The sequence below is a fragment of the Nocardia sp. NPDC046763 genome (assembly GCF_040645495.1).
Taxonomy (GTDB): Bacteria; Actinomycetota; Actinomycetes; order Mycobacteriales; family Mycobacteriaceae; genus Nocardia.
On record NZ_JBEYYI010000004.1, the window covers coordinates 1 to 53,315 of the forward strand.

General features: G+C 68.0%; 68 protein-coding genes and 1 pseudogene (1 of these 69 running past the window's edge). 61 read left to right on the plus strand and 8 right to left on the minus strand.

Going from position 1 to position 53,315, the window contains the following annotated elements:
• The 3 genes from ABZ909_RS07390 to ABZ909_RS07400 form a co-directional block, all read left to right on the plus strand.
• On the plus strand, nt 1–7,287 hold a 7,287-nt coding region (locus tag ABZ909_RS07390), incomplete at its 5' end, for an amino acid adenylation domain-containing protein (RefSeq protein WP_356996869.1).
• Between the two features lie 147 nt (nt 7,288–7,434).
• Nucleotides 7,435–8,427, plus strand: coding sequence for an alpha/beta hydrolase family protein (locus tag ABZ909_RS07395; RefSeq protein WP_356997308.1), 993 nt, complete (start codon nt 7,435–7,437; stop codon nt 8,425–8,427).
• A 136-nt stretch (nt 8,428–8,563) separates the two neighbouring features.
• Entirely contained in the window at nt 8,564–9,808 is a 1,245-nt protein-coding gene (locus tag ABZ909_RS07400; RefSeq protein WP_356997309.1) for an Nramp family divalent metal transporter, read from the plus strand.
• Nucleotides 9,809–9,817: 9 nt separating this feature from the next.
• On the opposite strand, the gene ABZ909_RS07405 is transcribed toward ABZ909_RS07400, so the two are convergent.
• Nucleotides 9,818–10,663, minus strand: a complete 846-nt coding sequence (locus ABZ909_RS07405) for an enoyl-CoA hydratase-related protein (RefSeq protein ID WP_356996870.1) — start codon at nt 10,661–10,663, stop codon at nt 9,818–9,820.
• A gap of 128 nt (nt 10,664–10,791) precedes the next feature.
• Here ABZ909_RS07405 and ABZ909_RS07410 point away from each other — a divergent pair, with 128 nt between their 5' ends.
• Complete coding sequence (locus ABZ909_RS07410) at nt 10,792–12,042, plus strand: helix-turn-helix domain-containing protein (RefSeq protein WP_356996871.1); 1,251 nt, start codon at nt 10,792–10,794, stop codon at nt 12,040–12,042.
• Between the two features lie 50 nt (nt 12,043–12,092).
• Here the strand turns inward: ABZ909_RS07410 and ABZ909_RS07415 are convergent, their stop codons facing one another.
• Nucleotides 12,093–13,574, minus strand: a complete 1,482-nt coding sequence (locus tag ABZ909_RS07415; RefSeq protein ID WP_356996872.1) for an aldehyde dehydrogenase family protein — start codon at nt 13,572–13,574, stop codon at nt 12,093–12,095.
• 333 nt (nt 13,575–13,907) lie between these two features.
• On the opposite strand from ABZ909_RS07415, the gene ABZ909_RS07420 reads away from it, so the two are divergent.
• The 4 genes from ABZ909_RS07420 to ABZ909_RS07435 all read left to right on the plus strand — a co-directional run bounded on the left by ABZ909_RS07420 (nt 13,908) and on the right by ABZ909_RS07435 (nt 17,731).
• Complete coding sequence (locus ABZ909_RS07420) at nt 13,908–14,930, plus strand: ATP-binding cassette domain-containing protein (RefSeq protein WP_356996873.1); 1,023 nt, start codon at nt 13,908–13,910, stop codon at nt 14,928–14,930.
• Nucleotides 14,927–15,736 carry an ABC transporter permease gene (locus tag ABZ909_RS07425; protein ID WP_356996874.1) on the plus strand — a complete coding sequence of 270 codons (810 nt, stop codon included), beginning with the start codon at nt 14,927–14,929 and terminating at the stop codon, nt 15,734–15,736. The genes ABZ909_RS07420 and ABZ909_RS07425 overlap by 4 nt, the downstream gene beginning before the upstream one ends.
• Nucleotides 15,733–16,632: an ABC transporter permease gene (locus tag ABZ909_RS07430; RefSeq protein WP_356996875.1), complete on the plus strand. Its 900-nt coding sequence runs from the start codon at nt 15,733–15,735 to the stop codon at nt 16,630–16,632. The genes ABZ909_RS07425 and ABZ909_RS07430 overlap by 4 nt, the downstream gene beginning before the upstream one ends.
• A 70-nt stretch (nt 16,633–16,702) precedes the next feature.
• The gene (locus ABZ909_RS07435; protein WP_356996876.1) at nt 16,703–17,731 is read left to right on the plus strand and encodes an SDR family oxidoreductase; all 1,029 of its coding nucleotides are present in this window, start codon (nt 16,703–16,705) and stop codon (nt 17,729–17,731) included.
• Between the two features lie 3 nt (nt 17,732–17,734).
• Here ABZ909_RS07435 and ABZ909_RS07440 read toward each other — a convergent pair whose 3' ends face one another.
• Entirely contained in the window at nt 17,735–18,967 is a 1,233-nt protein-coding gene (locus ABZ909_RS07440) for a lycopene cyclase family protein (protein ID WP_356996877.1), read from the minus strand.
• A gap of 171 nt (nt 18,968–19,138) precedes the next feature.
• On the opposite strand from ABZ909_RS07440, the gene ABZ909_RS07445 reads away from it, so the two are divergent.
• Entirely contained in the window at nt 19,139–19,462 is a 324-nt protein-coding gene (locus tag ABZ909_RS07445; RefSeq protein ID WP_356996878.1) for a hypothetical protein, read from the plus strand.
• A gap of 78 nt (nt 19,463–19,540) precedes the next feature.
• Here the strand turns inward: ABZ909_RS07445 and ABZ909_RS07450 are convergent, their stop codons facing one another.
• Both ABZ909_RS07450 and ABZ909_RS07455 read right to left on the minus strand, forming a co-directional pair.
• Entirely contained in the window at nt 19,541–20,086 is a 546-nt protein-coding gene (locus tag ABZ909_RS07450; protein WP_356996879.1) for a DUF5666 domain-containing protein, read from the minus strand.
• Between the two features lie 73 nt (nt 20,087–20,159).
• Nucleotides 20,160–20,636: a hotdog fold domain-containing protein gene (locus ABZ909_RS07455; protein ID WP_356996880.1), complete on the minus strand. Its 477-nt coding sequence runs from the start codon at nt 20,634–20,636 to the stop codon at nt 20,160–20,162.
• A 211-nt stretch (nt 20,637–20,847) separates the two neighbouring features.
• On the opposite strand from ABZ909_RS07455, the gene ABZ909_RS07460 reads away from it, so the two are divergent.
• The 13 genes from ABZ909_RS07460 to ABZ909_RS07520 all read left to right on the plus strand — a co-directional run bounded on the left by ABZ909_RS07460 (nt 20,848) and on the right by ABZ909_RS07520 (nt 27,835).
• Nucleotides 20,848–21,279, plus strand: a complete 432-nt coding sequence (locus ABZ909_RS07460) for a hypothetical protein (RefSeq protein ID WP_356996881.1) — start codon at nt 20,848–20,850, stop codon at nt 21,277–21,279.
• Nucleotides 21,280–21,771: 492 nt separating this feature from the next.
• Complete coding sequence (gene rpsJ / locus ABZ909_RS07465) at nt 21,772–22,077, plus strand: 30S ribosomal protein S10 (protein WP_003938093.1); 306 nt, start codon at nt 21,772–21,774, stop codon at nt 22,075–22,077.
• Between the two features lie 14 nt (nt 22,078–22,091).
• Entirely contained in the window at nt 22,092–22,757 is a 666-nt protein-coding gene (gene rplC / locus ABZ909_RS07470; protein WP_356996882.1) for a 50S ribosomal protein L3, read from the plus strand.
• Nucleotides 22,754–23,425, plus strand: coding sequence for a 50S ribosomal protein L4 (gene rplD / locus ABZ909_RS07475; protein WP_356996883.1), 672 nt, complete (start codon nt 22,754–22,756; stop codon nt 23,423–23,425). The genes rplC and rplD overlap by 4 nt, the downstream gene beginning before the upstream one ends.
• A complete protein-coding gene (rplW, locus tag ABZ909_RS07480; RefSeq protein ID WP_033091018.1) occupies nt 23,422–23,727 on the plus strand; it encodes a 50S ribosomal protein L23 in 306 nt (101 codons plus the stop codon). The genes rplD and rplW overlap by 4 nt, the downstream gene beginning before the upstream one ends.
• Nucleotides 23,728–23,760: 33 nt before the next feature.
• Nucleotides 23,761–24,591 (plus strand): 50S ribosomal protein L2, encoded by an 831-nt coding sequence (gene rplB, locus ABZ909_RS07485; protein ID WP_356996884.1) that lies wholly within the window; start codon nt 23,761–23,763, stop codon nt 24,589–24,591.
• A 14-nt stretch (nt 24,592–24,605) separates the two neighbouring features.
• Nucleotides 24,606–24,887, plus strand: a complete 282-nt coding sequence (gene rpsS, locus ABZ909_RS07490; protein ID WP_019931198.1) for a 30S ribosomal protein S19 — start codon at nt 24,606–24,608, stop codon at nt 24,885–24,887.
• The gene (gene rplV, locus ABZ909_RS07495; RefSeq protein ID WP_040855202.1) at nt 24,884–25,285 is read left to right on the plus strand and encodes a 50S ribosomal protein L22; all 402 of its coding nucleotides are present in this window, start codon (nt 24,884–24,886) and stop codon (nt 25,283–25,285) included. The genes rpsS and rplV overlap by 4 nt, the downstream gene beginning before the upstream one ends.
• A complete protein-coding gene (gene rpsC / locus ABZ909_RS07500) occupies nt 25,286–26,092 on the plus strand; it encodes a 30S ribosomal protein S3 (protein ID WP_033091021.1) in 807 nt (268 codons plus the stop codon). It begins immediately after the preceding gene.
• Between the two features lie 3 nt (nt 26,093–26,095).
• The gene (gene rplP, locus ABZ909_RS07505; protein WP_040804212.1) at nt 26,096–26,512 is read left to right on the plus strand and encodes a 50S ribosomal protein L16; all 417 of its coding nucleotides are present in this window, start codon (nt 26,096–26,098) and stop codon (nt 26,510–26,512) included.
• Nucleotides 26,512–26,751 carry a 50S ribosomal protein L29 gene (rpmC, locus tag ABZ909_RS07510; RefSeq protein ID WP_040855205.1) on the plus strand — a complete coding sequence of 80 codons (240 nt, stop codon included), beginning with the start codon at nt 26,512–26,514 and terminating at the stop codon, nt 26,749–26,751. Before rplP ends, rpmC begins: the two co-directional genes overlap by 1 nt.
• Nucleotides 26,748–27,044, plus strand: coding sequence for a 30S ribosomal protein S17 (rpsQ, locus tag ABZ909_RS07515; protein WP_354830578.1), 297 nt, complete (start codon nt 26,748–26,750; stop codon nt 27,042–27,044). Before rpmC ends, rpsQ begins: the two co-directional genes overlap by 4 nt.
• 200 nt (nt 27,045–27,244) lie before the next feature.
• Nucleotides 27,245–27,835 (plus strand): hypothetical protein, encoded by a 591-nt coding sequence (locus ABZ909_RS07520; RefSeq protein WP_356996885.1) that lies wholly within the window; start codon nt 27,245–27,247, stop codon nt 27,833–27,835.
• Between the two features lie 882 nt (nt 27,836–28,717).
• Here ABZ909_RS07520 and ABZ909_RS07525 read toward each other — a convergent pair.
• Complete coding sequence (locus ABZ909_RS07525) at nt 28,718–29,176, minus strand: MarR family transcriptional regulator (protein ID WP_356996886.1); 459 nt, start codon at nt 29,174–29,176, stop codon at nt 28,718–28,720.
• A 139-nt stretch (nt 29,177–29,315) separates the two neighbouring features.
• Here ABZ909_RS07525 and ABZ909_RS07530 point away from each other — a divergent pair, with 139 nt between their 5' ends.
• Both ABZ909_RS07530 and ABZ909_RS07535 read left to right on the plus strand, forming a co-directional pair.
• On the plus strand, nt 29,316–30,515 hold the full coding sequence (locus ABZ909_RS07530; RefSeq protein ID WP_356996887.1) for an MFS transporter: 1,200 nt from the start codon (nt 29,316–29,318) through the stop codon (nt 30,513–30,515).
• A gap of 79 nt (nt 30,516–30,594) precedes the next feature.
• Complete coding sequence (locus tag ABZ909_RS07535) at nt 30,595–34,041, plus strand: 3-carboxy-cis,cis-muconate cycloisomerase family FAD/NAD(P)-binding protein (protein ID WP_356996888.1); 3,447 nt, start codon at nt 30,595–30,597, stop codon at nt 34,039–34,041.
• A 59-nt stretch (nt 34,042–34,100) separates the two neighbouring features.
• Here ABZ909_RS07535 and ABZ909_RS07540 read toward each other — a convergent pair whose 3' ends face one another.
• Nucleotides 34,101–34,520 (minus strand): DUF5997 family protein, encoded by a 420-nt coding sequence (locus ABZ909_RS07540; protein ID WP_356996889.1) that lies wholly within the window; start codon nt 34,518–34,520, stop codon nt 34,101–34,103.
• Nucleotides 34,521–34,712: 192 nt separating this feature from the next.
• On the opposite strand from ABZ909_RS07540, the gene ABZ909_RS07545 reads away from it, so the two are divergent.
• The 5 genes from ABZ909_RS07545 to ABZ909_RS07565 all read left to right on the plus strand — a co-directional run bounded on the left by ABZ909_RS07545 (nt 34,713) and on the right by ABZ909_RS07565 (nt 40,924).
• A complete protein-coding gene (locus ABZ909_RS07545) occupies nt 34,713–35,717 on the plus strand; it encodes a LysR family transcriptional regulator (protein ID WP_356996890.1) in 1,005 nt (334 codons plus the stop codon).
• 246 nt (nt 35,718–35,963) lie between these two features.
• Nucleotides 35,964–36,566, plus strand: a complete 603-nt coding sequence (locus tag ABZ909_RS07550; RefSeq protein ID WP_356996891.1) for an EXLDI protein — start codon at nt 35,964–35,966, stop codon at nt 36,564–36,566.
• 35 nt (nt 36,567–36,601) lie between these two features.
• The gene (locus ABZ909_RS07555) at nt 36,602–38,767 is read left to right on the plus strand and encodes an MMPL family transporter (protein WP_356996892.1); all 2,166 of its coding nucleotides are present in this window, start codon (nt 36,602–36,604) and stop codon (nt 38,765–38,767) included.
• A 343-nt stretch (nt 38,768–39,110) separates the two neighbouring features.
• Entirely contained in the window at nt 39,111–39,521 is a 411-nt protein-coding gene (locus ABZ909_RS07560) for a hypothetical protein (protein ID WP_354830556.1), read from the plus strand.
• A gap of 209 nt (nt 39,522–39,730) precedes the next feature.
• Complete coding sequence (locus ABZ909_RS07565) at nt 39,731–40,924, plus strand: tyrosine-type recombinase/integrase (protein ID WP_356996893.1); 1,194 nt, start codon at nt 39,731–39,733, stop codon at nt 40,922–40,924.
• A 473-nt stretch (nt 40,925–41,397) separates the two neighbouring features.
• On the opposite strand, the gene ABZ909_RS07570 is transcribed toward ABZ909_RS07565, so the two are convergent.
• On the minus strand, nt 41,398–41,673 hold the full coding sequence (locus ABZ909_RS07570; RefSeq protein WP_356996894.1) for a helix-turn-helix transcriptional regulator: 276 nt from the start codon (nt 41,671–41,673) through the stop codon (nt 41,398–41,400).
• 133 nt (nt 41,674–41,806) lie between these two features.
• Between ABZ909_RS07570 and ABZ909_RS07575 the strand changes: the two genes are divergently transcribed.
• The 32 genes and pseudogenes from ABZ909_RS07575 to ABZ909_RS07730 form a co-directional block, all read left to right on the plus strand.
• On the plus strand, nt 41,807–42,049 hold the full coding sequence (locus tag ABZ909_RS07575) for a helix-turn-helix transcriptional regulator (protein WP_356996895.1): 243 nt from the start codon (nt 41,807–41,809) through the stop codon (nt 42,047–42,049).
• Nucleotides 42,046–42,249: a helix-turn-helix domain-containing protein gene (locus ABZ909_RS07580; protein ID WP_356996896.1), complete on the plus strand. Its 204-nt coding sequence runs from the start codon at nt 42,046–42,048 to the stop codon at nt 42,247–42,249. Before ABZ909_RS07575 ends, ABZ909_RS07580 begins: the two co-directional genes overlap by 4 nt.
• A gap of 170 nt (nt 42,250–42,419) precedes the next feature.
• Nucleotides 42,420–42,629: a hypothetical protein gene (locus ABZ909_RS07585; RefSeq protein ID WP_356996897.1), complete on the plus strand. Its 210-nt coding sequence runs from the start codon at nt 42,420–42,422 to the stop codon at nt 42,627–42,629.
• Between the two features lie 94 nt (nt 42,630–42,723).
• Nucleotides 42,724–43,281, plus strand: a complete 558-nt coding sequence (locus ABZ909_RS07590; protein WP_356996898.1) for a hypothetical protein — start codon at nt 42,724–42,726, stop codon at nt 43,279–43,281.
• Nucleotides 43,278–43,409, plus strand: coding sequence for a hypothetical protein (locus tag ABZ909_RS07595; RefSeq protein ID WP_356996899.1), 132 nt, complete (start codon nt 43,278–43,280; stop codon nt 43,407–43,409). The genes ABZ909_RS07590 and ABZ909_RS07595 overlap by 4 nt, the downstream gene beginning before the upstream one ends.
• Nucleotides 43,406–43,636 (plus strand): hypothetical protein, encoded by a 231-nt coding sequence (locus ABZ909_RS07600; RefSeq protein WP_356996900.1) that lies wholly within the window; start codon nt 43,406–43,408, stop codon nt 43,634–43,636. The genes ABZ909_RS07595 and ABZ909_RS07600 overlap by 4 nt, the downstream gene beginning before the upstream one ends.
• A 63-nt stretch (nt 43,637–43,699) precedes the next feature.
• Nucleotides 43,700–43,894, plus strand: coding sequence for a hypothetical protein (locus ABZ909_RS07605; protein ID WP_356996901.1), 195 nt, complete (start codon nt 43,700–43,702; stop codon nt 43,892–43,894).
• Nucleotides 43,891–44,247: a hypothetical protein gene (locus tag ABZ909_RS07610; protein WP_356996902.1), complete on the plus strand. Its 357-nt coding sequence runs from the start codon at nt 43,891–43,893 to the stop codon at nt 44,245–44,247. Before ABZ909_RS07605 ends, ABZ909_RS07610 begins: the two co-directional genes overlap by 4 nt.
• Nucleotides 44,244–44,438: a hypothetical protein gene (locus ABZ909_RS07615; RefSeq protein ID WP_356996903.1), complete on the plus strand. Its 195-nt coding sequence runs from the start codon at nt 44,244–44,246 to the stop codon at nt 44,436–44,438. The genes ABZ909_RS07610 and ABZ909_RS07615 overlap by 4 nt, the downstream gene beginning before the upstream one ends.
• On the plus strand, nt 44,435–44,719 hold the full coding sequence (locus ABZ909_RS07620; RefSeq protein WP_356996904.1) for a hypothetical protein: 285 nt from the start codon (nt 44,435–44,437) through the stop codon (nt 44,717–44,719). The genes ABZ909_RS07615 and ABZ909_RS07620 overlap by 4 nt, the downstream gene beginning before the upstream one ends.
• On the plus strand, nt 44,716–44,919 hold the full coding sequence (locus tag ABZ909_RS07625; RefSeq protein ID WP_356996905.1) for a hypothetical protein: 204 nt from the start codon (nt 44,716–44,718) through the stop codon (nt 44,917–44,919). Before ABZ909_RS07620 ends, ABZ909_RS07625 begins: the two co-directional genes overlap by 4 nt.
• Nucleotides 44,916–45,092: pseudogene (locus ABZ909_RS07630) on the plus strand (WhiB family transcriptional regulator); the annotation flags it as partial. The gene ABZ909_RS07625 and the pseudogene ABZ909_RS07630, both read left to right, overlap by 4 nt.
• 204 nt (nt 45,093–45,296) lie before the next feature.
• A complete protein-coding gene (locus ABZ909_RS07635) occupies nt 45,297–45,443 on the plus strand; it encodes a hypothetical protein (RefSeq protein WP_356997336.1) in 147 nt (48 codons plus the stop codon).
• A 43-nt stretch (nt 45,444–45,486) separates the two neighbouring features.
• A complete protein-coding gene (locus ABZ909_RS07640; protein WP_356996906.1) occupies nt 45,487–46,128 on the plus strand; it encodes a hypothetical protein in 642 nt (213 codons plus the stop codon).
• A 68-nt stretch (nt 46,129–46,196) separates the two neighbouring features.
• Nucleotides 46,197–46,355, plus strand: a complete 159-nt coding sequence (locus ABZ909_RS07645) for a hypothetical protein (RefSeq protein ID WP_356996907.1) — start codon at nt 46,197–46,199, stop codon at nt 46,353–46,355.
• A gap of 56 nt (nt 46,356–46,411) precedes the next feature.
• Nucleotides 46,412–46,684, plus strand: coding sequence for a hypothetical protein (locus ABZ909_RS07650; protein ID WP_356996908.1), 273 nt, complete (start codon nt 46,412–46,414; stop codon nt 46,682–46,684).
• On the plus strand, nt 46,677–46,808 hold the full coding sequence (locus tag ABZ909_RS07655) for a hypothetical protein (RefSeq protein ID WP_356996909.1): 132 nt from the start codon (nt 46,677–46,679) through the stop codon (nt 46,806–46,808). Before ABZ909_RS07650 ends, ABZ909_RS07655 begins: the two co-directional genes overlap by 8 nt.
• A complete protein-coding gene (locus tag ABZ909_RS07660; protein WP_356996910.1) occupies nt 46,805–47,188 on the plus strand; it encodes a hypothetical protein in 384 nt (127 codons plus the stop codon). The genes ABZ909_RS07655 and ABZ909_RS07660 overlap by 4 nt, the downstream gene beginning before the upstream one ends.
• On the plus strand, nt 47,178–48,476 hold the full coding sequence (locus ABZ909_RS07665; protein WP_356996911.1) for a hypothetical protein: 1,299 nt from the start codon (nt 47,178–47,180) through the stop codon (nt 48,474–48,476). Before ABZ909_RS07660 ends, ABZ909_RS07665 begins: the two co-directional genes overlap by 11 nt.
• Nucleotides 48,469–48,627 carry a hypothetical protein gene (locus tag ABZ909_RS07670; RefSeq protein WP_356996912.1) on the plus strand — a complete coding sequence of 53 codons (159 nt, stop codon included), beginning with the start codon at nt 48,469–48,471 and terminating at the stop codon, nt 48,625–48,627. The genes ABZ909_RS07665 and ABZ909_RS07670 overlap by 8 nt, the downstream gene beginning before the upstream one ends.
• Complete coding sequence (locus tag ABZ909_RS07675; protein ID WP_356996913.1) at nt 48,620–48,997, plus strand: hypothetical protein; 378 nt, start codon at nt 48,620–48,622, stop codon at nt 48,995–48,997. Before ABZ909_RS07670 ends, ABZ909_RS07675 begins: the two co-directional genes overlap by 8 nt.
• Entirely contained in the window at nt 48,990–49,292 is a 303-nt protein-coding gene (locus tag ABZ909_RS07680; RefSeq protein WP_356996914.1) for a hypothetical protein, read from the plus strand. The genes ABZ909_RS07675 and ABZ909_RS07680 overlap by 8 nt, the downstream gene beginning before the upstream one ends.
• Nucleotides 49,285–49,497, plus strand: coding sequence for a hypothetical protein (locus tag ABZ909_RS07685; protein ID WP_356996915.1), 213 nt, complete (start codon nt 49,285–49,287; stop codon nt 49,495–49,497). The genes ABZ909_RS07680 and ABZ909_RS07685 overlap by 8 nt, the downstream gene beginning before the upstream one ends.
• Nucleotides 49,494–49,697, plus strand: coding sequence for a hypothetical protein (locus tag ABZ909_RS07690; protein ID WP_356996916.1), 204 nt, complete (start codon nt 49,494–49,496; stop codon nt 49,695–49,697). The genes ABZ909_RS07685 and ABZ909_RS07690 overlap by 4 nt, the downstream gene beginning before the upstream one ends.
• Nucleotides 49,690–50,076, plus strand: coding sequence for a hypothetical protein (locus ABZ909_RS07695; RefSeq protein WP_356996917.1), 387 nt, complete (start codon nt 49,690–49,692; stop codon nt 50,074–50,076). The genes ABZ909_RS07690 and ABZ909_RS07695 overlap by 8 nt, the downstream gene beginning before the upstream one ends.
• Nucleotides 50,066–50,359, plus strand: a complete 294-nt coding sequence (locus ABZ909_RS07700) for a hypothetical protein (protein ID WP_356996918.1) — start codon at nt 50,066–50,068, stop codon at nt 50,357–50,359. Before ABZ909_RS07695 ends, ABZ909_RS07700 begins: the two co-directional genes overlap by 11 nt.
• Nucleotides 50,356–50,865: a hypothetical protein gene (locus ABZ909_RS07705; RefSeq protein ID WP_356996919.1), complete on the plus strand. Its 510-nt coding sequence runs from the start codon at nt 50,356–50,358 to the stop codon at nt 50,863–50,865. Before ABZ909_RS07700 ends, ABZ909_RS07705 begins: the two co-directional genes overlap by 4 nt.
• Nucleotides 50,866–50,874: 9 nt before the next feature.
• Nucleotides 50,875–51,126, plus strand: a complete 252-nt coding sequence (locus ABZ909_RS07710) for a hypothetical protein (protein ID WP_356996920.1) — start codon at nt 50,875–50,877, stop codon at nt 51,124–51,126.
• Nucleotides 51,123–51,587 (plus strand): hypothetical protein, encoded by a 465-nt coding sequence (locus ABZ909_RS07715; RefSeq protein ID WP_356996921.1) that lies wholly within the window; start codon nt 51,123–51,125, stop codon nt 51,585–51,587. Before ABZ909_RS07710 ends, ABZ909_RS07715 begins: the two co-directional genes overlap by 4 nt.
• Nucleotides 51,587–51,769, plus strand: coding sequence for a hypothetical protein (locus ABZ909_RS07720; RefSeq protein WP_356996922.1), 183 nt, complete (start codon nt 51,587–51,589; stop codon nt 51,767–51,769). Before ABZ909_RS07715 ends, ABZ909_RS07720 begins: the two co-directional genes overlap by 1 nt.
• A 106-nt stretch (nt 51,770–51,875) precedes the next feature.
• Nucleotides 51,876–52,724: a hypothetical protein gene (locus tag ABZ909_RS07725; protein ID WP_356996923.1), complete on the plus strand. Its 849-nt coding sequence runs from the start codon at nt 51,876–51,878 to the stop codon at nt 52,722–52,724.
• Nucleotides 52,721–53,315, plus strand: the 5' portion of a protein-coding gene (locus ABZ909_RS07730; protein WP_356996924.1) for a hypothetical protein. Its footprint extends 191 nt past the window's final position; only the first 595 of its 786 coding nucleotides appear in the window; it begins with the start codon at nt 52,721–52,723; the stop codon falls past the right edge of the window. Before ABZ909_RS07725 ends, ABZ909_RS07730 begins: the two co-directional genes overlap by 4 nt.

A 53,315-nucleotide genomic window follows, 5' to 3' on the forward strand; every position in this document is an offset into this window, starting at 1 on the left:
GCCCGCGGCTACGTCGCCCGCCCCGACCTGACCGCGGAACGGTTCGTGGCCAGCCCCTTCCGGCGCGGCGAGCGCCTCTACCGCACCGGCGACCTCGTCCGCTGGAACAGCGACGGCGAGCTGGTCTACCTGGGCCGCACCGACTTCCAAGTGAAACTACGCGGCCTGCGCATCGAACTCGGCGAAATCGAAGCCGCCCTCACCTCCCACGCCACCGTCGACCAAGCCGTCGTGGTCCTGCACTCGGCCGAGAACACCGGCGACATGCTCGCCGCCTACGTCGTGCCCGCCGCCGGCGAGATCGACCGGGACGCGCTCAAGGCCCATCTGGCGGCCCGGCTGCCGTCCTACATGGTGCCCTCCGCCCTGGTGGTGCTCGACGCCATGCCGGTCAACCCAAACGGCAAGCTGGACCGGAAGGCGCTGCCCGCACCGGAATTCGAGGCCCGCGAATTCCGCGCCCCGGTCTCCCCGGTCGAGCAGACCGTCGCCACCGTCTTCGCCGAGACCCTCGGACTCGGCCACCCGGTCGGCCGCGACGACGACTTCTTCGCCCTCGGCGGCAACTCCCTGGTCGCCACCCAGGTGGTCGCCCGCCTCGGCGCGGCCCTCGACACCCGCGTCCCGGTGCGGATCCTCTTCGACGCGCCGTCGGTGGCGGTGCTGGCCGCCGCCCTCGAATCGGCCACCGGCACCGGCCGCCGCGCCCTGGTGGCCGGTCCGCGCCCGGAGCGCATCCCGCTGTCCCCGGCGCAGCAGCGCATGTGGTTCCTCAACCGCTTCGACACCGAGTCGGCCGCCTACAACATCCCCGCCGCGGTCCGGCTCGCCGGCGCCCTCGACGTGGACGCCCTGCGCGTGGCGGTCTCGGATGTGGTTGCCCGCCACGAGATCCTGCGCACCATCTACCCCGAGACCGAAGACGGTCCGGTGCAGGTCGTGCTCCCCGTCACCCAGGCGACGCCCGAACTCGAGGTGCGCGCCGTCAGCTCCGAACAGGTCGCGGGAGCGGTGCTCGAGGTGGCATCGCACCTGTTCGACGTCACCACCGAGGTGCCGCTGCGCATCGCCCTGTTCGAGATCACCGACGCCCCCGGCGAATACGTGCTGGCCCTGGTGATCCACCACATCTCCGGCGACGGCTCCTCGGTGACGCCGCTGACCCGGGACCTCATGGTGGCCTACGCCGCCCGGTCCCTGGCGCTGGAACCGGCCTGGCAGCCGCTGCCGGTGCAGTACGCCGACTACGCCATCTGGCAGCGCGAACTGCTCGGCGACGAGCACGATCCGGAATCGGTGGCCGCCGCCCAGATCGGGTACTGGCAGCAGGCTCTCGCCGGACTGCCCGACCAGCTGGACCTGCCGTCGGACCGGCCGCGGCCGGCCGTGCAGTCCTTCCACGGCGGCAAGGTCGAGCTGAACATCGACGCCGCCGCCCACCGCGCGCTGGTGGAACTGGCCCGCGCCGAGGGCGCGACGCTGTTCATGGTCGTGCACACAGCGCTGGCCGTGCTGCTGGCCCGGCTCTCCGGCACCGACGACATCGCCATCGGCACCCCGATCGCGGGCCGCGGCGAAGCCGAACTGGACGACCTCATCGGCATGTTCGTCAACACCCTGGTCTTCCGGACCCGGGTTGACGCGGGCGCGAGCTTCACCGACCTGCTCGCCCGGCAGCGCGAGACCGATCTCGCCGCCTTCGCGCACGCCGACGTGCCGTTCGAGCGCCTGGTCGAGGTGCTCAACCCGGTGCGCTCCACGGCCCGCCCCCCGCTGTTCCAGGTGGGCCTGTCGTTCCAGAACCACAGTCAGGCCGGGCTGGAACTGCCCGAGCTGACCGTCGCGGGCCTCGAGATCGACACCGAGCTGTCGCAGTTCGACCTGCACCTCATCGCCGCCGACCGCTACAGCGAAACCGGCGAGCCCGCGGGCATTCTCGGACACTTCACCTACGCGACGGCCCTGTTCGACCAGGCCACCGTCGAAGGCTTCGTCGAACGCTTCGTGCGACTGCTGAGCAGCGTCGCCGCCGCGCCCGCCACCCCGGTGGGCGAGGTGGAACTGCTCGCGGCCGACGAGCGGGCGCGAATCCTGCGGGGCTGGAACGACACCCGGCACGAGGTCGACACCCGCGCCACGCTGGCGTCCCTGCTCGACCGGACCGCGCGCGAGCACGCCGGGCGGATCGCCCTGGTCGCCGACGGCGAGCGTGAACTGACCTACGCCGAACTCGCGCAGCGCGTGAATCGCCTGGCCCGCCGCCTGATCTCGCTGGGCGTCGGCCCCGAGTCCCGGGTGGCGCTGGCCCTGCGTCGCTCGACCGACCTGGTGGTCGCCATGTACGCGGTCACCGCGGCGGGCGGCGCGTACGTGCCCGTGGATCCGGATCAGCCCGCCGAGCGCACCGGCTACATCCTGGAGTCGGCCGCGCCGGTGTGCGTCCTCACCACGAGTGGGACCGGCTTCGTGACCGGTCTCGCGCCGATGGTTCGCATGGACGAACTGGCAATGGATTCGGTTCCGGCCGGGCCGATCACCGACGCCGAGCGGGTCGCGCCACTGCGGCCCACGAACACCGCCTACGTCATCTTCACCTCCGGATCGACCGGCCGCCCCAAGGGCGTGGCCGTGCCGCACGCGGCGATCGTCAACCAGTTGCTGTGGAAGACCGCGGAATTCGATCTCGGCGTCGACGACGCGGTGCTGCTGAAGACGGCGTCCACCTTCGACCTGTCGGTGTGGGAATTCTGGTCCGCCGCCGTCTCGGGCGGCCGCCTGGTCATCGCCGAGCCCGACGGCCACCGCGACCCCGTGTACCTCAACGCGCTCATGGCCCGCACGGCCGTGACCGTGCTGCACACGGTGCCATCCATGCTGGACGCGCTGCTGGCCGAATCGAATTCGGCCGCCGGACTGGGCGCGCTGCGGCGCGTGCTGGCCATCGGCGAGGCACTGCCCGCGACGCTCGCACAGCGGTTCCGCACGGCCTTCCCGGCGGTGGGCCTGTACAACCTGTACGGCCCGACCGAGGCCGCGGTGTCCATCACCAACCACGAGGTCGCCGCCGCCGACCGCGTCTCGGTGCCCATCGGCGCGCCGGAATGGAACAGCCGCGTCTACGTGCTCGACGCCCGGCTGGGGCCGGTGCCCGCCGGGGTGCCCGGCGAGTTGTACCTCGCCGGTGCGCAATTGGCGCGCGGCTACTTCGGGCGTCCGGATCTGACCGCGGATCGCTTCGTGGCCGACCCGTTCGCGACCGGCGAGCGCATGTACCGCACCGGTGACCTGGTCGCGTGGAACTCGACCGGCGAGCTGGAATACCGGGGCCGCACCGACTTCCAGGTGAAGATCCGTGGCTTCCGTATCGAGCTCGGTGAGATCGAGGCGGCGCTGCTGGCGCTGCCGGAGATCGCGCAGACCGCGGTGCTGGCCAAGACCGACGCCAAGACGGGTGACCGTCTGGTGGCCTACCTGGTGCCGTCCGGCTCGGATCTCGAGGTGCCGCAGGTGAAGTCGGCGCTGTCGGCGGCACTGCCGTCGTACATGGTCCCGGCCGCCTTCGTGGTCCTCGACGCCCTGCCGTTGAACGTGAACGGCAAGCTGGACCGCGCCGCGCTGCCCGATCCCGAATTCGAGGCGGCCGTCTTCCGTGCCCCGGCCACCGGCCTGGAACAGACCGTGGCGGAGGTCTTCGCCGACGTGCTCGGCCTGCAGCGGGTCGGCGCGGACGACGACTTCTTCACCCTCGGCGGCAACTCGCTGCTGGCCACCCAGGTGGCGAGCCGCCTGCGCACGCTGACCGGCGCCGAGGTCAGGGTGGCGTGGTTCTTCACCGCGCCGACCGTGGCCGGACTCGGCGCGCAGATCCTGGCCGCGCTCGAGGGCGAACACGACTTCGACTCGAATTCCGAAGCCGGACTTCAGGTCGTGCTGCCGATTCGCGCCACGGGCACCCGGACGCCGATCTTCTGCGCTCCGCCCATGTCCGGAATGTCGTGGTGCTACGCCGGTCTGGCGCGCTTCCTCTCCGAGGACCAGCCCCTGCTCGGCCTGCAGTCGCCCGCCCTCACCGAGGCCGACTACGACCCGGCAGACCTGGCCGACGTGGCCCGCCGCTACGCCGCCGAAATGCGCGCCATCCAGCCGGAGGGTCCGTACCGGGTGCTCGGCTACTCGCTCGGCGGCATCCTGGCCTACGCCATCGCCACCGAGCTGCAGGCCGCCGGTCAGCGAGTCGACCTGGTCGCCATCCTGGACTCCTACCCGGAGTCGAAGTCCGACTTCCGGACCTCGATCCTGGACGAGTTCGCCACCATCGGCGTCGGCCCCGAGGCCTTCCCCGACGGCGACCTGCTGAACCTGAGCGAGGAGGCGCTCACCGCGCTGCACGGCGCGGTGCCGCCGGACCTCGGCGTCCTCACCCTGGACCGCCTGCGCCGCATCTACCGCGGCGCGGTGCGCAGCCTCGAGCTCGAATCGCAGTACCGGCCGCGGCATTTCGACGGCCGTGTCGAGCTGTTCCGGGCCGAGTTCCTGAGCGCCGGTGTCCCGCAGTCGAAGTCGTCGGCCGACTGGCGGCCGTATGTCAGCGGGGCCGTGGGCGAGCATCCGGTGCCCGGCACCCACCAGATGATGACCACCGCGGAAGCCCTCGCCGTGATCGGACCGGTGCTGGCCGGCCTCATCGATCGCGCCGACACCGAACCGGCCGTAGTGTCCGAACCTGTTGTGCGGTCCGAACCGGCTGTGCTGTCCGGCGATACCGTCGCTGCCGCCGAGCCGGTGGGCACCCTGCCGGATCTCATGGCCGCGGCCGTCGGGGCGAATCCGGACGGTGCGGCGGTGATCATTCGTGGTCGTGCCTTCACCTACGCCCAGCTCGATGCCGAATCCTCGCGTCTCGCACGGGTTCTCATCGATCGCGGCGCGGGCCCGGGCACCCGGGTGGCCGTGGCGCTGCCCCGGTCGGTGGCGCTCATCCTCGCGGTGTGGGCGGTCGCCAAAACCGGTGCGACCGTGCTGCCGGTGGATCCGGCCACCGGTGACACGGGTGCGATCGACAGCCGGACCACGCAGGGCCTGACCCTCAGCGCCGCGACGGCCGGGCTGCCCCCGCTGGCCGCCGGCGGTGAGTGGCTCGTGGTCGACGATCCGCGCGTCGGCGCCGACGTCGAATCCCGTTCGGCCGCACCGGTCGCCGACTCGGACCGCCGCGCACCCGTCGAGCCCGGCCACGCGGCCTGGGTCGATCGCGCGGCCGACGGCTCCGGCGAGGTGGTGCTCACGCAGGCGGACCTGCACGCGATCGCCACCCGGACCCTGTCCTTCGGCCTGCACGGCGAGGCACGGGCGATCTATCTCGCGGCGGCCGGATCGAGCCTGTCGCCGCTGGAACCGCTGCTGCCGCTCGGCGCCGCCGCCGCCCTGGTGGTCGCACAGCACCGCGCCTACGAGCCGGGCGAACTCACCGAACTGCTCACCCGCGAGGCGATGACCCACGTGGTCCTCGCCGAGCCGGTGCGGGACGCCCTGTCCCCGGCGGTCCCCGCGGATGTACGGGTCATCGCCGCTGAGGACCTGCGGGCCCGGCCCGCGGCCGTCACCCGTGACGACATCGTGTCCGCTATCGGCGAGCCGGTATCCGTCACCGACGAATCCACGTCCGCCGCAGGGCAGTTCGAGGAGCTCGAGGTCGACTGGGCCACCACCGCGGTGCTGCCGGTGATCAGGCCCGAGGATCTCGAGCGATCGGTGAAGCTGCGCGATCCGGAACACGCTGCCGAACCCAAGTCGGTCCGGGAGCCCGAGCCGGATCCCGATATCGCGTTCCGGCCGGATGCCGAGCCCGAACCGGCGAGAGCGGCCCACGCCGCCACTCCGGAGGACGAGGTGGCGGCCGCGCCCGGGGAGACCGCACCGGCCGAGCCGCTGCGCGTGGGCGTCCAGAAGCCGGTCACGGGGCCGAGACTCAGTGCGGTGGGCGAGGTTTCGCCGCTGCCTGCGGGCGCCATGGGCCTGCTCGAGGTGGAACCGTCCGGGGTCTGGGTCCGGGCCATCACCCTCGATATCGCCGCCGGCATCTCCGGCACCCGGGTGCGCCGTTCGGTCGCCGGACTGCTGGACCGGCATCCGGGCCTGTGGGCGCGACTGCGCCGCAATGGCGACGCGGTGGCGCTCGACATTCCGGCCGCCCAGCCGCGCGGCGCCGCGGTGGTCTGGCAGATCGACCCCAACCTGGAGGCCGTCGGTGACCCCATCGAGGCCGTGATCCACGCTGCCGCCGCCGAATTGGACCCCGAGAAGGGGTACAACATGCGCTTCGTGCTGGTGGAGAACGTGGCGACCGACCCGGCCGAGGACCCGCAGGACCGGCCCGCCGCCGTGCTCGTCGTGGTCGCCAACGGCCTGGTCGTGGACGACGCCTCCTGGCGCACCGTCATCGAGGACCTCACCGCCTCGTGGTCCGGCGGCCACGCCACCCCGCACAGCGCGGACGCCCACCCGCTCGGCATCGCCCGTGCGCTGGCCGAACGCGCCGTGGACGCCGACACCATCGACGAATTGGACTGGTGGCGCGACCAGCTCGCCGATGTCGCGGAGGGCGTGTCGCCGGAGCTGGTGATCGGCGATGCCGATTCCGGTGCCCGCGGCCGGGTCTCGGTGTCCATCACCGGCGAGGGCGCGGCGGCCGTCGACGGCGTGGCACGCCGCTACGGCGCCGACATCGACGATGTGCTGCTGGCCGCCCTGGCCGCCACCCTGCTCGACCCGGGTGCCGAAACCCTGCGCGACACACTGGGTTCGGTGGTGCGGCTGATCGCCGATGGCCGCACCCCCGGCGATCCGGCCGGACTGCGGACGGTCGGCGCGTTCAGCACCACCTACCCGTTCGCGCTGCGCCTGGACGGCGTCGACCTCGCCGAGGTGCGGGCCGGCGGCCCGACCGCGGGCGCGGTCATCGAGCAGATCCGCGACCGGGCCCGCGAAGTACCCTCGCAGGGAGTCGGTTTCGGGCTGCTGCGGCACCTGAACCCGGAGACGGTGGCGGAGATCGCCGTACTCCCGGTGGGCCGCATCGGCTTCCGCTACCGTGACCTGCGCCCGGCCCGGGTCTACCCGGAACCGGTCGCCGACGACCTGTATCTGGACGTCACCGTCGACACCAGCCAGGACGGCCTCATCGCCCGCTTCGATTTCGTGGGCACGGTGCTCGACCTGGACCAGGTCAAGCAATTGGTGGAGGGCTGGGTGCAGGCGCTGGGTGGACTCGCCGAGCACGGGCGCTGACGCCCGCTGTGTGACCGACCCGTAGTATCAGCTGAATTCGACACGAGATGAAGGTGCGAAACATTGATTCGTCGACATGTCCGGAACGGGCGGCGCGGGCTGCGAGCCGCAGCCTTCCTCGCTGCCACGGCGGTTCTCACCGGTCTGATGACCGGCGTCGGCGGCGGCACCGCCTCCGCTGACCCGATCATCGACGGCAAGAAGCTGCTGGCCGATCCGGTCTCGGCGGATGGTTCGAAGATCACCAGGGCCGAGATGAAGGACGACCGGAACATCCGGCTCTACGTCTACTCCGCGGCCATGGGCGCCACCTATCCGGTCGACGTGCAGCGGCCCGCGGACGCCTCGGTGCCGCGCCCGACTCTGTACCTGCTCAATGGCGCGGGCGGCGGTCAGGACGACGCCTCCTGGGTCAAGAAGACCAATATCGTCAACGGCTTCCTGGGCGACAAGAACGTCAATGTCGTGCAGCCCATCGGCGGCAAGTGGTCCTACTACCAGGACTGGGACAATGACGATCCGGTCCTCGGCCGCAACAAGTGGACCACCTTCTTCAGCGAGGAACTACCCCCGCTGATCGACGCCGCCCTCGGCACCAACGGCGTCAATGCCATCTCCGGCATCTCCACCTCCGGCACCACCGTGCTCACCCTGGCCGAGGCCAAGCCGGACCTGTACAAGTCCGTCGCCGCCTACTCCGGCTGCGCCCAGATGGCTGACCCGCAGGGCCAGGAGTTCATGCGCCTGACCGTCGAGACCTGGGGCGGCGGCAAGCTCGAGAACATGTACGGTCCGTCGGATTCGCCCGAGTGGGCCCAGCACGATCCGGTCATCAACGCTGACAAGCTGCGCGGCATCAACCTCTACATCTCCTCCGGTAGCGGTCTGCCCGGCGTGTACGACACCCTCAACGGTCCGTACGCGCTGCCCGGCGCCTACGGCCTGGCCAACCAGATCATCATCGGCGGCGTGATCGAGGCCGGCACCAACTTCTGCAGCCACAACCTGGCGAACAAGCTGAACTCGCTGGGCATCCCGGCCACCTACAACTTCCGGGCCACCGGCACCCACTCGTGGGGCTACTGGAACGACGAGTTCATCAACTCGTGGCCGGTCCTGGCCCAGGGCCTCGGCATCTGACCGAAAGTCCACGCGGACAACACAAATCAGCCCGGCACCGACAAGGTGCCGGGCTGTTGCCGTTATGGCTGTGGTCACAGAGTGGTAGGAAGGACTAAACAAAAAGTTCGGGTACCCGTAAACTTGGTGTGTGAGTATCAGCTTGGCCGATCAGCGCAGCCCGTTCCAGCGAGCGCGATCGGCCGCGGTGTTACTCGGCCCGGCCTTCGTCGCCGCCATCGCGTACGTCGATCCGGGCAATGTCGCCTCCAATATCAGCGCCGGAGCGCAATACGGCTACCTGCTGGTGTGGGTGGTGATCATGGCCAATGCGATGGCCGGGCTGGTCCAGTTCCTGTCCGCGAAACTCGGCCTGGTGACCGGCAAGTCGCTGCCGGAGGCGGTGCGGGAGAAGTCCGGCCGTCCGGTGCGGCTCGCGTACTGGGCGCAGGCCGAGACCGTGGCGGTGGCCACCGATCTCGCCGAGGTGGTCGGCGGGGCGATCGCACTGAACCTGCTGTTCGGACTGCCGCTCATGATCGGCGGCATCATCACCGGCATCGTGTCGATGATCCTGCTGCTGATCCAGAATCTCGGCGGGCAGCAGCCCTTCGAGCGCGTCATCACCGGCCTGCTCGGGATCATCGCGATCGGATTCCTTGCCTCCCTGGTGTTCTCGCCGCCGTCGGCCTCGGAAACCCTGGGTGGTCTGGTGCCCCGCTTCGAAGGCTCCGGCAGCGTGCTGCTGGCCGCGGCCATGATCGGTGCGACCGTCATGCCGCACGTGGTCTACCTGCACTCCGGCATGGCCCGCGACCGGCACGGGCATCCGGAGGTGGGCGCCTCGCGAAACCGGTTGCTGCGCATCACCCGATACGACGTCGGCCTGGCCATGCTGCTGGCGGGCGCGGTGAACCTGGCCATGCTGCTGATGGCGGCCAGCACGCTGCGCGGTCGCGACGGGGTGGACACCATCGAGGGCGCGCACGCCGCGGTCCAGCAGGTGCTCGGCCCGGTGGCCGGGCTGTTGCTCGCGGTCGGCCTGCTCGCCTCGGGCCTGGCGTCCACGTCGGTAGGGGCCTATGCGGGGGCCATGATCATGCAGGGCCTGCTGGACCGGCGCATTCCCCTGGCCGTGCGCCGCGTGATCACGCTGATTCCCGCTCTGGTGGTGCTCGCGCTGGGCGTCGATCCCACTCGCGCCCTGATCATTTCGCAGGTGGTGCTGTCGTTCGGCATTCCGTTCGCGCTCATCCCGCTGGTGCGCTTCACCAGCGATGCCGGGCTCATGGGCGCGAACGTCAACCACCGCGTCACCACCGGCCTGGCCTGGCTGGTGGCCGCGGTCATCACCGCCCTGAACGCGGTGCTGATCTACCTGATCGTCGCCGGAAAGGGCTGACGCGCCGCGCTATTCGGCGAAGACCGCCCGGCGCTTCTGCAGCATGGCGGCCGCGCCCTCGGCGAAATCGGCCGAGCCGAGCAGTTCGCACTGGCCGGCCTTCTCGGCCGCGAGGGCGGCGTCCAGCGAGGTCAGCGCCGCCGCATTGAGGGCGCGCTTGGTGAGCTCCAGGGCGCGGCGCGGGCCGTGTGCGAGTTTGGCGACGGCCGCCTCCACCTTGGCGTCGAGCTCCTCATCGCTGTACACGCCCGCGATCAGGCTGTGCTCCACGGCCTTTCGCGCCGAGAGCCGCTCGCCGAGCAGTGCCATCTCCGCGGCCAGTGGGCGACCGGCCGCAGCGGCCACCAGGGCCGCCGCGCCGCCGTCGGGCATCAGGCCAATATTGATGAAGGCCAGCAGCAGGTAGGCGTCCTCGGACGCGTAGGCCAGATCGGCGGCCAGCGCGAAGGCCACGCCCACCCCGGCGGCCGCGCCCTTGACCCGGGCGATGACCGGAACGGGGGAGTCGACGATCGCTTTGATCATCCGGTTGGCCACGTCCATGGTCATCTCGGGCGTGATACCGCGTTCCTTCTCGCCCGGGGCGGCGGCCAGATCCGCGCCGGTGCAGAAGTCGCCGCCCTCGCCGGTCAGTACGATGACCCGCACGGCCGGATCCTGCGAGGCCGCGAGCACGGTATCGCCAAGGCCGGCCATGGTGTCATAGCTGAGTGCGTTCTTGCGTTTGGGATTGGTGATGGTGATGCGCAGCACCCGCCCGTCCTGAACCGCGGTGTACCCCGCGGTGGTCGCGATGTGCCCGCCCGTCGCCCCACCGCCACCCCTGACGGAATCACTGCGCGATGCGGTATCCATGTGCGCTCCCCGGATATATATGCGGCAGCGATGCCGCAGACTGTGTTCAGCTTTGCGAATTGTGGTTAACTTAGGGGGGTTCGTCCGGCACTGTCAACAGCTGGGGTTCGTCGAGAAGGAGAAACTGTATGGTCGCCGATCGCAGCGAGGCAGCCCTCGCTTCCGCGCGACCGGACAGTAGTTCCAGGCCATCGGACAGCGAACCCGGTCCCCGCCGCCGCCCCAAGAACCGCAAGGCCCAAATCGTGCGGGTAGCGGCCCGGGCGTTCGCCGAACGTGGCTACCACCCGGTCGGCGTGGACGAGATCGCGGCCGAGGTCGGCATCTCCGGTCCGGCGCTGTACCGCCACTTCACCAATAAATACGCGCTGCTGGTGGCCGCCGCGGAAATGGGGGCACAGCAATTGCTGGATGCCGCCAAGGCCGCCGACCATCCGGAGCTGGAATCGGAACCGCGACTCACCGCGCTGATCCGCGGCATCGCCGAGTACACCATCGATGTGCGCCGCGAGGGCGGGCTGTACCGGTGGGAGCGCCGCTACCTGGAACGCGCGGACCGCGACCGCATCCGCGTCATCTACAACGAACTGCGCGCCACCCTGGCCGCCGCCATCGCCGAGCTGTACCCCGACGCGGATGCGGTCGACATCGAGCTGCGCGCGGCCGCGGTGCTGAGCGCCATCGGCTCCATCACCGCGCATCGCACCGCCCTGTCCACCACCCGCCTGGTCAACCTGATCACCGAGATCTGCTGGGACCTGCTGCGCTGCGAACTGCCGCCCGCGCCCGCCCCGGCCACCGGCGACCCGCTGCTGCGCGGCCTGCCCGTCATCTCCAAGCGCGAGCAGCTGCTCACCGAGGCCATTCGCATCTTCGGGCGGCAGGGCTACCACGAGGCCAGCATCGAGGAGATCGGCGCCGCCGCCGGCATCAACGCCTCCAGCGTCTACCGCTACTTCGCCAGCAAGGCCGACCTGCTGGCCGCCGCCTTCCACCGCACCGGCGAACGGGTCGCCATCGGCAACAACGAGGCGCTGGCCGAGGCCACCAGCCGCGCCGACGCGGCGGTCCGGATCGCCGACCGGTTCTCCCGCATGACCTTCGCCATGCCCGAGATCCTGCCGGTCTATTTCTCCGAATTCTCGAATCTGCCCGCCTCCGAACAGCATCGGCTGCGCTCGGTGCAGCGGCAGAACGTGCTCGAATGGGCCAACCTGCTCGAAGGCGATCAGGTCGAGGCGCGCTTCCGGGTGCACGCGGCCATCGCCCAGGTCATCGATGTGGGCCGGCGCATCCGCTTCGACGGGCGGCCCGAGAACCTGGCCCGGGTGAGCGCGCTCATGCGCGCCGTACTGCTGGGCGTGCCCGCCGCCGAATAGCCTCCCGCGGCCTACCGCCGAATAGCCTCACGCGGCAGCCACTTCCACCGTCAGACCCGGTGCCGCATGCGGAACAACGCGCGGGCCACCCGGAGACGGCGCGGATGCTTCTCGAAGGTGCCCGAGGTGATCTGGTCCGGCGGATGCTTCTCGGTGATCGTCTGCGGCCGTGCGAATTCCCGCAGCGTGCGCGGATCGCGAATGCGGCCCGGCCCGTTGACCCCGTAGACCGGGGCCGCGTTGACCGTGATGAGCTCGCTGCGCAGCCGTGCCGCGAACTCCGGGACGCTGCGGGTGTCACGCGTGAAAACCGAGACGGCGCGCGGCTTTTCGGCGGAATTCACCCGGTCGGCCGCCTCGTCCATGGTGGCCACCCGATTCACCACCAGCACCGGCCCGACGGCGTCCCCGGTGACCGCGGTGCTCACCTCGGGCACGTCGGTGAGCACGATCGGCTCGATATACGGTTCGCGAATCGACTCCAGGCTCCCGACCACCAGCCGCCCGCCCCGGGTGACGGCGTCGCGCACCTGGCGGCGCACCACATCGATCTGGGCGTCCAGGATCATCGGGCCGTAGGAGGCGCGGCGGTCCGCGCCCGGGCGGAGCCGCCGGGCCTGATCGGCCACCAGCTCCAAGAACGGTTCGTACACCGAGTCGGCCACATACACGCACTGCACGCCCGCGGGCTGCTGACCGGAATTGGCCATGGCGCCGTACACCGCGGCGGCCGCGGCGGTATCGAGCTTGGCGTCGACCTGAACCACCATCGATCCGCGTCCGCCCTGCTCGACGAGCAGGGGGGTGGACGCCTGCGCGGCCAGCGTGGCCACCTCCCGCGCCCCCGCGCCGGATCCGGCGTAGGCCAGCTTGTCCACGCGGGCGCGGCACAGGGCGGCGGCGGTGCCGCTGTCGCCGGTGACCACCTGCAGCACAGGCTGATTCGGGGCCAGATGGTTCCAGGTGTCGGCCAGCCACGCGCCCACGCCGGGGGTCAGCTCACTGGGCTTGAACACCACCGCATTGCCCGAGGCCATCGCGCCGGCAATCGAATTCATCGGTGTCAGAACGGGATTCTGCCAGGGGCCGAGCACGCCGACCACGCCCAGCGGCAGGTAGCCGACGGTGCCGGGCGCCTCGCGGCGCAGTGCGGCGCCCAGCCGGGTGGTGCGGCCCAGCGTCTTCTCCGCATGCCGCGCAACCCAATCCAGATGTTCCACCGCCAGCGTCACCTCGATGGCGGCGTCGATGCGCGGCTTGCCGGTCTCGCTGCTGATCAGCTCGACCAGATCGCGGGTGCCGCGGGCCAGGCTGCGTTTCCAGTCCAGCAGCCAGCGTTTGCGCGCGTCGAATCCCAGTGCCGCCCACCATTGTTCGGCGCTACGTGCCGAGCGGACAGTGCGGGTGAGCTCGCCCGCGCCCATGCTGGCGTATTCGCCGACGACCTCCCCGGTCCTGGGGTCGAAGGACGTGAGCACCTTGGATCGGCGCGCACCGGCGCGCCCTGTTGCCGGCTGCGCCGACTCGGCCATGGTCAACCTCTCGTGGCCTGTGAATGTCTCTCCCCGCCAACGCCAGACTATGGTTCGAGTCGCAGATGCGACAAGGTAGCGAAATCGCCGCATACCGGCCGGTCTGCGCCTGGATCAGCAGCTATGCCGGAACCCTTCGGTTTGTGACCAAGCACACAGTTTGATGATTGCTGCTTCGGCAAAGAAACGGCCTCATTTGGGATGCGCCGGTAACATCACGGCCGGCGGTGTGGATCATCCCGGCGGGCGGTAGCGACTTATCCCCCGCGGGATGTGGGGACCCGCCGCACGGGGCGACATCGTTCAGCCCGACCAGCCGATAGTGGAGAGTTGATGCCCAGCTTGGACAGACCGCAACCCGGAGCACCCGATGATCCGGCCGTTTTCGTCGAAGACGTCCGCAAGTCCTTCGGCGAGGTGCACGCGCTGCAGGGGATCAGCTTCACCGCCGCCCGCGGACAGGTCCTCGGCATTCTCGGCCCCAATGGGGCGGGCAAGACCACCACGGTCAAGATCCTGTCCACCCTGCTGCGCCCGGACTCCGGCATCGCCCGCATCGCCGGGCACGACGTGCGCTCGGACCCCGCCGCGGTGCGCCGATCGATCATGATGACCGGCCAGTACGCGGCCCTCGACGAGAACCTCTCCGGTCGCGAGAACCTCGAGCTCTTCGGCCGTCTGATGGGCCTGCCGCGCAAGGCCGCCCGGCAGCGCGCCGACAACCTGCTCGAGGAGTTCGACCTCACCGGCGCGGGCCGCCGCGCGGTGCGCCACTACTCCGGCGGCATGCGCCGCCGCGTCGACATCGCCTGCGGCCTGGTGGTCCGGCCCGAGGTGGTGTTCCTCGACGAACCCACCACCGGCCTGGATCCGCGCAGCCGCCAGGGCGTCTGGGATCTCGTCACCGCGCTCAAGAACCAGGGCATCACCGTCCTGCTGACCACGCAGTACCTCGAAGAGGCCGACGTGCTCAGCGACAACATCATCGTGATCGACAAAGGTACGGTCATCGCCGAGGGCACCGCCGACGCTCTCAAGGAGAAGACCGGCGGCAGCTACTGCGAGGTCGTGCCGCTGGACCCGACCCAGCTGACCACCGTCGCCGACGCGCTCGGCGATCTGGTGCCCGACGCGGTCCGCGCGGATATGGCCGGCGGCGACCGGCTTTCGATTCCCGCCCCGGACGGTGCGGTCACCCTGTCGGAGGCTCTGCGCCGGCTCGACGCCGTCGGCGTCAAGCTCGCCGACATCGGCCTGCGCCGCCCCTCCCTCGACGACGTCTTCCTCTCGCTCACCGGGCACTCCGGCAGCCACGAGGCCACCGCCGACACGGCCGACACCGCAGGCGTGGCATGAGCGCCCCCGCGGCCGACGCCGCCGACCTGTTCGCCGGCGTACCACCGGCCCGGCCCAGCAGCTTCGCCCAGTGGCGCGCGCTCACCGGCCGCGTCGTCTGGGTGATGGCCACCAAGGGCGAACTGGCCGTCGCGGTGATCGTGCCGCTGGTGTTCACCCTCGGCTTCTACCTGCCGCTGAAGTACGTCATGCAGGTCCGCGGCATCCACTACGCGCAGTTCGTCATGCCGATCATCGTGCTGCAGACCATGTCCTTCACCATGATGTCGAACGCGCAGCTGGCCGCGTTCGAGGCCATGACCGGGCTCAACACCCGCATGCAGACCATGCCCATCGGCAAGCTGGTGCCGCTGCTGTCCCGGCTGTCCGCGGGCCTGGTGCGCTCGGTGGTCTCGCTCATCGCGGCGCTGGGCTGGGGTCACCTGATCGGCTTCCGATTCGTCGCCGGCTGGGGCCAGGCCGTGCTGTTCTGCGTCTTCTCCCTCGCCGTCGGCACCATCCTGGCCATCGGCGCCGACGGGCTGGGGTCACTGACCAAGAGCCCCGAATCGCTGAGCCAGGCCCTGACCCTGCCGACCCTCATCTTCGGCATGCTGTCCTGCGGCTTCGTGCCTGAGGCCGGCTTTCCCGCGTGGGTGCGGCCGTTCGTGCGCAATCAGCCCATCTCGCAGTTCTCCTTCGCGCTGCGCGACATGGCCGAGCACGGGGTGACCTGGCAGGTGTTGTGGGTGCCGCTGGTGTGGCTGGGCGGCCTCGCGGTCGTCTTCACGCCGATGGCGATCTGGGCGAGTGTGAGGCGATCATGAGCAGTGCGGTGACGGCCCAAGTGGACGAACAGGATTCGGCGGCCGGACAGGATTCGGCGGTCGAAGTGGAATCGTGGGCGGGACATCAGCCGCTGCCGGTGGTGAAACCGCGGTCGGAGCGCGCGCTCTCGATCTGGCTGGAACAGAGCCTGATCCAGTGCAAGCGCCTGCTCATCGGCTGGATGCGCGATCCCGCGACCACCATTCAGACCCTCATCTACCCGGCGGCCACGCTGATCATGTTCCGGATCGTGCTGGGCGACTCCATCACCCAGGCCACCGGCATGCCCAGCATCTACGGCACCGTGCCGATGGTCATGCTGGTCGCGGCCATGTCCGGTTCGGTGGTGAGCGCGCTCGGCTTCAAGACCGAGAAGGCCACCGGACTGCTCGGGCGGTTCTACACCATGCCCATCCACCGCGCGGCCGGACTCACCGGACGACTGCTGGCCGAGGCGCTGCGGGTGCTCGTCACCTCCGTGTTCGTCCTCATCGTGGGCGTGTGCATCGGCTTCCGGTTCTGGTACGGGCCCGCGGCTTCGATTGCCATGCTGGCCATTCCGATCCTGTTCGCCATCGGGTTCGCTGTACTGGTCACCGCGCTGGCCACGCTCACCGAGGGCGTGCTGCTGGTCTCGCTGATCGGCATCGTCAACACCCTGCTGATGTTCTTCAACTCCGGTTTCGTGCCGGTGTTCGCCTATCCGGTCTGGCTGCAGAAGACGGTCGAGAACCAGCCCATGAGCACCGCCATCGACGCCATGCGCGGACTGTCCTACGACGGGCCGATCGCGGCACCGCTGTGGAAGACCGTGGCGTGGTCGGTCGGCATGATCGTGGTGTGCGCCTACCCCGCGATCCGCGGGTACCGGCGGGCGGCGGAGACCGGAGCCTAGACACGCCCGACCAGTTTCCCCGGGGCCGCACCGGAGTTCGAGTGGCGTGCGTCACGTTAAGGTGGGCGCCATGAACTACCTGGTTACCGGGGCAACCGGGTTCATCGGTCGATTTCTGCTCCCCGAACTCCTGAAACGCGGCGCGGACGTCCACGTCCTGGTGTGCCCGGGCGAAGGCTCCGTGCTGCGTTTCAACCGCTGCCTGCGCGACTGGAGTGCCCCCGACCGGGTACGCCCGGTGCGCGGCGACCTCGGCGCGCCCGGGCTCGGCATCGACGCGGGCTGGATTGCGGCGCACCGCGGTTCGATCGACCACGTCTTCCACCTGGCCGCCGGCTTCGACACCCGCGGCGCGGGCGGCGGCACCCGGCGGGTCGCCGAGCTCGCGGCGGCGCTGGAAGCCGGACGGCTGCACCATGTTTCGACGGTGCGCGTCGCCGGAGCCCGGGAGGGCCTGTTCACCGAGGACATGACCGACGTCGGACAGCTGCTGCCCACCCCCTACCAGCGGGCCATGTTGCGGGCCGAGCAGGATGTGCGCGAGCAGACCGCGGTGCCGTGGCGGATCTACCGGCCCGCCATCGTGATCGGCCATTCCCGCACCGGCGAGATCGACCGCATCGACGGCCCCTACTACTTCTTCCGGCTGCTGCGCATGGCCGCGCAGCTGCCCCGCATCCTGCCCGTGATCGCGCCCGAACTCGGCGAAACCAATCTGGTGCCGGTCGATTTCGTGGCCCGCGCCCTCGACCACATCGCGCACCGGCCCGGCGACACACCCGCCACGTACCACCTGGTGGATCCGCGCGAGCAGAGTGTCGCCGACGTCTTCAACCTCTTCGCCGACGAGGCCGGGGCGCCGCACCTCATCCAGGTCATGCCCAAGCAGACCCTCGACCTCACCCTGCGCGTACCCGGCATGGGCTGGGTGCTGCGCCAGGTCGGCATTCCCATGGACGTCATCGAGGACACCGAACTGTCGTGCCGCTTCGACTCCCGCCACACCGCGGCCGCGCTCGCCGGCACCGATATCAAGGTGCCGCCACTGGCCGCCTACGCCGCGATCATCTGGAAGTACTGGATCGAGAACTGGGTCTGAGCCCTACTGCGCGGTGTCCCCGGGTAGCAGATCCTCCCGGGGCAGCAGCAGGTCGTCCAGCGGGCGCGGGCGGCCGAAATCCCAATCCACCCAGCGGTTCCGGTTGGTCCAGCCCACCAGGTCGTAGCGCCAGCGGAACGGCTGGGTGGTGCCGACCGTCATGAACAGCGCCGTGCCCAGCGCCGAGTAGTCGGCGTGCGCCGACAGCAGCGCGCGTTGCTGCCGGGGCGGGCGGGTGAAGAACGCGTCGAACATGGCGACGGACTGGGCGGTCGTCAGCCGGCCTAGGCCGTACACGCCTCGCATGCGCATCCAATAGACCAGGCGCGCCTGCCACGGCCACAGCGCCTCGACCGGATCGTCGCCGCGGCGCACCGCGTCCAGGGCGGTATCCACCAGCGCCAGCGAATCCGCCACGCAGTACCCGGTGATCGGATGCATCATGCCGCCGCGCGAGCCGAACGGAATCACCCGGCCGCGACCGGCTTTCGGGGGCAGCTCGTCGAGCGGATAGTGAGCGGCCTCGGTCGGCTCGTCACCGCGCAGCCGAATCCCGTGCGCCGCCAGCCGATTCAGGGTGCGCCGCCGCAGCTCGTGCTGCGGCATACCGCCGCGCAGGCCCAGGCTGGTCTCCTCGAAGATCACCGTGCCGTCCCCGAGCGGCACCGAGTACAGGAACGACGGCGGCTCGTCCGGGCCCGCGCCGTTCTCGTCGCGCCAGTCCAGCAGCAGGCCCTCACCGGCGGTCACCATCGGGGCCGCGGTGTCCTCGTCCACGAAGATGCCGTGTGCGCTGGCGGTGCGCCGCGCGCCCGGCGCGGCCTGGCCGCGGGTGTCGAACACGGTGGCGGCGCGCACCTCGGTGCCGTCGGCCAGCTCCACCCGGTGCGCCTCCACCGTGCGCGCACGGCCCGCGATGACCGTCGCGTCGTCCAGCGGCAGCGCGTCGAACAGGCCCTGCTTGGACAGCACGCAGTAGGGCCGGGGAATCCGGTGCTCGGTGGTCGTCCACACCGCGGGCGCCTCGATGCGGCTGGCGATCGCGCCCTGCCCCAGCCACTCCGGCAGCTCGTCCACCCAGCACGAGAAGGTCGGCGCCCACAGCCGTGTCGGCCGCGGATCCACCGCGACCACCCGCATACCCGCCGCCATGGCGCGATGCGCCAGCGCCCGCCCTGTGGGACCGAGCCCCACCACGCACACGTCGGCCGCCCTGCCGACCTCACGGCCACTCATACCCGCATTCAAACAGCCGCGTCCCGGCCCCGCCAGGCCGACTCCGACTTCGCACCCCCGCGCTGTGCGGCCGAATCCTCGCCGCGCGCGCCACCCTTCGGCGGTCATTGCCGCTTGCTATCGTGCGTGCGGTGGGCGACCGGCGGATGCGATGAGGTGGGGAGAGACGGAATGAACACCGGCAAGCGATATTGGTGGGTGCCGCCGACCGCGTCATCGGTGCTGTTCGGGTTCGGCCTGCCCGTCTACTTCGCGCTCTTCGTGCTCAGCGGGTTCGCCACCGACTCGTGCAACGGCCGCGACTCCTGCCGGAACACCTTCGGGCACCTCGACAACGCCCAGCATCTGCTGCTGTTCGGGCTGCTCGCGGTGACCGCGCAATGGGTGGTCGCCTACTGGGCGCCGTGGGCGGTGCGCATCGTGCTGGCGGTAGTGCCGATCGGGCTGGGTTTCGCGGCCCTGGTCATGCTGATGAGTACCCCGGTCGGCGCATAGCCGGACTCGGGCAGGCGGCAAGTCTGTTGCGGGACAACGGACTTGCCGGCCATCGAACGTTCGGTATCACGGAGCGGATCACTCGGCCGGCGTCGACGACGGCGACGTGGACGGGGTGCCGCCGGGTGCGGCCGGCGGGGTGGCACCGGGCGAATTCGGCGGCGTCCCATTCATATTGGCGTGCTCGCGGGCGTGAGCGACGCGGGTCGCGGCTATGGCGCCGTTGGCTTCCTGCCCCTGCACCATGATCTGATCGCCGACCGCGAACTGCGCGGCGGTCTCGCTCTTCGCCTTGGTGCCGAATTCCGTGCTGGGGGAGATGGTCACGGTCTCGGTGCTGCCGTCCTGTTTGGTGATCATCCAGGATCCGGAGTTCTCGCTGGTGATCTTGCCGCCGACGCCCCGGCCGCCCTGACCACCCTGGCCGTCGCCGTGGTGTCCGTCCGGCCCCTGCTGCTGATTGCCGCCGCCCGCGGAGTTGTGATCGCTGGACCCGCAGGCGGCCAGGCCCAGGGTGGCCGCCAGGGCCAGTGCTGCGCCGGCCACGGAGATGGTGACACGACCGGGCCTGCGCCGTCCCGGAACGGGGTGGGAACTGTCTGCGGCGGGAATTGAATCTGTCATGGCCGCAACGCTATTGATGGTAGCTGTGAGGTTCCTCGGCGTCGGCTGGTGAGTCACTCTCAGCTGGTTGTGACTACTTCGGCGTCACCCAGGTGGTGATGTCGGCATGCACGACCTCCAGGCCCGACCGGTCGAAGATCGACACCGGCACCACCAGATCCCGCCCCTCGATGATCTGCGAGAAATCCGGAACCTCCGGCAACTTCGCGACGGCCCGCAGTCCCGAGTTCGCCTTCGCCAGATACTGCACGTTCATCGCCTTGGGGATCCACCGATGCGTCTCCGGCACCGTCGCCTCCGACAGCATGCCCATCGCCACCTCGGCCAGGTTGCATGCCGCGATCGCGTGGAACGTCCCCAGATGATTGTGAATCCCGAACCACTTGGGTGCGGTCACCTCGCACAGCCCCGGCTCCAATCGGACCACGCTCGGCAGCACCGTCCCGAAATACGGCACCCGCGCCACCATCCCGATGGAGAACAACGTGTGCCCGATCCGATTGTCGGGAAGCTTCTTCCACCCGCGATACGTAGCGGTCTCTTTAGCCATGCCCACATCTTACTCAAAAGTAAGTTCTGCGGGAACGTGCCTCGGGTCCAGCTCTCGGACTCCCGCGAATAGGTCATCGAATCGGTAGACGGTCCGCCTCGCTGCGCGAAACCGAATGGTTGCTTGTTATCTGGATGGGCCGTGCCGGGGGTGCGGCTGGGAGCGGACGCCACACGGGTCGGCTATCGGGGAATCAGGAGTTCTCGAAATCATGCGTATTCGCACCGCGGTCGCCACCGTTGGCATCGCACTCGCGGGGGTGGCCCTCGCCACCACGGCATCCGCCGGCTCGGCTGCGGCCTTCACGCCGTACATCAATCCGGGCGGCGGCATCTACGTCGGTGTGGACCTCGACCACGACGAGACCGTGGCCCTGTCCAACACCTGGATCCCGGCGGCGATCGACCAGATCAACAGGGCCAACAACCGGATCGCCCTCGACCCGTACTATTCGGAGATTCTGATGGTCGACGGCAAGATGTACGGCAACCTGACGCAGGTCGTCGGTGAGGCCGCCGACACGCCTGGCGGGCAGGTCGGCCTGGCCCTGATCGACCCCGCCGTGCATCACGGTGGCAACTTCCTGTTGATTCAGGATCTCGGCGGCTGGGACTACTACCTCCAGGATCTCCACAACCGCTGAGGTGTGAAATGGCCGGTGCGAGAGCCGAGTTCCGCACCGGCCTCGCGCTGTCCGGGCCGGGCGCCTCGACCCGGTGTGACCAGGGCCATCGAGTCCGGGTGGGGGAAGGGGCGATTTGAAGTCGCCCCGGGGCTCGAGGCATACTGTTCGGGTTGCCCACACCGGGTTGCGTCTTTTCCGTTGGATCGGCGCTGGTCGTGGGTGAGCAAGACCCAATTTTGCACCCCGCTGGATTGCGGCGTGGGTGCGTCCGGAACAATGTTCCGAGGCTTACAGGATTTTGGTCCGGGCTGAGGAATGAGCGGCGGAGCGACACGCCCGACCGCGTGGACCGGATGAACCATGACAGATGAACAGCGGCGATGGATCGGGCCCAGGTGGCCGGTCGTGTGGTGGCTGATGCGTCTTCGTGTGTTCGGGCTGTGCAAATGAGGGTGGTGTGAGAGCGAAAGCTCTTGGACCACAACGTAAGCGGAGAAAAGGACACTCAGCGTGGCGGGACAGAAGATCCGCATCAGGCTCAAGGCCTACGACCATGAGGCGATCGACGCGTCTGCGCGCAAGATCGTCGAGACGGTGACCCGTACCGGTGCCCGCGTCGTCGGCCCGGTGCCGTTGCCCACCGAGAAGAACGTGTACTGCGTCATCCGTTCGCCGCACAAGTACAAGGACTCGCGCGAGCACTTCGAGATGCGTACGCACAAGCGGCTGATCGACATCCTCGACCCGACGCCGAAGACGGTTGACGCCCTGATGCGCATCGACCTGCCGGCCAGCGTCGACGTCAACATTCAGTGACGGGGACTTCGAATATGACTGACAACAAGAGCCGTCCGGCCGCGGGCATCCTGGGCACCAAGCTCGGCATGACCCAGGTCTTCGACGAAAAGAACCGCGTCGTTCCCGTGACCGTCGTCAAGGCGGGCCCGAACGTCGTTACCCAGATCCGCACCGTGGAGCGCGACGGCTACTCCGCCGTCCAGGTCGCCTACGGCGCGATCGACCCCCGCAAGGTGAACAAGCCGGTCTCCGGCCAGTTCTCCAAGGCCGGTGTCACCCCCCGCCGCCACATCGCCGAGCTCCGCCTCGCCGACGTGTCCAACCTCGAGGTCGGCCAGGAACTCGGCGCCGACATCTTCGAGGCGGGCGCCTACGTCGACGTGACCGGCACCTCCAAGGGCAAGGGCTTCGCGGGCACCATGAAGCGCCACGGCTTCCGTGGTCAGGGTGCCTCGCACGGTGCGCAGGCCGTGCACCGTCGTCCGGGTTCCATCGGTGGTTGCTCCACCCCGGGCCGTGTCTTCAAGGGCATGCGCATGTCGGGCCGCATGGGTAACGACCGCGTCACCACGCAGAACCTCTCGGTCCACAAGGTGGATGCCGAGAACGGCCTGCTGCTGATCAAGGGCGCGATCCCGGGCCGCACCGGCGGCATCGTGATCGTCAAGAGTGCAGTGAAGGGTGGTGCCCGGGCATGAGCACCGAGACCAAGACCAACCTGACGCTCACGGTCAAGGCCGCTGGCGGCAAGACCGAGGGCACCGTCGAGCTCCCCGCGGAGATCTTCGACGTGACCGCGAACATCGCGCTGATGCACCAGGTCGTCGTGGCCCAGCAGGCCGCGGCTCGCCAGGGCACGCACGCCACCAAGACCCGCGGCATGGTCCGCGGCGGTGGCAAGAAGCCGTACCGCCAGAAGGGCACCGGCCGTGCGCGCCAGGGTTCGACCCGTGCGCCGCAGTTCGCCGGCGGTGGCACCGTCCACGGCCCGCAGCCGCGTGACTACACCCAGCGCCTGCCCAAGAAGATGAAGGTCGCCGCGCTGCGTGGCGCTCTGTCGGACCGGGCTCGCAACGAGCGCATCCACGTGATCACCGAACTGGTGTCGGGCCAGACCCCGTCGACCAAGTCGGCCAAGTCCTTCCTCGCCGAGCTGTCGGAGCGGAAGAACATCCTGGTCGTCGTCGGTCGTGAAGATGTCACCGCGTGGAAGAGCGTGGCGAACCTGCAGGGCGTGCACCCGATCGCCCCGGACCAGCTGAACACCTACGACGTTCTCAAGAGCGACGAAATCGTGTTCTCGGTCGAGGCGCTCAACGCCTTCGTGCACGGCCCCGCCGAAGCTGCACAGGAGGAGAGCAAGTGACCACCATCGCCGATCCCCGCGACATCCTGCTCGCGCCGGTGATCTCCGAGAAGTCCTACGGACTGATCGAAGACGGCACCTACACCTTCCTGGTGCACCCGGACTCGAACAAGACGCAGATCAAGATCGCCGTTGAGAAGGTTTTCGGTGTGAAGGTCACGAGCGTCAACACCGCCAACCGTCAGGGCAAGCGCAAGCGGACCCGCTTCGGTTACGGCAAGCGCAAGGACACCAAGCGCGCGCTCGTAACCATCTCGGCCGACAGCAAGCCCATCGAGATCTTCGGAGGCCCGGTCGCGTAAGCGGCTGGAGCTCCAGAAAGTAGAGAAGAACTCATGGCAATCCGTAAGTACAAGCCGACAACCCCGGGTCGCCGCGGTGCCTCGGTCTCGGACTTCGCCGAGATCACCCGCTCGACCCCCGAGAAGTCGCTGCTGCGTCCGCTCACCAAGACCGGTGGCCGTAACGCGCAGGGCCGCATCACCACTCGTCACAAGGGTGGCGGTCACAAGCGCGCCTACCGTCTGATCGACTTCCGTCGACTGGACAAGGACGGCATCCCGGCCAAGGTCGCGCACATCGAGTACGACCCCAACCGCACCGCCAACATCGCGCTGCTGCACTTCGCCGACGGCGAGAAGCGCTACATCATCGCGCCCAAGGGCATCGCCCAGGGCACGAAGATCGAGTCGGGCACCGGCGCGGACATCAAGCCGGGCAACAACCTGCCGCTGCGCTCCATCCCGACCGGTACCACCGTCCACGCGGTGGAGCTGCGTCCGGGCGGCGGCGCCAAGCTGGCTCGTGCCGCGGGCATGTCCATCCAGCTGCTGGGTAAGGAAGGCGCCTACGCCGTCCTGCGTATGCCCTCCGGTGAGATCCGTCGCGTCGACGTGCGCTGCCGCGCCACCATCGGCGAGGTCGGCAACGCCGAGCAGTCGAACATCAACTGGGGCAAGGCCGGCCGTATGCGGTGGAAGGGCGTTCGCCCGACCGTCCGTGGTGTGGTCATGAACCCGGTCGACCACCCGCACGGTGGTGGTGAGGGTAAGACCTCCGGTGGTCGCCACCCGGTCTCCCCGTGGGGCAAGCCCGAGGGCCGCACCCGTAAGCCCAACCGTCCCAGCGACAAGCTCATCGTCCGCCGCCGCGGCAAGAAGCGTTAAGGAGGAGGTTAGACATGCCACGTAGCCTGAAGAAGGGCCCGTTCGTCGACGAGCACCTCCTCAAGAAGGTGGACGTCCAGAACGAGAAGGGCACGAAGCAGGTCATCAAGACCTGGTCGCGTCGTTCCACCATCATCCCGGATTTCATCGGCCACACGTTCTCGGTCCACGACGGCCGCAAGCACGTGCCGGTGTTCGTGTCCGAGAACATGGTTGGACACAAGCTCGGTGAATTCGCGCCGACTCGCACGTTCAAGAGCCACGTCAAGGAAGATCGGAAGAGCAAGCGGCGATGAGCACTGAAACTCAGAACCCGACCGCGCGCGCGACCGCCAAGCACGTTCGCGTGACGCCGATGAAGGCCCGTCGCGTCGTGGACCTGGTCCGTGGACGCCGTGTCGAGGATGCGCTGAACATCCTGAAGTTCGCGCCGCAGGCCGCGAGCGAGCCGGTCGCCAAGGTGGTGGCCTCGGCCGCCGCCAACGCGGAGAACAACCTCGGCCTGAACCCGGCCACGCTGGTCATCTCGACCGCGTACGTCGACGAGGGCGCGACCATGAAGCGTTTCCAGCCGCGTGCCCAGGGCCGCGCGTTCCGGATCCGCAAGCGCACCAGCCACATCACCATCGAGGTCGAGAGCGTGCCCACCGCCGGCGCTGCCACTCGTAGCCGCCGGAAGGGAGGGGCAAAGTAAATGGGACAGAAGATCAATCCCCATGGCTTCCGCCTCGGTATCACCACCGACTGGAAGTCGCGTTGGTACGCGGACAAGCAGTACGCGGACTACGTGAAGGAAGACGTCGCGATCCGCAAGCTCCTCGCCACCGGCATGGAGCGGGCCGGCATCTCGAAGGTCGAGATCGAGCGCACCCGTGACCGCGTGCGTGTGGACATCCACACCGCGCGTCCGGGCATCGTGATCGGCCGCCGTGGCGCCGAGGCCGACCGCATTCGCGCCGAGCTGGAGAAGCTCACCAAGAAGCAGGTTCAGCTGAACATCCTCGAGGTGAAGAACCCCGAGTCGGATGCGCAGCTGGTTGCTCAGGGTGTGGCCGAGCAGCTGTCGAACCGTGTGGCGTTCCGTCGCGCGATGCGCAAGGCCATCCAGTCGGCCATGCGTTCGCCGAACGTCAAGGGCATCCGTGTGCAGTGCTCCGGCCGTCTCGGCGGCGCGGAAATGTCGCGCTCGGAGTTCTACCGTGAGGGTCGGGTGCCGCTGCACACGCTGCGTGCCGACATCGACTACGGCCTGTACGAGGCGAAGACCACCTTCGGCCGCATCGGCGTGAAGGTCTGGATCTACAAGGGCGACATCGTCGGCGGCAAGCGTGAGGTCACCGCGGTGGCCCCGTCCGGCCGCGACCGTGACGACCGCCCGCGTCGCGAGCGTCCGAGCCGTCCGCGTCGTAGCGGTGCCCAGGGCACCACCGCGACCAGCACTGAGGCCGGCCGCGCCGCCACCGCTGTGGCGGAGGCTCCGGCAGAGAATCAGGAGGGCTGACCTATGTTGATGCCCCGCAAGGTCAAGCACCGTAAGCAGCACCACCCGAAGCGCTCGGGTATGGCCAAGGGTGGCACCGCGGTGTCGTTCGGCGAGTTCGGTATCCAGGCTCTGGAGCCGGCCTACGTCACCAACCGGCAGATCGAGTCGGCGCGTATCGCGATGACCCGCCACATCAAGCGTGGCGGCAAGGTCTGGATCAACATCTACCCGGACCGTCCGCTCACCAAGAAGCCGGCCGAAACCCGCATGGGTTCCGGTAAGGGTTCGCCGGAGTGGTGGATCGCGAACGTGAAGCCCGGTCGGGTCATGTTCGAGTTGTCTTACCCGAACGAGGAGACCGCTCGTGAGGCCCTGCGCCGCGCGATGCACAAGCTCCCGATGAAGTGCAGGATCGTGACCAGGGAGGAGCAGTTCTGATGGCTACCGCTAATCCGGCCGCAGAGCTCCGCGAGCTCGACAATGACGCGCTCGTCGCCAAACTGCGCGAATCCAAGGAAGAGCTGTTCAACCTGCGCTTCCAGATGGCGACCGGCCAGTTGCAGAACAACCGGCGCCTGCGCGTGGTCCGCCACGAGATCGCGCGCATCTACACGGTCATGCGTGAGCGCGAGCTCGGCCTGGCCTCCGGTCCTGAAGGCAAGGGAGACGCGGCATGAGTGACGCCAAGGGCCCGGCCAAGACGCCGGCCAAGCAGGAGGAGCGGGGCCAGCGCAAGGTGCGCATCGGCTACGTCGTCTCCGACAAGATGACCAAGACCATCGTGGTCGAGCTGGAAGATCGCGTGAAGCACAAGCTTTACGGCAAGATCATCCGCACCACCTCGAAGGTGAAGGCCCACGACGAGAACGAGATCGCCGGTGTCGGCGACCGCGTGCAGCTGATGGAGACCCGTCCGCTGTCCGCCACCAAGCGGTGGCGTCTGGTCGAGGTCCTGGAGAAGGCCAAGTAAGCCTGCTCCTCGACTGAAACGGTCGTAAGCGTAAGGCCCGCTTCCCATTCGGGAAGCGGGCCTTATCTCTTTTTCCGAGTGTTTTTCTGTGGGTCGATAGGTGCTATGCGTGCCCGCGCTCGAGTGTGATCAAACCGAAACCCTGTATATCCGAACGGAATTGGCGTGTCGCACCGGTGAGGCGCTAGTTTTGTCTGGCTATGAGGGATGCTGCAACAACTTCCGGGGCTTGGCGGATCGACGACCGGACCGCGGTGACATTCCGCGATGCGGCGGTGGCGTGGGCTCTGGCCGCCCATGAGGTGCTGGCCGAATGCGCCTCCGGCTACGGCCATTTCGTGACCATCAATGAGCTGGCCGAGCGGGTGCAGGAGATGTCGGGCATCCGTACCGACGCCCCCACCCGCACCTGGATGGACGCCATCCTGCGCAAGGTCGCCCGCCGCTGCCACAATGCCGGCGAGCCGCCGCTGACGGCGTTGTGTGTCAAGCAGAACCACAAGGTCAGCGACAGCTACAAGTACGTGCTGGAGTTGGCCCACCTACCCGTCCCGGCCGATCTCGAAGTGCATGCCGCCTACGCCCGCTGGCAGTGCTACGCCGCCTACGGCGCGGACATCCCCTCCGACGGCGGCATCCCGCCCCTGATCCCGCGCAATGGCGGCGCACCCCGCCGAGTCACTCCCGCCGGGCCGGTCTCCACTCCCAAGCCGGAACCCGAGGCCCGCAAGGCGGTCTGCAACTCCTGCTTCACCGAACTCCCCGCCAACGGCGTCTGCTACTACTGCTGACGCGCGGTCGAGCCGGAACTCGAAGGCCCGCTTCCCCGGAGCGGGTCTTCGCGTCTCCAGAGCCCTCACGCATCCGGCGTTCCAGCCGGAGCGGCGGCCTGGGTTCGCCGAGCAGTGAGGCCGGTTCGGTCGTTTCTTCGTCCTCCTTCGGCTCGCCCGCTCGGCAGGTGACGCGCTTCCAGGATGCGGTGGTGCCTCGCCGTCGGCCGGTGCGTATTCGTGTTGCGCGGCGTCGTTGCCGCGACCCGGCGGCGTTGCCGGGATGGTCTCGACAGTAGGGTGCGCCACTACCGGGGCGAATCGGCCGATCATTGCCGTCACCCGCCACGAGGGTGGCGAACACCCGCCGGATGCGCTCATCGCCAGCACGATCGCACCGATCGTGACGGGGTCGGTCACCTTCGCACCCCGCGCCTTTCCGGAGCTGTCCCGCGCCGGCACCGCTGATTCGACGCCATCCATCGCGGCCGGCTCCGCCCGCGGCGTCGGGGTCTGCCGGTCCGAGCGCTCGTCGTCGATCCCCGTGGCGGCCATCGATACTCGAACCGTCACGCCACGGTGGTCGTTCTGCGCGATACCCATCGGAAACCTCTTGCCCGCCTGGGCGGCCGACGCCGACCAGGATGCGAATCGACAAGACCGATTCTCATCGCTCGTATCGGGCGGCGCACGGGTACGCCGCTACCTGAACAGGACAAAACGGGCAATAAGGCTCGCGCAAGGTCATCGCCCGCAGCGGGATAGGGCCGACCATCGCCGGCGCGGCGCGCCGAGTCCGTTGTGGCACAACGAAATCGACAACCGGCGCATCGACCTTTCACTGCGCGGTGCAGGTAGCCGACTACTTGCGGACAACTGTCGCAGGGTTCCGCGACGCGGGAATCAGGCTGGGGTGCGGAGGGATTCGAGGGTGTGGACGAGCGGTGCCAGTTCGGGATTGCGGGAGGCTGCGGTGAGCGCCTCCCGGAGGGCGGTGGCGTTTGTGGGGCGGGCCGCCTCCAGGAGCTCATGGCCGGCGTCGGTGACCTTGGTGTAGATGCCACGGCGGTCGTGGGGGCAGAGGTAGCGCGAGAGGAGGCCGCGGTCCTCGAGGCGGGTGACCAAGCGGGTGGTGGCGGACTGGGAGAGGACGACGGCGTCGGCCACCTGTTTCATCTGGAGCATGCCGCCGTCGCCGTCGTGCTGGCGGGAGAGGGCGTCGAGCAGGGAGTATTCGCGGACGCTGAGGTCGTGGGCCGACTGGAGGGCGCGTTCGATGTGGGCCTCGATGGTGCCGTGCAGCAGGGAGAGGGCGCACCAGCCCTGGGCCAGGGCGGTCATGGCGGGATCGGTGGCTGTCATCGCGTTTCCTCGGGTCGGAGGGACTCCCGCCAGGATAGACCAACTCCGCAATAGCCAGCGCTTGCAAGTAATATGCGTATGCAACTATTGTTGGCGCACGTAAAGCGCTCTTGCAACTCATTGCTCGGAAGGTGTATCCATGCCACTCGCGCTGCTCGCCCTCGCCATCGGGGCTTTCGGGATCGGCACCACGGAATTCGTGATCATGGGTCTGCTGCCCGAGGTCGCCGGGGACTTCGGCGTCTCCATTCCGACCGCCGGCTGGCTGGTCACCGGCTACGCGCTGGGCGTCATGCTCGGTGCGCCGGTGATGACCGCGCTCGGCACCAAGATCTCCCGCAAGCGCATGCTCATGTTGCTGATGGGATTGTTCATCGCCGGAAACCTCTTGTCCGCCATCGCCCCGGTCTTCGGGATCATGCTGCTGGGCCGGGTGGTCGCCTCGCTGGCGCACGGCGCGTTCTTCGGCATCGGCTCGGTGGTGGCCGCCGATCTGGTGGCGCCGGACAAGAAGGCCGGGGCCATCGCCATGATGTTCACCGGCCTCACCGTCGCCAATGTGGTGGGCGTGCCGCTGGGCACCCTGGTGGGCCAGACCGTCGGCTGGCGCATCACGTTCACAGCGGTCGCCGCGCTGGGCGTGGCCGGACTGCTGGGCGTGGCCAAGCTGGTGCCGGACCTGCCCAAGCCGGAGGGCGTGCACCTGCGGCACGAACTGGCCGCCTTCGAGAACATTCAGGTGCTGCTGGCCATGGCCATGACGGTGCTGGGTTTCGGCGGCGTGTTCGCGGCCATCACCTATATCGCGCCGATGATGACCGGGGTGACCGGTTTCGCCGACGGGTCGGTGACCTGGCTGCTGGTGCTGTTCGGCCTCGGCATGTTCGCCGGAAACCTGGTGGGCGGCAGGTTCGCCGACCGGGCGCCGATGCTCATGCTGGTCGCACCGCTGGCGGGGCTCGCGGTGGCGCTGGGTCTGTTCACGGTGACCGCGCACGACAAGATCGGGGCCGCCGTGACGATCTTCGTGATCGGCGTGCTCGGCTTCGCGACCGTGCCGTCTTTGCAGAAACGGGTGCTCGATCAGGCGCACGCGGCGCCGACGCTGGCCTCGGCCATGAATATCGGCGCGTTCAACCTGGGCAATGCCATCTCGGCGTGGCTGGGCGGGCTGGTGATCGCGGCCGGATTCGGTTACACGGCCCCGAACTGGGTCGGTGCCGCGCTGGCGGTTTCGGCACTGCTGCTGGCCTGCCTGTCGGAGGCGCTGGAGCGCCGCGCCGCACATCAGTTTTCGACATTCCAGACGAACCAGGCGTACCGTACCGTCCATTCTTGAGCGCTTGTCCGCGCCGCGCTAACCTCGCCGACGTGTCCGGATTCGGTCACGGCTAATCGAGCGCGATCGGTGAGTTTGCATGCTCGACAATGTTTTACGGATCGCCATAGTTGGAGTGGGACCGCGGGGTCTGAATGTTTTCGAACGCATTTGCGCCAACGCTCGGCAGTTAGGCATCTCGGCCGGGGTCGAACTGGTGCTCATCGATTCGACCCGGGTCGGTACCGGATCGGTCTGGCGCACCGACCAGCCCGCGCACCTGTTCATGAACACGGTCGCCGAGCAGGTCACCATATTCACCGACGACACCGTCGAGATGGCGGGCCCGGTGGAACGCGGCCCCAGCCTCTACGAATGGTCGAACTTTCTGGCGAAGATCGGCAATTTCGCGAGCCTGCCCAGCACCGCTCTCGGTGCGGCCCTGCGGATTTCCCCGGAGAGCTATCCGCCACGCGCCTTCTACGGCCATTACCTGCGCTGGGCCTTCGAGCGAACTCGCGACAGATACGCCGATTGGGTGCGGGTACGCGAAATCGTGGCAACCGTGGTGGATATGCGCGACGGCCCCGGCGGATTCCAGGAGCTGGAACTCGGTACCGGCGAACGCCTGCGCGGCCTGCACGCGGTGGTGCTCACCCAGGGCCACCTGGCCGAAGCGCCGCCGGGTGCGTCCGGTTCGCTCGCCGACACCGCGGATCGCCTGGGCCTCACCTACATTCCGCCCGGCAATGCCGCCGATGTGGATCTGAACCGCATTCCCGAGGGGGACCCGGTCATCATCCGCGGCCTGGGCCTCACCTTCTTCGACTACCTGGCCCTGCTGACGGCGGGCCGCGGCGGCCGGTTCACGGAGTCCGAGACCGGACTGGAGTACATCGCCTCGGGCCGGGAGCCGCTCATCGTCACCGGCTGCCGCCGCGGCGTCCCGCATCACGCGCGCGGTGAGCATCAGAAGGGGGTGGCCGGCCGCTACGAGCCGCTGCTGCTCAATGGTGACCGCATCGCTCGATTGCGCCACCGCGCACGGAAATTCGGCGACGTCTCTTTTCGCCGCGACGTCTGGCCGCATATCGCGCGGGAAGTCGAGTCGGTCTACTACACCCGCCTGATCGCGGACCGGGTCAGCCCGCACCGCCTGGCCTCGTTCCGCGACCGCTACCTGATCGCCCCGACCGCCGAGGACGCCGAGGAACTGCTGAACCGCTTCGGCGTGCCCCCGCAGGACCGCTGGGACTGGCGCACGCTCGCCGACCCCACCGGCGGCCGCTACTTCACCGATCCCGCGGATTTCCACGCCTGGCTGCTGGCCTACCTCGACGCCGATGTGCAGCAGGCGCACCTGGGCAATGTGCACGGCCCGGTGAAGGCGGCCCTGGATGTCCTGCGCGACCTGCGCAATGAGGTCCGGCTGGTGGTCGACCACGGCGGCATCGCGGGCTCCTCCTACCGCGACGACCTGGATCGCTGGTACACGCCGATGAACGCCTTCCTGTCCATCGGGCCACCGGCGCACCGGATTTCGGAACTGGCGGCACTGATTCGCGCGGGTGTGGTGCGAGTCGCCGGTCCCGGCATGCGGGTCCGGGCGGACACCGGACGCGAGTGCTTCGTCGCCGATTCACCCATGGTGGGTGATTCGGTGGCATCGGCACACACTCTCATCGATGCCTGGATGCCCGCACCGGACCTGCATCGCACCGCGGATCCGTTGCTGCGCAACCTGTTGCGCCGTGAGGAAGTGCGCGGCTACGTCATCGCCTCCCCGGACGGCAGCCGTTACCGCACCGGCGGCCTGGCACTCGCGCCGGGTTCGTACCATCCGGTGGACACGGTCGGGCGAATCCACCCGCGCCGCTATGTCTTCGGAGTGCCGACCGAGTCGGTGCGCTGGGTGACGGCGGCGGGCGCGCGCCCCGGGGTCAATTCGGTGACGCTGGCCGACGGCGATGCCATCGCCCGCGAGATCCTCACCGCCCACCGGTACGAGGGCCCGGCGCTTCCGCTGAATCAGCACGGGGTGCATCCGCCGAATCAGCACGGGGTGCATCCGCCGAATCAGCACGGGGTGCATCCGCCGAATCAGCACGGGGTGCAGCGGCATTCCGAACTCGGGCACGACTGTGAAAGGCACGATGACATGGCGGTGGAATGTGGTCTGCTGGCGCCCGTCGGGGTGGGCACGCCGGTGGAGTCCCTGCTGAGCGACGACGCCTGGATCGAGGCCATGCTGGAGGTGGAGCTGGCGCTGGCGCGCTCCGAGGCCCGCCTGGGTATGGTGCCCGGCACCGTCACCGATCATCTGGTGGTGGCGGTCCGCGAGCACGCGTTCGACGCCCGCGAGATCGCGCAGGCCTCGCGCGGCGCCGCGAATCCGGTGGTGATCTTCGTGGAGCGCCTGCACGACGCGGTGGCGGATGTGGATCCGGTGAGTGCGAACTACGTGCACTACGGCTCCACCAGCCAGGACATTCTGGATACCGCGACCATGGTGATCGCCGCCCGGGTGCTGGCCGTGCTGATCGCCGACCTGGACACCATTGTCGGCTCCCTGGCCGAGCTGGCCCGCCGCCACCGCACCACCCCGATCGCCGGCCGCACCCTCGCCATGCACGCGGTGCCGACGACCTTCGGCGCGAAGGTGGCGGTGTGGATGCAGGGTCTGCTCGACGCCCGCGAACGTCTGGACCGCGTGCGCCGCACGCTGCCGGTCCAATTGGGCGGCGCGGCGGGCACTTTGGCGTCCTATATCGAGTGCGCGCGCTGCGCGGATTCGGAGCTGTCGCAGGCGCCCGCCGGCGAGATCATGGAGCGCCTCACCCACGAGTTCGCCGCCGAACTGTCCCTCACCGTGAGCGCCACCCCCTGGCACACCGCGCGCACCCCGATCGCCGATCTGGCCGCGGCCCTGGCCCTGGCCTCCGGCACGCTGGGCAAGCTGGCCGTGGACGTGATCTCTCAGTCCCGCACCGAAACCGCCGAGCTACTCGAGCCCGCCGCCCCTGGCCGCGGCGAATCCTCGGCCATGCCGCAGAAGCGAAACCCGGTGCTGAGCACCATGATTCGCGCGGCGGCTCTGCAGGTCCCCGCGCTGGCCTCGACGCTGTTCGGCGCGCTGCTGGCCGAGGACGAGCGTCCCGCCGGCGCCTGGCACGCCGAATGGCAGCCGCTGCGCGAATGCCTGCTCCTGGTCGGCGGCGCCGCCCACACGGCGGTCGAACTCGCCGCGGGCCTGATGGCCGATGCCGACCGCATGACCGAGAACCTCTCGCTCACCGAGGGTCAGATCGTCGCCGAACGCCTCTCGATCCGCCTGGCGCCGCTGCTCGGCAAGCCGATCGCCAAGAAGGCCCTGCAGGCCGCCTCCTTCGAGGCGCGGACCACCACCCGGCCGCTGGCCGACATCCTCGCCGAATGCCCCGATATCGCCCCGCACCTCACCAAATCCGAACTGGCCGAACTCCTCCGCCCCGAGAACTATCTCGGCGCGGCCCCCGACCTGGTCGACCGGGTGCTGCGTCGAATCTGATCCGATTCGGCAGTGGCAGAAGGGAGTTCAGGGCAGATGACCGGGCCGGGGCGTCGCGTTCAGTTGCCGAAGCGGTTCTTGGGCGGGCGGTTGGAGGCGGCGCGGCGGGCGGCCTCCTTCTCCTTGACGCGCTCGGCTTCCTTGCGGACGGCGACGAGGTTGTCGCGTTCGCGGAGCAGCCATTCGGGCGGGTCGGCGAGCAGGGCCGCGATCTCGTCCGCGGTGAGCGCGTCGGCGACGCCGGCGCGGGCCAGACCGGAGTTGGAGATGCCCAGCTTGCGGGCCACCACATCGCGCGGGAAGGGGCCGTTGGCGTGCAGCTCGATCAGCCACTGCGGGGGATCGGTGCGCAGTTCCTCGAGCTGGGCGCGGGTGACGGGTGAGTTCCGGAACTCCGCGGGGGTTGCCGGGAGGTAGATGCCGAGTTTGTTCGCCGCGGTCAGCGGCTTCATGGTCTGGGGGTTCTTGTCCGGGCTCACCGATCAAGGGTATCGGGCGGGTGGGGTGAACCTGCTGGCCGGTGCAATACGGTGGACGGCATGAGAGGTCAGGGTCCGGAGGAGGCAGCGGAGCGTAACCACGGAGGGCCCCCGCTCATGCCACATGGGCAGGGCATGAGAGGTCAGGGTCCGGAGGAGGCAGCGGAGCGTAACCACGGAGGGCCCCCGCTCATGCCGTATGGGCAGAGCATGAGCCGGTTGGAGTCCATCGATCTGACGCGCCTGCGCTGGTTCGTCGCGGTTGCCGAGGAATTGCATTTCGCCCGGGCGGCGCGTGGCCTCGGTATTTCGCGGCAGCGCTTGAGCGGGACGGTCATCGAGCTGGAGGAAGAGCTCGAAACCAGACTGTTCGTGCCGGGCGCGCAGCCGACCCAGCTGAGCGAGGACGGGCGCGTGCTGCTGGACGAGGCCCGCGCCCTCATCGCGGCTGCCGCGGCCGTGGAGCCGGAGCCGGCACCGGCCGCGGCGGACCGCCTGCGCGTCGGCTTCGTCCCGGGCGTGACCGTGACCAAATGGGAGCGTATCTGGCGCGAGCGGTTCCCCGAGGTCGCGCTGGAGCTGACGCCGATCCCGATGAAGGAGCAGGAGCAGGCCCTGCGCACGGACGCGGTCGACATGTGTTTCGTGCGCCTGCCCATCGACCGCGAGGGGGTGAGCGCGATTCCGCTCTACCGGGAGGTCCCGGTCGTGGTCGTACCCAAGGATCATCCGATCGCCCTGTTCGATCAGGTCGCCACGGCCGATCTGGCCGATGAGCGCATGCAGGACGCCGCCGACCTGGACGACGCCGCCATGACCATGGAGCTGGTGGCCGCGGTGAGCGGGGCGGCCATCGTGCCGCATTCGATCGCCCGCCTGCACCACCGCAAGGACCTGGTCTATAGGACCGTCACCGATGTGCCCGAAACCGAGATCGCGCTGGCCTGGCCCGCCGACCGCACCACCGAGCTGGTGGAGGAGTTCGTGGGCGTGGTGCGCGGCCGTTCCCAGCGCAGTTCCCGTTCGCCGTCCGGTCAACAGCCGGACAAGGCGGCGCGGCCACAGAATTCGCCGAAGCGGACGGGTGCGGCCGGGGCGGGCGGGGCGCGCAATCAGGCCGGGGCGAAGAAGCCGCAGACCACCGCGAAGTCGAAGCAGGGTGGTGCGAAGAAGCCGGGCAAGCGGCGCGGGCGCTAGCGCGCGGCTCCGCGCTGACGACCCATCAGGGCCCGCCTCCCGTTCGGGAGGCGGGCCCTTTCGAGTCCCCGATGCTCAGGGAAGTACCTGGAGAAAGTTCAGGGTCGTGTCAGGGTTGCGCTATACGTATACGTCTACTTATAGTGACTGAAGACCGGGAATCACCGTCCGGAACCCTGAGAAGTGCAGCGGCACAGCGGGTATCGACCCACAGCGCCGTGCTGTACAAGCATGCCTATATGCGCATTGACTGATGATTTGGAGCACCCCATGGCCCTCGATATGGACCAGTCCAACGACGCCGACCCGCAGGACGCCCCGACCCCGGAGACCCCGGCCGCGGAGGCTCCGGCCGCGACCGGCACCGACCTGGTGGCGGACCCGCTGCCCGAGGGCATGCGCGAGATCACCCTGCGCGTCGGCCCCGGCGGCGGCCGCACCCAGCGCTTCGTCGGCCGGCTGCTGGCCGAGGCTCAGCACGTGACCAAGGAGGGCAGCGAGTCCGTGCAGGTCTTCCTGAGCCGCAAGGGCAAGCTGGTCGTGCACCGGCACTATGTCGAGTGGTCGGATTTCGCCCAGGCCTCGAAGAACGCCGCGCGGGAGCGGAAGGAGGAGTTCCTCACCGCCCGGCACAGTTCCGACCAGTCGGACCTTTCGGTATTCACGAACTGGGCCAAGGGATTTAAGAACTGGCGCGAATTCCTCGGCCTGGGCGAGGATGGCTATGGCGACTTCACTTTGGAGATCGTGGACTCGCTCGTGGAACTGCGCGACCGCATTCCGTCGAAGGTCTATCGCATCGTCGCCGATGTGATGGAGAACCCGTCCTCGCAGATCCTCGACATCTGAATAACGCGGCCGAACCCGGAAAGGACTTCTCCCGCATGTTCTCCCGCTTGGGGCGCTTCGTCGTCCGATTCCCGTGGCTGGTGATCGCCGCGTGGCTGATCGCCATTGTCGCGGTCGTCGCCACCGCGCCGAAGCTCACCGCCACCACCGACCAATCCGACTTCCTGCCTTCGCATTACGAATCCATTCAGGCAGCGAAGTTGCAGCAGCAGGCATTTCCCAACAGCAATACCCCCGCTGCGCTCATCGTCTTCGAACGCTCCGACGGAGCCCCGATGACCGACGCCGACTCGACCGCGGTGGCCGCCGCCGCGACCAAGCTGTCGGAGCGGAACATCAAGGATGTCACCGGAATCCAGGCGGTGCCCCCGGCGGAGAATCGGGCGGTCGAGGTGGTCGCGGTGCAGATGACCAAGGTCACCAGCGCCAATGACACCCACCAGTCCGACGCGGTGAAGTCCCTCCGGGACGCGCTGAAGGAACAGGTGAACGGCACCGACCTGAAGGCCGGCATCACCGGCACCGCCGCCCAGACCCTGGATCAGCAGGACTCCAGTACCAAGGGCTTGATCATCATCGGTGTGGCGACCGTGGTGCTGATCCTGTTGTTGCTGCTGCTCATCTTCCGCAGCCCGATCATCGCGCTGCTGCCCATCCTGGTCATCTTCATCGCGGTGTCCCCGCTGGCCAGCGGTCTGATCGCGATCGCCAGCAACACCTTCGACCTCAAGATCGACAGCTCGGTGCAGTCGCTGCTGGTCGTGGTGCTCTTCGGAGTCGGCACCGACTACATACTCTTCCTGATGTTCCGCTTCCGGGAGCGCCTGCGCGCCGGTGAGGACGCCAAGACGGCCGTGGTCAGCGCGGTCACCCGGGTCGGTGAGGCCATCACCTCGGCGGCCGCGGCGGTGATCATCGCCTTCGGCGCGCTGACGCTGTCCACTCTGGGCATGTTCCGGTCCATGGGTATCGCTCTGGCCATCGCGGTCGCGGTGGCGCTGCTGGCCGGGCTCACGCTCATCCCCGCGATCGTTTCCCTGTTGGGCACCAAGGTCTTCTGGCCCTCGAAGGCCTGGCAGGTGGAGCCGAGCGGGGCGCGGTTCGCGGCTTTGGGTGGCGCGCTGGGCAAGCGGCCGGGCCTGTTCGCCGTGGCGTCCGGTGGTGTCCTGATCGCCCTGGGCGTCTTCGCCGTCGGCTTCAATCCGACCTTCGATCTGAGCTCGGGTTCGACCTCGGGCAGCTCCGAATCCGTGGTCTACGGCAAGGAATTGCTCAAGGGCATGCCCGCGGGCAGCACCCAGCCCTCGCAGGTGTACCTGCGCAGCGAGCACGGCGCGCTGAGCGCCGACGAGCTGAACGCCTTCGGCGCGGCACTGCGCGGCGTCCACGGTGTGGGCGAGGTGGGTCCGCAGCCGGCGCTGTCGGCCGACAAGACGGTCGCCGAATATCAGGTGACGCTGTCCGACAAGCCGGAATCCGATGCGGCCCTGAAGACCGTGAAGGGTCCCCTCCGGGATGCCGCGCACGCGGCGGCGCCGGTCGGCACCTCGGCGGTAGTCGGCGGCATGACCTCGGTGTTCGTCGACTTCCAGCACGCCATGAACCGGGACTACATGGTGGTGTTCCCGGTGGCGGCCATCCTGATCATGATCGTGCTGGCCCTGTTGCTGCGCAGCGTGGTGGCGCCCTGGTACCTGATGGCCTCGGTGTTCCTCGGCTTCGCCGCGACGCTGGGTTCGGCGGTGCTGGTCTTCCAGCATCTGCAGGGGGATTCGGGTCTGATCTTCACGCTGCCGCTGATCATGTACCTGTTCGTGGTCGCCCTCGGGACGGACTACAACATCCTCATGGTCGCCCGGTTGCGGGAGGAGGCGCAGGAGGGCAACGACCCGCACCGCGCGGCCGCCCTGGCCCTGCGTCATACCGGCCCGACGGTGGCGGCGGCCGGTGTCATCCTGGCGGGCACCTTCGCCTCGATGATGCTGGCGGGCAACGACACACTGTCGCAGATGGGCTTCGCCATCTCGGTGGGCATCGCCATCGCCGCGTTCGTCATGGCGATGTTCTTCACCCCCGCGGTGACCGCCCTGATCGGCCGCCGTGCCTGGTGGCCGGGCCACGGCGGTGATGCGCGACAGCAGCAGCCGCAGTGGGATACGGAATGGACGCCGCCCGATGTGGTGAGTGACCTGCACCGCTGAGGTTTCGAATCCGCTTCCGAATAGGTTGGCCCGCTTCTCCTTTGGGGAAGCGGGCCAACCTTGTTGTTACGGTGTTCGGTGAGGCCGGGTCGCTGGCGCGCCTGCGCGAGTTCTACCGCCCGATAACGACCGGTTGTTCGAGTTGCTGGACTGCGATCTGGGCTGGAACGACCCCGCTTGATCGCCGCCGGAGTCGCTCCCGGTGCGGGCGCTGACCTGCCCGGGAGTGGGTCTGACAGAAACACGTTTCAGTATTTTCTCAAAAGTGCCACGGAATGAACTGGACAACCGATACAGTTCGCCGGACCGCATCGAAGCGGGTTGGCACCAAGGAGTTGAAGACATGACAGTGTCCCTGAGCAAGCGCATCGCCCGGCGGGCCGGCGTCGGCCTCACCGCCGTCGCCGCGATGGCCTGTTCCGTGGGCCTGACCGCCTCCACCGCCTCGGCTGTACCCACCGGCCTGTCGGTGAACGCCCGCAATATCTACATGGGCTGCGTGTACCAGATCACCGCGACCTATGACAGCTGGATCCAGGCCTGGTTCTACGACAATGGCGCGATCATCTCGGGCAGTCCGATCACCCCGAGCAACGGGCAGGCCACTATTCAGTGGACCCCGCACAGCGCGGGCACCCACACCCTGTCGACCCTGCAGGGCTCGGCTTGGGAGTTGAAGGTGAACGTCCTCGAGCCCACCCTGACCGGCAGCGCCACCTGCGGCGCGGGCCCGCTGGGTTTCCTGGGCTCCTAACAGACTCGGTTCGGTGTGGGCTCGACCCGCCGAACCGGCCCCGGGCCGGCTGACCATAATCCTCTGTTCCCAGGTCAGTCGGCCCCCTTCAAACGAACAGCGCCGATTCGTGAAATGCCGTAGTCAGACGCAAGATTGACGAATCTTGATTACTCATGATTGATCCCACGTAAGCTACAGCTAAGCTGCAGCTACGACCGAGGGGTCTCATGCCACCCAAGAAGCGTCGCCGCCCGCGCGGCGAAGGGGCGTTCTACAAGCGCAAGTCCGATGGGCTGTGGATCGGCGCGGTTACCTACGAGGACGAGTATGGCGACACCCGGCGCGCCACCACCTCGCATTCGGACAAGGTCACTGCGATGGAGAAGTTCCGCGAGCTGCGCGCCAAAGTCGAGTCCGGCAACTATGCGCCGCGATCCAAGATGACAGTCACCCAGTGGATGAACTACTGGACCGAGCACATCGTGAAGCCGGAACTCGACCCGAAAACCTACGTGTCCTATGAAGGTGCGGCGCGGAACCAGATCATCCCGTTGATCGGCGACAAGCAGCTACCCATATCGCCGGCGGTGGTGCGCGGCCTGCTGACCAAGGTCGGGACGAAATGGTCTGATCGCACCGCGCAGCTGACCTACGCCGTGCTGAACGTTGCCATGAAAGCGGCGGTGGCCGAGGAGGTCATCAACAAGAACCCGCTTGAGCACGTGGCGAAACCAAAGGTCGCCAAGAAGGAGCGGATCACGCACACCTCGGAGCAGGCGCGCCAGGTGCTCATCTCGGCCATGAAAGCGAAAGACCCGATGGTAACCAGGTGGGCCGCCGCGTTCCTGCTCGGTGCCCGACAGGGCGAGCTGCTCGGCCTCGAGCGCAGCCGGGTGGATTTCGAAGCCATGACCGTCGAACTGTCCTGGCAGCTCCAGACATTGAAGTTCAAGCCGGGCGCGACGCGCGATGATCCGGACCGTTTCGTCGTTCCGTCCGGCTTCGAACACCGACCCTTGTATCGGTCGTTCGCGCTGACGCGCCCGAAATCCGAACGGTCGAAGCGACTCACGCCATTGCCCGTGCCGCTGGCAGCCATCCTCAAGACGTATTTCGACGCGACCGACGTGAACGAATACGGCCTGGTGTGGGTCACCGAGAAGCGGCGCCCCATACCGGCGAAGTACGACAGTCTGGCCTGGCATGAAGCACTCGCGCGGGCTGGCGTGCCTGACGTCACCCTGCATACCGCCCGTCACACCACAGCAACCCTGCTGCAAGAGATGGGAGTTGAGGAGAGCGTGCGAATGCAAATCATGGGACATTCCACTGTCGCGGCGCAACGGATCTACGCGCACGTGCCTCTCGATCTCGCCCGCAAAGCTCTAGGAAACCTGGATGGATTGCTGGCCGTGGAGTGAAATCCATTGCAAAAAGGGGACATTTGGGACGTCCTGATCGCGGCACGCCAATCCGGTTTAGCAGTTTTTCGCCAGCATCCATGACTTAGCGTGCCAATTTGTCGGGCGCTCCGGCCACTACCGGCCATTTTCACATAAGGTACCGACCAGTAGGAAAATCGCTCTCCCAAACCTCTTGCGCCGCATCAGCATCCGGTTAGCATCGAATCCACATCTCCCTCTGGGGGAGCGCACAATTCAGCTAAGGGTCGGGGATCGAGGAGCGCAGCGATGCGTATAGCAAGCTTCTGTACGTCATGTCGATATAGCCGCTCATCGGCGGCAAACCAGGCGTGACGGCAATGTTCACCGGCGGAGACTTTTTCGACGTGGACCTGTCAACCCTGACCGAGTTTCTCGGATCCACATGGAGAGATCTGACGCTGTCCGAAGGGCTGCGCCTGGCGAGATCGGCCGGCGTCAAGCTGTCGGACCTACTCGATCCCCATCGACTTTTCGACACTGCGGACGAATTCTGCCGGCGAAACCGATAGAGCTTCGGCCAGCTCGAAGACCTGGCCCATAGTCATCTCACGCTCGCCATTCTCGAAGCGCTGGATCGTCTTCTTGTTCCATCCCAAGAGATCGGCGAGCTGCTGCTGAGTGAGCCTGCGCTCTCCGCGCAGGCCCCTGAGCTTGCTGCCCGCCGCCCAGGCGAGCGCCTTCTTCTCGTCGATCTGTGATTGATCCAGATCGGCTGACGCATCCATGCGGTCCATTCTGGAGACCGAACCGAGACCTGGCAAGTGCCTTCGCATCGTCGGCCGGTTGTTCGACACAACGCTCACATTGGCGACCATTCGGTACTTGTAGGACCCCCAATCGGGGGTTATTGTGGACCGTATGGACCCCAATGATCTTGTCCTAGCCGAGGTCGTCAAGGACGCCATCAATGCAGCGGGAATCACCCAAAAAGAGGTCTGGAAGCACGTCGGCATAGCCGAAACCACATGGGAACGACGTATCGCGGGGGCCAAGTCGTTCACCATGTCCGAGCTTTTCCGGATCTCCGAGATGGTCGGAGTGCCGTCTTCGGAGCTCGTCGCGAAGGTCGAAGGATCTATCAAGGCTCAGGTGGTGTCATGACCACCATCGCATCCGATCGCATGCGCATCCGATACACGAAAGCTGATGCAGCACAGATGCTTTCGATCTCAATAAGCACTCTCGACCGGCTGCGGATGGCAGGAAAGATCATCGGTCGCGTCGACGGCGGCCGGGTGTTCTTCGACCACGACGAGCTCGTCTCGTATTCGAAGTCCTGCACTCCTGAAGGGGACGAATAGTCAAGTCGTCCCGCCGATCGACGCACAACCCGAAATCCCAACGCAGACAAGGAGATATCCATGGACCTGCTCGCCTGGATTCACTCACTGATTCACCCCGCCCCGAAGCCGATTCCCGAGATCCTGCTGCCCATGCAGACCCCGATCGGTTGCCTGCCCTGGGGGCCCGCATGATCGTCGCGATCTTCGTTGGCGTGTGGCTGCTGGCCATCGTGGCGCTGCCTCAGTTGATCAGTCTCGCGTGCTCTGAAGTCGAGGCTGAACCGTCGATTCTGCGCCCGACCGTCTACGCATGGGTCCGCGAGCTGCCGCAGCCCACACCGGAGCCCACACCGATTCTGATGCCCGACTGGAACCTCGCCGGAGCGTGGCCGCTATGACCACCATCAACCCGCGAACCTTGCTGGTTATGGCCGTGATCACGATGCTCGTGGTCTTCACCCTGGGATGGCTTGGCCTGGTGGTGATGCCGCGATGAGTGATCTGTCCGAGGCTGATGTACGGCGGATCGTGCGTGAGGAGATCGCCGCCGAGCGTGAGCGTGCCCTCGCGGAAGCCGACGAGGAGATGCGCGAGGCCATCGGACATCTGGTCGAGCACAGCGTTCTCCAGGACGCTGACGTTCGTACCGCGCTCGGCGTGCCCCCGTTGCGCGTATGGCACGAGGACACGTCGAGCTGTCAACTGGCGGTGCTACGGACCGCGGTGGAGATCCTATTCGCCCGCGTGGACCGTCTGACTGCCTCGATTGACGGCGGCCTCGGCCTCGAGCTCGGCGACGACGCCCAGCAGTCCGAACAGCAGTACCTGACGGGCAACCTCGTCGCGCCCGTTGAGGAACAAGTTCTCGGCGAGGCTCTTGACCTTCTGTGTGCGCACGGCCTCCTCCGGAAGGGTGATGTCGGCGAGCCGGTGCGGAGCAGTCATGAATCTTCTCCTTCGGTTGATGGAACTAGCGCCCCAACAGTAGGAGAGCGGCCGGTCGCCGGAGTGGACGACGCTCCGGCGACCGGAAACGGGGTGATTGCGTGAATTGTCCTCACCCGCACCTGGATTCAGACCTCGCCGCCATGCTCGGCTGGGTCGCTGTCGCGCTGCTCATCATCGCGGGTGGCTGGCTGCTCGGTGAGTGGTTGACCTGCTGGGGAGCGCCGCTGTGAAGCATCGATTCGGGCAGGCGGTGGGTGTCTGCGGGGCCATCTCCGTCGCCGTCGCGCTCTGGCTCGCCGCCGCGCTGATCTCCGATCTCCGCGAGCTGCAATCCGATCTCCGCCGCGAGGCTCGCGGCCGTCATCCGTCCTCTGGCAAATGGCTCGTCGACCAGAGGATCGGGAAGCCCAGCGCGGGCGACAACTTCCCCGCGCTGGGCGACCTGCCAAACCCCTGAAAACACCGCGCCCCGCCGAGGTGGAGCTCAGCGGGGCGCATTCCAGAGATCAAGGAGATTGTAATGGTCAAGCACCGTCGCGGCTGGAAGGGCTGGAAGCTCTTCCGCCGCAACCCGCACCCCACAGTCGCCGCCGCGCTGCAGGCGAAAGCGTTTTCGGACGCGCCGACCCTGGTGTTCCCCATCTACGACGAGCGCCTCGAGGTCTGCGTCGACCGGCCCCAGCTGCTCGACGACGGTCAGGTGGTGACCTGGTGACTCAGGCACCGATCACCGTGGACCGCTGGGAACTTCAGAGGGCCGTCGACTCCGCTGTCTCCGATTTCATGAATGCACTCGCGACGGACGCGCCGCCGCTGCAGTGGCGGATGCCGGTCGACCCGCACGACTCCCAGCTCAGCGGAATGGCGCACAGCGTCCACCACGCCGATCCGGCGGCAGTCGCTGCACAGTGGGCGGCGCTGTTGGGCCTTGAGAACGAAGAGATCTCGGGTCCCTTCCGCATCTTCCATGGCCGCATCTCTGGGCTGCCCGTCAAACGCGTTGAGGTGTGGTGCGAGACCGAACAGGCGCAGGCCGAGGCGTCGGTCGGTAAGGGGGTGGCCGAATGAGCATGCCCATCCCGTTCCCGACGCCCGGGCCCGCGTCCACCGACAGCGTGCCGGTACTCGACGCCATGGCCGTCACCGTGCTGGTCGAGGTCGCGAAAGAGCTGGATTTCGAAGGGCTTCCGAAGCTAGCCGACCGCGTCCGGAAGGTGGTCGGGATGCTGGCGGTCTCCGCGCAGGAGGTTTCGCGATGACTGATCCAGAGAACCTCGACGAGCTGGTCGACGAGAACGTGCGGCTGCGCGGCGAGCTCGATATTGCAGCGAAGAGGGCCGACATTCACGCGCGCACGATCGCGCATCTCGAAGAGAAGGTCAGCGCTCTCAAGAAGACGATACGCAGCTGCCGGACTCAGATCACCAATATCAAGGATCAACGAGATGAGCTGCGGGGCATGCTGTTCAGCCGAAACCTGCGCGAGGTGAACGCCAAGCGCGGACCTGCGTCGGTGAACGCGAACGGCGGTGTGCGATGACCGATCCCGAGAACCTGATCCGCGACGCCGTCGAATGCGAACGCTGCAGCGGTACCGGCGAAGTGGACCACGGGCGCACCTGCCCCGACTGTGACGGCGATGGCCTGATCGGGGATGACCCGTGGGCCGACGAGGCGTGCCCCGACGACCCATCCCGGCAGCGCCACAACGACATCGCTCAGGGGATGGGTGCGCTGTGAGCCAGGAGAAGCGCGCCGCTTGCGAGGGAAGGTCGGCGCTGTGGTTCGCGGAGAATGATCCCGACGCGCGGCGTGAAGCTGGAGGCATTTGCGTCGATGGGTGCCCGGTCCGACTGGAGTGTGGACGCCTCGCGGACACCCTCGGCGCGAACGAAGGCATCTGGGCCGGATTCGACTGTGCGACCGTGTCCGGCCGGCGAGCCCTGCAGACGTGGCTCGGCGTGAAAAAGTCTGGGCCTGCGCGAAAGCCTCTGCCTGTGAGGACATGTGAGTGTGGGCGCCAGTTCACGACTCCATTCGCGAAGTGCGTGCCGTGCTCGCAAGGGCTCGCCGATGCCGCGCCCGTACGCGCCCACGTCAAGCAGCTGAGGGCGTCCATGACTCGCGAGCAGATCGTCGAGCAGGCGCGCATATCCCAAACCACGCTCTCGAATCTCATGCGCGCCAAAAAGCTGTACATGAACCCCGAGATCGCCGAACGCATCCTCGCCGTCGAACCGGCCACCGACAAGGTGCCGGCATGAACGACATTCGCAGCTCCCGAAACATGAAAGGCCAGTTCGTACCATGAATGCCCCCATCTGCTTCCTGGATTGCGAAACCGACGGCGTCCACTCCGGGCGTCGTGCGTACGAGGTCGCGATGATCCGCCGCGAGCCCGACGGCCCGCAGCAAGAAACTCAGTTCTTCATCGATATCGACCTCGAGACTGCTGATCCCTTCGGTCTGAAGGTCGGCCGGTTCTACGATCGCCACCCCTACGGCCGGTATCTCGCGGGCACCATTCCCGACTTCTGCTTCGGATACAAAGAGGCCAGCGAATTCCTGCGCCCCAGGGATGCGGCTCACGAGGTAGCGCGCTGGACGCACGGCGCGCACATCGTCGGCCTGGTCCCGAACTTCGACGCGGAGGTGCTTGCCAATCTGCTGCGTTCCCAGCACCTCACGCCCGCATGGCATTACCACCTCGTTGACGTCGCGAGCATGGCCGTCGGCTGGCTGCACGGCGCGGCAGCACCGGCGAAAGCCGTGATGCCCGAGTCGATCCGCGAGCAGCTCACGCTGCCCTGGAAGTCCGACGACCTGTCGCGCGCCTGCGGTGTCGAGCCACCGAACGCGGACGAGCGGCACACCGCCATGGGTGATGCCCGCTGGGCGATGCGCTGGTACGACCAGATCACCGGCGCGTCCGAGGGCGGTGCACAGTGAGCGACCATCGCGCTGAAGCGCTTAGCTCCCTCCGGTATTGGGCCCGAACCGAAGACACGAGGACCGCGATGTCCTACGCCAGTGAGGCGACCGTGCGCGCCCTGCTCGCCGTCGAGGAACGCCTTGGCCAGATCGAGAAGCGCATCGGCCAGCTGGTCGACGCGACCGAGGCCGCCCTCGTCATCAACGCAACCATCACCGGCATTGGCGCACTCGCCAACGATTAGAAGTCCACCGTCCAGACGTGGATCCAGGACCGGATCGTAGAAATCGTCTACCGGACATGAGCGAGGGCAACGTCGTGGCAGGGCCGTGGCCTGGCAGCAGCCGGGCCGCGGTCCCCGCCCGCGTGGCGAAACCGGACCAGCGGCGGCCGATTCCGCACCGCTACCGGGTGGGCAAGCACGGCCCGGTGGTCCTCATGGACTGCCGGGAATGCCATACGCCGTTCGCCCCTGACGTCGAAGTGCCGCGAGGTCTGTTGTGCGCCAACTGCCGTGGCGACGCCGATGCGGCTTCGCCCGGCCTGTTCGACCTCGGTGGGCGCGATGGATGAGCTGCCCGACGGCATGCGCGTGGCTGTGCAGTGCGCGCGCTGCGGCGGCTGGCTCGTCGTCGACGCTCGCCGCGCCGCGACCGAGATTCCCCTATTCGAACTACCGCAGGAGGTTTCGTCGTGACCGTTGACGAATCCGGGCCCGGACCGCGCTGGCATGGCGATCACGAGGCATGGAAGCGGTCCATCCTGTCCTACGGCACACCGCTCGAGGAGGACCCGGTTTCCGACCGGGCCCGTGACGTCGCAGTGGCCGTGTTCCAGGTCGCCGCTCGCTACAACACTCTCTTCGTCGACCCGCTTGAGTGCCAGATCTACGCCTGGGCATGGATTTTCGACTGCACGCCGGGGCGCGCCTGTCGCTGCTGGCTGACGGCCGGTTTCGCGGTCGCCGCGGTACGGGCTCACTTCGCCAAGTCGCAGGACGGGCGCATGCTGCCCTCCAACGTGCTGTGCGAGGCCGGTCTGCTGCGTCTGGAAGTGGAGGCCAACCATGGCGCGTGAGTACGCCCGCAATCCCCTGTGGATCTGGGATGACGCCGATTACACGGACCTGAGCCCGGCCGCGCAGCACCTCGACTACGTGCTGCGCCATGGGCCCGAGGTCTCCTACTGCGGGCGCGTCGACTGGCGCCCCGCCCGACTGGTACCCCGCGCCCGCGGCTGGACCGTGGACGCGATCGAGGCCGCCGCTGCCGAGTACGAGGCGGCTGGCTTCGGCCTGTTCGACAGCGCCACCGAAGAGGCGTTGGTGATCAAGCACATTCACTGGGACGAGCTGCTCCGCAATCCCACGATGGCCGTGGCGCTGGTCAAGGCATACCAGGGCCTCGCGTCCCGCAAGCTGCGCGCCGGCGTCGTGACCGAGGTCCAGCGACTGCGCGAGGAGGCCCCCGAGTACTCGTCGTGGACGCACCCGATGTCCCGGGCGAAGCTCGACCGGCTGCTCGCCGAGCGGTCCCTGGAGGACCTCGGCATCATGCCCCGGATTACCAATCCGAATACCAATCGAGACACCAATCCGATTGGTAATCAGGACCGGTACGAGACACCAATCGAGATCGGTCCCGAACACCGATCCGAGACGGTCCCGAACACCGATGCGGATCGGGTCGAAACACCAACCGCCCCGGTCGAGTCCGACGACGGCGATACCCCCCTGATTAGTGCTTTGAACACCAATGGGAATACCAATCGGAATACCAATCAGGATCGGTCCGAAAGCCCTAGCACCTATCACCTCTCACCTATCACCCCTGGGGGTTACGTAACGGGGGAACGTCCCGTCGCGCAGGCGCGCGAGCCGCGCAACGACCCCCCACCCCCGAAGCATCACGCAGAGCACCCCGATTACTGGCTGCCCGAGTGCACCAAGTGCACCGCGCTGCTCGACGAGCGGATCGACTACGAGGCCGGCCGCCTTGGCGAGGCCGAGCCGCCATCGCCGTACTGCGACCACCACCCCGACGGGACCACGGCCAACTGCCACGCATGCGGCGACGCCCGCAAGGCCCGCCAGGCGCACGACGCCGCCCTCGTCCAGGCCCAGGCCGCCAAACGCACCGCCGAGACGAAACGCACCGCCGAGGCCCGCGCGCTCGCCGTCGCGAATTGCTCGCTGTGCGACACCGACGGCTACCGCGGCACCACGGTCTGCGACCACGACCCGGACACCGCCGACCGTGGCCGCCGGGGCGTAGCGCTCATGCGTGCCGCGATGGCCGCCCGTCCCGCCGAGCACACGCCCGACGTCGATGCCGAGGAGTCCGAGCGAGTGGATGCCGATGCGTGACCGGACCGGCGAGCAGGTCGACGAGGAGCCCGCCGCCCACGACCCGCGATGCGACGACGGATGGATCGACCGCGACGGCGACAACCCGCAACCATGCCTGACCTGCAAACCCCACCTGCGCCCGAAATTCGAACGGAGACACCGTGTCTGAGATTGCCAAGCGCATCGTCATCGACCACGAGCGCATGACGCTGTTCGTCGATGGCCGCGAATTCCCGTGGGCCATCGGCCTAGACGGCCCGATCCCGAATGCCATACCCGGTGACGGGCCCACCGTGACCGTGACCCTGCTCGCCGACAACGTCGAGGTCATCGGCACACCGACACTGGACGCCCCGGCCGGTCGCGACTCGCAAGGCGACATCCGCACCTTCGAAGGACGCGGCGCGCTCATCGCCCGCCACTTCGACACCCGCGACGACATCCAGGGCTGGCGCGACATGGCCAGGACGCCGCGGTTCATCGCCCTCTACAACGCCGCGCTCGCGGTTCTCGACGCCGAGGAGGTGGCCAATGCCTGAGCTCACCGACGACCAGCCCGACGAGTACGCCCGGCGCGAGCATCAGATCCGCAACAGCACCCCAGCCGAGCTGACCGACGCCGACCTCGAGGCCATGGCCTACGCCCACAAGGAAGGGTGTGTGCGCATGGCAATGGCCGAACTGCTCGCCGCCCGGAAGGCGCTCGACGAGATCGCCCGTCGCGTCCGGCCCGACGAAGACGGCACATGGACCGACCAAGACGGCCTGCTCGAAAGCATCGGCAACATCGTCGAATCGACCGGCCGCAAGGTCTGGGAGGAGATCGATGTCTGACCGAGACCTCATCGCCGAGGCGTACGTCGCTGGCCATCTCGACGGCGTCATCCACCAGGCACTCGACGCCATTCACCAGGTGGTCGGCGTGAAGATGCCTGTCCCGACGCAGAAGCTGAAGCGAGCCATCCACGACGCCACTGAGGACGGGCCCGTGATGGAGGGCGTCCGGAAGCGCCTGCGCGATTTGGGAGTTGGCGAATGACCCTCAACCCGCTCAGGGCATGGCGCGCCTACCTCTGGCGGCGGCGCGTCGAGTGGTTCGCCGAGGCAGCCCGGCGCGCCCGCTTCTGGCGAGACAACCCGTTCAACCTGAAAACCCATCCGCCACAGCTCATTCACAAGTCGCTCGACTGCACGATCCTCGTGCGCGATTGGCAGCCCAAGGAGACCCGTGATGTCTGACCACAACACCATGGCCGACCCTGACGACTACCTCTGCCCGTCCTGCGCGCGGTCCGTCCTCGGAGACAAGGACCACGTCTATGTCGCCGGCGTCGCATGGCACGGCAAATGCATGGTCGATTGGGGCACGCGCATCGCGTCAGCGCTGAGCCCGCACGTCAGCCCACTGTGTGGCGATGAGGCCGCGCGGCTGCGGGAGCTGGAGGAGGCCGGTGTGTGGGTGGTCGCGCACCGCTACTGGGATGCCGAAGGGCCCGGCAAGGCGACCCCGTACCCGGACGAGATCGCGGCGATGCGCGCAGCGAACGCCGACCAGTTCTGCCGGGCATGGTTCGTGCCCTTCGGAAAAGACCTCAGCGAGGTGATGAATGAACACTGAGCAGATCAAGGCCGAGGCGATCGCCCGCGCGGCAGCGGCCCTGCACGCCGCAGCTACTACCCGCGCGATCAAAGAGACCGGGCGCTCGACCCTCGGCGACTGGCCCGACGCCCCGGCGTTCGTACGTGGAGTGATCCTCGAGCGCGCTACGGCCGCGGTCAACGCCCTCGGCGAGCTGCTGCCGACCGGGTTCGAGACCGACATGTTCAAGACCACCGATGCGGCAAAGCCATTCCTTCGAGCGCGGCGCTACGTCACCGACTGGACCGAGGTGACCGAATGACCGGTCGTGCCATCCTCGAATTGCCTTGGACCGCACCACCTCTCAGCCTCAACGATCGCGGGCGCACGCCCGGCGCACGATATGCGCACGCCCGCACAGTCGCCGAAGTCCGCGGTACGGTTCACCGCCTTGCGCAAGCCGCTGACCTGCCACGCGGACTCGACCACGTCACTGTCCAGCTGCACTACCGGCCGCGCGACAACCGGCGCAGGGACACTGACAACCTCGCGGCCACAGCGAAGCCTGCGTATGACGCCCTGGCCGCCGGGACCAAGACGCACCCCGGCTACGGCATGGTGCCCGACGACATCCCGCGGCACATGGCCAAACCGGAGCCGATCATTCACCCCGCCGAGCGCGGTAAGCCCGGCGCGCTCTGGATCGAAATCACCTGGGCCGAGCACGCGCACGACTGGGATTGCCTCGGTGTGACCGACGGCCAGATCCAGTACGAATGCCGCGACCCATCTTGCGGCGCAACGGATTCCCATCCCGAGGATAGGTAGGTATCTACGATGACTTCACTGAGCGACATCGACCCGTACGGGCAGCAAGTCCCGCCGCCTTCCAGCTATCGGGTGACCAAGACCGCCTATCTCGACCGCCGGGACGTACAACGCATCAGGCTCGGCCATCTGCGTGCATTCCTCGCCGAGCTTGCCGACTGGCCCGACGAGGCCATCGTCGACAGCGATGGCAACGGCCCATTGGGCCTGGTGACGGTGACGAAGAAGGAACTCATCGGCGATCCAGGCGGTGCGCAATGACGCTGCCCGACATGCACGTCATCCCGCCCGATGACACCCAGGACCACATCCAGTCACCCGACTGCCCGTGCGGCCCGCGGAAACTGCCTGCCCGCGGCCGGGCGATGTGGGCGCACCAGCTCGAAGGCGTGGAAGCGCCCGAGCCCACGGGCATCCGGTTCCGCGTGGCACCGCCCTGCCCGATGGAGGAAGCGCTGGTGGAGTGGATGCGCTCGGCCGAGCTGCGCAAGGACGGCCAGGTCACCCACACCGGCGTCAACTTGGTCGGCCACGAGGACTACGCCCGCCACTACGCCAAGGTCATTGCTGACCACATCAAGGCCAATGGGCCGGACGTCGAAAAGCTCACCTACCACCTGCAACACCCGCTCAAAGGTGGCCAGAAGGTGCGCGCCTACGCCCACGCCGGCCACATCGCCGAGGGGGCGATCGAGGCGCTAACCAGGAAAGGGCTGATCTGATGCCGCAACGCCTCCCCGGCGGGACGATCGGGTTCACGCTGCGCGAGCTCGTGAGGCTGCTGTGCAACCTGCGCGACAAGTACTACCCGTGGATGCACATCCTGTACCGGGCCGACGGCACCGTGGTGGTCACTCTCAGCCTGTCACCGGAGGAAGGGCGGCGGGAGTCATCCAATGGCTGAGATTACTTGCGGCGGGTGTAAGCGTCCGGTCCCAGACCGGCTACCGCTGTGCGCCAAGTGCAGCAACGATCTTGTCGAGCTTCTGCAGTCCATCCCTGGACTCTTCGTGGATCTCACCATCACGCGCATCGGCGCGGCACGGTTCAGCGCTGGCCGTGATGGCGGTCGATCCGCGGAAACGGCGCTCCCCGTGCGGTCGACTGCCCGCAGCGACGGCGACCCGGTCGGCGCTGAGCTCGTCGGAGACCGCGCGCTGATGCGTCTCGAAAACGCAGTCACCACCTGGGCGCGGCTGCTCGCCGAAGACCTCGGTGTCGAGATTCCCATCGGCGCAACGGGATTGGTCGTTCTTACCCACAACAACCGCGGCGCCACTAGAGACCCCACGGCGCTGCCCATTGCGCCGGCGAGTCCACTCGAGCAGGCCGCCGTGTGGCTGGCCTGCCACCCGCACGATCTACGTCGGCACGAGGCTGCCCACGAGCTGCTCGTTGACGTCAGGCATGCCGTCGCCGGTCTGCGTGCGGTTGTCGACCGGCCGATTGAGCTGCGGTACCTCGGTCCCTGTCCGGCGCAGCTCACCGACGGCAGCGTGTGCGCGGCCGAGCTGCGCGCGCAGGTCGAGGCCACGTGGGTTCGCTGTCGCCGGTGTCGCTCGAAATACGAGATCGCGCGCATCCAGGCCGACGCTCGCGCAGCGGTCGAGGACGAGCTGCACACCGTCGCCAACCTCGTGCGGCTGCTCGGGGCCCTCGGCGCTCCCACTCCGCGGCGCACCGTGTACCGATGGGCGCAAGACCATCGGATCGAGCCGCGCGGCTGGCAGCATGTCGGGCCGCAGGGCGTGCGCATCACCGACCATCGCATCGACGAGCGCGACACGCAGGTGTACCGGCTCGGCGACGCGCTGAAACTGGCCGTGCGCGAACGGAACAAGGGAGGATCGGCTGCATGAGCGAACCAAAATGGTGGGCAGCGTCGAAAGAGGGGATCAAGTCTGTTGGAAGGAAATTCACGGGCCGAGGGGCGAACGCCTGGCTTGCCGTATTGAGCGCTACGTTCGTTTCCATTGCGGCCGTTGGATATCTGACAGAGCTGGACCAGGCCCCCACAGTGGCATTCGCTCTCTTCGGGACTGGGCTGGGATTCGCTGCCGCAGTCGTTCACCGTGTTGAAGGTGAGCAGAAATTCTCAGCCCAGATGTTCCAGTTGACACTCGCCCAACTTTCCTCCCGCCGAGAAGGTGAGGGCGAGGAAAGCAAGCCCGTCCCAGTGTCCGTCGAGGTAGAGCGGTCTGGAACGGGCGAAGGCCAGCTGAGTGTCGAGGTCGAGGTCGTAGCGCCGAACCGGCCCGAGATCGCCCTCTTAGACGGTCCGGCCAGCCGGCAAGTGATCGCGCAGTTGGCCGACGCTGCTGCTCGCTATATCGCCTTTCGAGATCCGCTGAGCACTCCCGAATATCGTGTTACCCGAGCAGATGAGGCATTCCAACTGGTGTACAGCATGATGCGAAGCGGTTCGCCGCTCCCCGGTGGCCCGGTCCTGT

Excerpts from the sequence above, each read along its gene's own strand:
- ABZ909_RS07700 (WP_356996918.1), top strand. The coding sequence starts at position 50,066 with ATGAACACTGAGCAGATCAAGGCCGAGGCGATCGCCCGCGCGGCAGCG.
- ABZ909_RS07430 (WP_356996875.1), top strand. The coding sequence starts at position 15,733 with ATGAGCAGTGCGGTGACGGCCCAAGTGGACGAACAGGATTCGGCGGCC.
- ABZ909_RS07565 (WP_356996893.1), top strand. The coding sequence starts at position 39,731 with ATGCCACCCAAGAAGCGTCGCCGCCCGCGCGGCGAAGGGGCGTTCTAC.
- ABZ909_RS07580 (WP_356996896.1), top strand. The coding sequence starts at position 42,046 with ATGACCACCATCGCATCCGATCGCATGCGCATCCGATACACGAAAGCT.
- rplV (WP_040855202.1), top strand. The coding sequence starts at position 24,884 with ATGAGCACTGAAACTCAGAACCCGACCGCGCGCGCGACCGCCAAGCAC.
- ABZ909_RS07530 (WP_356996887.1), top strand. The coding sequence starts at position 29,316 with ATGCCACTCGCGCTGCTCGCCCTCGCCATCGGGGCTTTCGGGATCGGC.
- rpsC (WP_033091021.1), top strand. The coding sequence starts at position 25,286 with ATGGGACAGAAGATCAATCCCCATGGCTTCCGCCTCGGTATCACCACC.
- ABZ909_RS07440 (WP_356996877.1), bottom strand. The coding sequence starts at position 18,967 with ATGAGTGGCCGTGAGGTCGGCAGGGCGGCCGACGTGTGCGTGGTGGGG.
- ABZ909_RS07420 (WP_356996873.1), top strand. The coding sequence starts at position 13,908 with ATGCCCAGCTTGGACAGACCGCAACCCGGAGCACCCGATGATCCGGCC.
- ABZ909_RS07705 (WP_356996919.1), top strand. The coding sequence starts at position 50,356 with ATGACCGGTCGTGCCATCCTCGAATTGCCTTGGACCGCACCACCTCTC.
- ABZ909_RS07520 (WP_356996885.1), top strand. The coding sequence starts at position 27,245 with ATGAGGGATGCTGCAACAACTTCCGGGGCTTGGCGGATCGACGACCGG.
- ABZ909_RS07710 (WP_356996920.1), top strand. The coding sequence starts at position 50,875 with ATGACTTCACTGAGCGACATCGACCCGTACGGGCAGCAAGTCCCGCCG.
- ABZ909_RS07395 (WP_356997308.1), top strand. The coding sequence starts at position 7,435 with ATGACCGGCGTCGGCGGCGGCACCGCCTCCGCTGACCCGATCATCGAC.
- ABZ909_RS07535 (WP_356996888.1), top strand. The coding sequence starts at position 30,595 with ATGCTCGACAATGTTTTACGGATCGCCATAGTTGGAGTGGGACCGCGG.
- ABZ909_RS07410 (WP_356996871.1), top strand. The coding sequence starts at position 10,792 with ATGGTCGCCGATCGCAGCGAGGCAGCCCTCGCTTCCGCGCGACCGGAC.
- ABZ909_RS07645 (WP_356996907.1), top strand. The coding sequence starts at position 46,197 with ATGTCCTACGCCAGTGAGGCGACCGTGCGCGCCCTGCTCGCCGTCGAG.
- ABZ909_RS07665 (WP_356996911.1), top strand. The coding sequence starts at position 47,178 with ATGGCGCGTGAGTACGCCCGCAATCCCCTGTGGATCTGGGATGACGCC.
- rplD (WP_356996883.1), top strand. The coding sequence starts at position 22,754 with ATGAGCACCGAGACCAAGACCAACCTGACGCTCACGGTCAAGGCCGCT.
- ABZ909_RS07625 (WP_356996905.1), top strand. The coding sequence starts at position 44,716 with ATGACCGATCCCGAGAACCTGATCCGCGACGCCGTCGAATGCGAACGC.
- ABZ909_RS07450 (WP_356996879.1), bottom strand. The coding sequence starts at position 20,086 with ATGACAGATTCAATTCCCGCCGCAGACAGTTCCCACCCCGTTCCGGGA.
- rplC (WP_356996882.1), top strand. The coding sequence starts at position 22,092 with ATGACTGACAACAAGAGCCGTCCGGCCGCGGGCATCCTGGGCACCAAG.
- ABZ909_RS07655 (WP_356996909.1), top strand. The coding sequence starts at position 46,677 with ATGGATGAGCTGCCCGACGGCATGCGCGTGGCTGTGCAGTGCGCGCGC.
- ABZ909_RS07585 (WP_356996897.1), top strand. The coding sequence starts at position 42,420 with ATGATCGTCGCGATCTTCGTTGGCGTGTGGCTGCTGGCCATCGTGGCG.
- ABZ909_RS07575 (WP_356996895.1), top strand. The coding sequence starts at position 41,807 with ATGGACCCCAATGATCTTGTCCTAGCCGAGGTCGTCAAGGACGCCATC.
- ABZ909_RS07425 (WP_356996874.1), top strand. The coding sequence starts at position 14,927 with ATGAGCGCCCCCGCGGCCGACGCCGCCGACCTGTTCGCCGGCGTACCA.
- ABZ909_RS07715 (WP_356996921.1), top strand. The coding sequence starts at position 51,123 with ATGACGCTGCCCGACATGCACGTCATCCCGCCCGATGACACCCAGGAC.
- ABZ909_RS07455 (WP_356996880.1), bottom strand. The coding sequence starts at position 20,636 with ATGGCTAAAGAGACCGCTACGTATCGCGGGTGGAAGAAGCTTCCCGAC.
- ABZ909_RS07555 (WP_356996892.1), top strand. The coding sequence starts at position 36,602 with ATGTTCTCCCGCTTGGGGCGCTTCGTCGTCCGATTCCCGTGGCTGGTG.
- ABZ909_RS07445 (WP_356996878.1), top strand. The coding sequence starts at position 19,139 with ATGAACACCGGCAAGCGATATTGGTGGGTGCCGCCGACCGCGTCATCG.
- ABZ909_RS07405 (WP_356996870.1), bottom strand. The coding sequence starts at position 10,663 with ATGGATACCGCATCGCGCAGTGATTCCGTCAGGGGTGGCGGTGGGGCG.
- ABZ909_RS07545 (WP_356996890.1), top strand. The coding sequence starts at position 34,713 with ATGCCGTATGGGCAGAGCATGAGCCGGTTGGAGTCCATCGATCTGACG.
- rpsQ (WP_354830578.1), top strand. The coding sequence starts at position 26,748 with ATGAGTGACGCCAAGGGCCCGGCCAAGACGCCGGCCAAGCAGGAGGAG.
- ABZ909_RS07685 (WP_356996915.1), top strand. The coding sequence starts at position 49,285 with ATGTCTGACCGAGACCTCATCGCCGAGGCGTACGTCGCTGGCCATCTC.
- ABZ909_RS07570 (WP_356996894.1), bottom strand. The coding sequence starts at position 41,673 with ATGGATGCGTCAGCCGATCTGGATCAATCACAGATCGACGAGAAGAAG.
- ABZ909_RS07695 (WP_356996917.1), top strand. The coding sequence starts at position 49,690 with ATGTCTGACCACAACACCATGGCCGACCCTGACGACTACCTCTGCCCG.
- rpmC (WP_040855205.1), top strand. The coding sequence starts at position 26,512 with ATGGCTACCGCTAATCCGGCCGCAGAGCTCCGCGAGCTCGACAATGAC.
- ABZ909_RS07635 (WP_356997336.1), top strand. The coding sequence starts at position 45,297 with ATGACTCGCGAGCAGATCGTCGAGCAGGCGCGCATATCCCAAACCACG.
- rplP (WP_040804212.1), top strand. The coding sequence starts at position 26,096 with ATGTTGATGCCCCGCAAGGTCAAGCACCGTAAGCAGCACCACCCGAAG.
- ABZ909_RS07415 (WP_356996872.1), bottom strand. The coding sequence starts at position 13,574 with ATGGCCGAGTCGGCGCAGCCGGCAACAGGGCGCGCCGGTGCGCGCCGA.
- ABZ909_RS07640 (WP_356996906.1), top strand. The coding sequence starts at position 45,487 with ATGAATGCCCCCATCTGCTTCCTGGATTGCGAAACCGACGGCGTCCAC.
- ABZ909_RS07590 (WP_356996898.1), top strand. The coding sequence starts at position 42,724 with ATGAGTGATCTGTCCGAGGCTGATGTACGGCGGATCGTGCGTGAGGAG.
- ABZ909_RS07460 (WP_356996881.1), top strand. The coding sequence starts at position 20,848 with ATGCGTATTCGCACCGCGGTCGCCACCGTTGGCATCGCACTCGCGGGG.
- rpsS (WP_019931198.1), top strand. The coding sequence starts at position 24,606 with ATGCCACGTAGCCTGAAGAAGGGCCCGTTCGTCGACGAGCACCTCCTC.
- ABZ909_RS07560 (WP_354830556.1), top strand. The coding sequence starts at position 39,111 with ATGACAGTGTCCCTGAGCAAGCGCATCGCCCGGCGGGCCGGCGTCGGC.
- ABZ909_RS07670 (WP_356996912.1), top strand. The coding sequence starts at position 48,469 with ATGCGTGACCGGACCGGCGAGCAGGTCGACGAGGAGCCCGCCGCCCAC.
- ABZ909_RS07620 (WP_356996904.1), top strand. The coding sequence starts at position 44,435 with ATGACTGATCCAGAGAACCTCGACGAGCTGGTCGACGAGAACGTGCGG.
- ABZ909_RS07435 (WP_356996876.1), top strand. The coding sequence starts at position 16,703 with ATGAACTACCTGGTTACCGGGGCAACCGGGTTCATCGGTCGATTTCTG.
- ABZ909_RS07720 (WP_356996922.1), top strand. The coding sequence starts at position 51,587 with ATGCCGCAACGCCTCCCCGGCGGGACGATCGGGTTCACGCTGCGCGAG.
- rplB (WP_356996884.1), top strand. The coding sequence starts at position 23,761 with ATGGCAATCCGTAAGTACAAGCCGACAACCCCGGGTCGCCGCGGTGCC.
- ABZ909_RS07615 (WP_356996903.1), top strand. The coding sequence starts at position 44,244 with ATGAGCATGCCCATCCCGTTCCCGACGCCCGGGCCCGCGTCCACCGAC.
- ABZ909_RS07680 (WP_356996914.1), top strand. The coding sequence starts at position 48,990 with ATGCCTGAGCTCACCGACGACCAGCCCGACGAGTACGCCCGGCGCGAG.
- ABZ909_RS07690 (WP_356996916.1), top strand. The coding sequence starts at position 49,494 with ATGACCCTCAACCCGCTCAGGGCATGGCGCGCCTACCTCTGGCGGCGG.
- ABZ909_RS07650 (WP_356996908.1), top strand. The coding sequence starts at position 46,412 with ATGAGCGAGGGCAACGTCGTGGCAGGGCCGTGGCCTGGCAGCAGCCGG.
- ABZ909_RS07525 (WP_356996886.1), bottom strand. The coding sequence starts at position 29,176 with ATGACAGCCACCGATCCCGCCATGACCGCCCTGGCCCAGGGCTGGTGC.
- ABZ909_RS07605 (WP_356996901.1), top strand. The coding sequence starts at position 43,700 with ATGGTCAAGCACCGTCGCGGCTGGAAGGGCTGGAAGCTCTTCCGCCGC.